Raw genomic sequence first — 56216 nt, forward strand, 5'->3', positions numbered from 1 at the left:
GCGCCGCGAAGCGCTGGCCTGACCGTTCCATCCCGGCAGGCTCCGCCCCGCGTCCCGTTTCCTGCGGCTTGGAGTGTTCCGACGATGGCTCTGCTCGATGATCTTGTGGTGCAGACCGCCCTGTTTCCCCTGGTGGTCGGCGTCGCCGCCGTCGGTGTGGTCCGTCTCGCCGGCGGGCGCACGCGGGGTCCCCGGTTGGCGGCGGCGGGTGTTGCCGCCGCCTTCCTGGCGGCCTACGCGCTGATCGTCGGCCTGCCCGCCCTGCCCCCGCCCTCCAGCATGGGCCGCCTGTTCTGGAGCGCGGTGGCCGGTCTGGTCATCGGCGTCGGCGCCGACCTCGCCGGGCTGGACCGCCGCCGCGGCACCTGGCTGCTCGGCGCCTGGGTGACGGCGTCCTTGCTGTGGATCGCCCTGCCGGTGCTGCCGGGAAGCCTGGACACCATCACCGCCGCCGTCCTGTTGCTGGCCGGCGGCTGGATCGCCCTGACGCGCACCGCCGGCGAGGGCGAGGGGGTGGCGACGCCCGGCGTCGCCCTGCTGGCCGCCGCGGTGGCGGTGGGCGGGGTGGCGCTGGTCGGCGCCTCAGCCTCCGTCGCCCAGCTCGCCTTCGCGCTGGCCGCGGCCACCGGCGGCCTGCTGCTGTGGAACTGGCCGGTGGAGCGCCACGCCTGGGGCAACGCCGGTCAGGCCGCGCTGGGCATCCTGGTGCTGCTGGCCGCCACCCTGACCTTCTTCTCCTCCGCCCACGCCGAAGCCCTGCTGCTCGTCCTGCCCGCATTCTTCGCCGACCGGCTGCGCGACCGGCTGCCCCTGCCGCGCACCCCCGCGGGCCGGGCCATGGGCACCGTGGCGCTGACCGCCATCGCCCTGGTGCCGGCCGCCGCCGCCGTGGGCGTCGCCTTCCTTCTCTCCGCCGGTTCCGACGTGTCCGGCTACTGACCCACCCCCACTCATCCCGTTCCATCCGACAAAGGACTCCGAATCATGCACCGTCTTCTCGCCGCCGCCGCCCTGTCCGCCCTCGTCGCCCTGCCGCTGACCGCCCAGGCCGCACCGGTCGCCTACAAGCTCGACCCGGCCCACACCGCCGTGGTCTTCATCGTCGACCATCTGGGCTTCGCCAAGGCCATGGGCCGCTTCAACACGTTCGCCGGCGAGCTGTCCTTCGACAAGGACGCCGCGGACAAGAGCAGCCTGTCGGTGACCATCGACACCACCAGCGTCGACACCAACCACGCCAAGCGCGACGAGCACCTGAAGTCGCCGGACTTCTTCAACGCGAAGGAGTTCCCGAAGATGACCTTCAAGAGCACCAAGATCGAGACGACCGGCGACAAGACCGGCAAGCTGCACGGCGACCTGACCCTGCTGGGCGTCACCAAGCCGGTGGTCCTCGACGTGACCTTCAACAAGGACGGCGTCAGCCCGGCCAGCAAGCAGGAGACGGTCGGCTTCTCCGCCCGCGGCACGATCAAGCGCTCCGACTTCGGCATGAAGTACGGCGTGCCGAACATCGGCGACGACATCCAGGTCATCATCGAGTCCGAGGCGGTGAAGGGCTAACCCCCCGTCAATCCTCCTCCGCCGCCTGCCGGACCCGGTCCCGCAGGCGGCGGGTGTCGAGAAGCAGCAGCGCCCCTCGCCGCTTCTCCAGCAGCCCGTCGCGCTCCAGCGCGCTCAGCTCCCGCGAAACCGCTTCGCGCCGGGTGCTGACACGGGCGGCGAGGTCGGCGTGGGGCGGCGGCGGGGAGATGGTCGCGCTGTGCTCCCCCCGCCCGTCCGGCCGGGCCAGCCGCAGCAGCTCGGAATAGATGCGGTGGCGCACGTCCAGCGTGTTGAACTCGTTCACCCGCGTGGCGAGCTTCCGGATCTCCCCGGCCAGCAGGACCATCACCTGATCGCAGACGTCGGGATGGCGGTGGATGCAGTCGCGGAACAGCGGGGCGGGCATGCAGGCGACCGTGGCGTTGGTCACGGCGACGATGCCGGCGGAGCGGGCCTTGCCGTCGATGGCCGCCAGCTCCCCGAAGAACTCCCCGGCGGGGATGTCGCGCAGGATCACCGTCCGCCCGGAGATCGCGCGGATCGTCACACGGACCAGACCGGCGGCGACGACGAAGACGTCGGTGCCCTCATCCTCGAAATCGATGATCCATTGCCCGGCCTCCACCCGGCGCCAGAGGCAACGGTCCTCCAGCGCCCGCAGCTCGTCGGGGGACAGGGAGCGGAACAGCGCCGCCCCGGCCAGCGTTTCGCTCCGGCGCCTCATGAACGGGTGTGGATGTCCGGCTGTGGCATGGCGCGGGATGATCTCATAGGATGCCCGGGGACGCCACGCCGAAGCCGACCTTCACAGCCCGAGCCCGCCGACCGACATGACGACCGTCCCATCCGCCGCCCGCCGCCGTTCATGACCGGGGCCCGTTCATGAAACGCCGGATCGAACGCCCGTTGCGCCTGTTCACCGGCCTGACGCTGTTCACCTTCGTCATCACCCATTTCCTGGCCCACGCCGCCGGGCTGCTGCTGCTGCCGGGGATGGAGGTGGCGCGGCGCACCCTGTTGTGGGTGTGGGACACGCCGCCGGGGCAGGCGCTGCTCGCCGGCTCCTTCGTCACCCACGCCGGGCTGGGGCTGTGGGCGCTGTACCGGCGCCGCCACCTGCGCATGCCCGCCGGGGAGGCGTGGCAGCTCGGGCTCGGCCTGTGCATCCCCCTCCTGCTGATTTCCCACGGCATGGCCGGGATGCTGTCGGACGACCTCTACAACGACCCGCTGACTTACCCGCGGGCGATCGTCCTCTACTGGATCACCGCGCCGGAAACCCTGCTGTGGCGCCAGCTCCTGCTGCTGGTCATTGTGTGGATCCACGGCTGCATCGGGGTGCGCGGCTGGCTGATGACGAAGCCCTGGTACCGGAGCCGCGCCGCGCTGCTCGGCGCCTTCGCCATGCTGCTGCCCCTGCTGGCGCTGGCCGGGATCGTCAACGCCGGCTGGGACGCCGAGCGCCGGGCCGCCGCCGACCCCGCCTATCTGGAGCAGTTCCGCGCGCCTGCCCCCGGCACGCCGGAGGCGGAGAACCGCGCCGCGCTGGCGGCGATCAGCGGCGGCGTGTTCAACACCTACGTCCTGCTGCTGGTCGGCACGCTGGGAATGCGGCAATACCGCAACTGGCGGGCGCGGGCGACCAGCCCGGTGCGCATCGCCTATCCCGGCGGGCGCACCGTCACCGTGCCGCGCGGCACCTCGGTGCTGGAGGCCAGCCGCGCCAACGGCGTCCCGCACACCGCGCTGTGCGGCGGGCGGGGCCGCTGCTCCACCTGCCGCATCCGCGTGACCGAGGGGGTGGACGCCCTGCCGCCGCCCAACGCCACGGAGCGGGCGGTGCTGGAGCGGATGAAAGCGCCGCGCGCCGTCCGCCTCGCCTGCCAGCTCCGCCCGGTGGCGCCGCTGTCGGTGACGCCGCTGATCTCGGCGCGGGACAATGGCCGCACCTTCGCCGTCACCGCGCCCATGGACAGCGGGCGGGAGCTGGCGATCACCGCGCTGTTCGTGGATTTGCGAGGGTCAACCTCGCTGGCGGCGGAGCGGCTGCCCTTCGACGCGCTGTTCATCGTCACCCGCTACGTCCAGGTGGTCACGGATGCGATCCGCAAGCACGGCGGCTACGTCATCGCCATCGCCGGGGACGGGGTGATGGGCATGTTCGCCAACGAGGAGGACCCCGCGACGGCGGCGGCCAACGCGCTGCGTGCCACCGCCGACCTGTGGCGCGACATCGAGCTGCTGAGCCGCGACCTCGCGGAGGAGCTGGACCAGCCGCTGGCCTTCGGGGCCGGGGTGCATTCCGGCCTCGCCGTGGTCGGGGCGGTGGCCTGTTCGGAGGACGGGTCGCTGCAGTTCATCGGCGACACCGGCAACGTCGCCGCGAGGCTGGAGGAGATGACCAAGACGCTGGGCGCCACCGTAGTCTTCTCCGACGCGGCCGCCGAGCTGGCGGGGCTCCAGGGGCTGGAGCGTCTGGAACGCCGGGATGTGGCGATCCGGGGCCGCGACGGCACGCTCGGGGTGCGGACCGTCCGCCGCCAGGAGGATTTGCGGGCGCTGCTGGAGGGTGGAACCACCGTCCCCTCTCCCCCCTGGGGCGACGCTTAGGACGAGGCCACCGCTGCGGGTGTCGGGGGAGCAGCGGGTTCTTCCCTTCTCTCCCGCCCTTCTCCCCCTCCCCTCTCATCCCTGGATCACGCCGCGGCGACGCGCTCCAGCCTGGCGGGAAGCCCCTGGCGCACCGCCGTTCCGGCGATGGGATCGACCCAGACCGAGGCGCCCGGACGGGTCGGGTCGTGCAGGCCGAGGTCGTTGATGTTCACCCCCGCCCCGATCTCCGGCACCACCGGCTGGCTGTGGCCGCCGATGACGTGCGGCCGCGCGCCGAACTCCTTGTGGCCGAAGCCGTGCTCGACAGCGAGCACGCCGGGCATCACGCCGTGCCGGACGATGGCGGTCGCCAGCTCCGACCCGCCCGGCGTGGCGATGCGGATGCGGTCGCCGGTTGCGATGCCCAGCCGCCGCGCATCCTCCGCGTTGATGCCCACCGGATTCTCAGGGTGCAGGTGGCGCAGGCGGCTGGCCGCGATGGTGTAGGCGCTGACCAGCACCGATTTCGAGCTGATGAGCTGGAAGGGCCAGTCCTCCGCCGTGTGGACCTGCCGCATCGGCGTGCCGTCGGCGAAGGCCGGGGGCGTCCAGGCAGCGGTGCCGGTCCAGCGCTTGCCGGTGACGCTGCTCTTCGCCGCGCCGACGGCCTCGTTGTAGACCAGCAGTCCGTCCTTGAAGCGGTGGGTGGCCTTGTCGTCCTCGAACCCCTCCGCCTGGTTCTGGTAGCGCCCGCCGCGCGCCAGGATGAAGGCGACCTTGCGCCACTCCTCCTCCTTCAGCACCGACTGGAGCGCCGGCAGGACGCGGGCGACGCCGGACAGGGCGATGTCCTCATCCGTGGCGTCGGGCACCGGCTGCTTGCCCAGCCACGCGATGTTGGCGCCCCCGCGCAGGTACCAGTCCTCGGGCCGTTCCAGCGGGTGGGTGTTGCCGTCCATGTCGGCGATGGCGTCCGGGCCGAAGCCGGGCAGCCCCAGCCGCTTCGCCAGCGCGATCAGGAAGGTCTCCATCTGGACGTGCCGGCCGTCGGGCAGCGGTTCGGTGCGCGGCGTCACCACCGGCCAGCGCGCCGTCGAGGTCTTGGTCGGCACGCCCGCCCAGGGCGCCGCCCAGCCCCAGGTCTCGTACAGCACGGTGTCGGGGATGATGTAGTCGGCGAAGGCCGTGGATTCGTTGATGAAGGGGTCGATGGCGACGATCAGCGGCAGCGCCTTCGGGTCGCGCAGCGTCGCCTCCACCTGGGCACGGACGCCGGGGATGCCGTAGAGCGGGTTGCTGTTCCACAGGAACAGGGCCTTCAGCGGGTACGGGTAACCGTCCACCACGCCGCTGGTCAGATACTCGGTGGTGAGCTGCGGGGCGTTGGGGTACCAGGGCGCCTTGGCCGGATAGGGCTTGCCGGCCTCCTTCTTCGCCTTGAACTCGCTGGATTTTTCATAGGGGACGGGGCGGCTGATGGCCGTGCCGGTGGGCTTCACCTGCCCGGGGAAGCTCGCCAGCTTGTAGCGCGGGCCGTCCTGCTCGTCCGGGAAGCGCCCGCCGCCGAAGATGGTGCCGCCCTTCCAGTTCAGGTTGCCGATCAGCGTGTTCAGCGTCACCACGCCGAAGGCGTTGTAGAAACCGTTGCCGGCCATCATGCCGCCGTGGGTGTTGGCGGCGGCCTTCTTGCCGTGGCTGGTGAACTCCCGTGCCAGACCGGCGATGACGTCGGCGGGGATGCCGCAGGCGTCGGCGTAGCCGGCGAGGTCGAGCCGCATCGCCTGCTCGCGCAGCAGGGTCAGGCTGGTCTTCACCGCCACCTCGCCCGCCGGGGTCGCCACCGTCCCGCCATGGAACAGCATGGCCGGTCCCGTCAGGGCGTCATGGGCCACCGGCGTGCCGGCGGGGTCGAGCACGACGAAGGCGTCCTTGGCGCCGTAGCGCTCCGTCTCGCCCAGCGTGACCCAGCCGAGGTCGGAGGCGCGCAGCATCCGCCCGTCGCGCGGGTGGCCCGCCTGCTGGATCACCAGATGGGTGGCGTTGCACCAGCCGGCCTCGCCCGCGGCCTCCGCCGCCTTGCCGTTGGGCTGGGCGAGATAGTTGCTGTCGATGCGCCCGTTCTCGAACATCCAGCGCATCATGCCCATGACCAGGGCGCCGTCGGTGCCGGGCCGGATGGGTATCCAGTTGGACCGCTCCGCCGCCGCGCGGTTGTCGGCGTTGGTCAGCACCGGATCGACGACGACGTAGTTCAGAACGCCGTCCGTCCGCCCCTTGGCGAGCAGCATGGCCTGCCGCTTGAACGGGTTGCCGGCGTTCGACGGGGCGGTGCCGATGAACAGCACGAACTCGGCGTTCTGCAGGTCCGGCTTGGCGTGCGGCATCTTCTTGGCGTCGCCGAACACCGCCCCGGAGCCGGAGCGGTAGGCGCCGCCGCAGTAGGAGCCGTGGCCGACGAAGTTGATCGTCCCCAGCGCCTGATTGAAGAAGCGCCGCACGAAGGGCTCCCGCCCGTCGTTGACCGACGACAGCAGGGCCACCTGATTGACCTTCGGCCCCAGTTCGGGGGCGGCCGGATCGATGGGCGTCTTCAGGTCGCGCAGCGTCCGCAGGCCGGGCACCGGGCCTTCGCCGAACAGGTCGCCGCCCTCCGCGATCTCCTCCACGAGTTTGTCGAAGGCGATGGGTTCCCATTGGCTGGAGCCGCGCGGGCCGACCCGCTTCATCGGCGTGGCGACGCGGAAGGGCGAGGTCAGCATCTCCAGCGCCGCGTTGCCCCGGCCGCAGGCGGTCGAGCGGCCTTTCAGCCCCTTCTCGTCCAGCCGCGACAGCGACTTGAAGCTCTCCTTGATCGGCGTGCCATAGGGCAGGAAGGGATCGGTGGACAGCGGGCTGTAGGGGTTGCCGGCGACGCGCAGCACCGTGTTCTTCTCGACATCCACCCGGACGCGGACGCCGCACAGCGTGGTGCAGCCGAGGCAGGCGACGTTGGCGACGATCTGGCCCGGCGTCGGGGTGAGGTCGCCGGTCGCCGGATCGACGCGGAATTCGGGGGCCAGGGCGTTGCCGGAGATGGCGTGGTCGGGCTTGTCCCCGGCCCAGGCGCCCTTGACGAGCTTGCGCCCGGTGTCAGAGAAGCCACCCGCGAAGGCGGCGAGCGCGCCGCCGGCGGCGCTGGTCTTCAGGAGAAGGCGACGGGAAATCGACATGATGGATGCTCCGTTCACTCGGCGGCGGCCACGGTTCCGGCGGGCGCCTGGGGCGCGCGGGCCGGAGCGGGCGCCGGGCGGCGCGGGGAAGGCAGGATGGCGATGAGGACGATCAGCAGGAACAGCCAGAGTCCGGCCGTGCCGACGATCCCCAGCAGCCCCTCCGGACCGGCGGGCAGCGCGTAGTCGTAGAAGCCGGCGCCGGTCTTCGGCACGGTCTGGCCGCCGATGAACACGGTCCAGCGGAACATCCAGGCGCCGTGCAGGGCGATCAGCCCGGTCAGCAGCCCCGTTCCGGCGGGCTTGGCGACGGCGATGGCGAAGGGCAGCGCGGTGGCGGCGACGGCCCAGACGGCGGTGACGCGCCACGCCTCCGACCCGGCGACGCTGCCCAGCGCCTCCGCGTGGGTGGCGTCCAGCCCGAACAGGCCCAGCGCCAGCCACAGCCCGCCGACCAGCATGACCCCGCCCAGGAAGCCGGCGAGCAGCCGGTTCGCCCGCAGCTCCACCGCGCGGTCGTTGCCGGCGGCGACGCGGTTCAGCACCAGCACCAGACCGGCGGCGCCGGCCAGCGCGGTCAGCAGGAACTGCACGGGCAGGAAGGGCGTGTGCCACAGCGGACGCGCCTTGACCACCGCGACCTCCGCCCCGGTGTAGAGAGCGACCAGCAGCGCGCCGGCCAGGGCGAACAGACCGGCGGCGCGGATCAGCGCGTCGTTGCGCCCGCCGCCCAGCGACGCCAGCCGATAGAGCGCGGCGAGGCGGCTGTCCACCCGGCCGTGCGCCTGCAACTCCTCGCGGAAGCACGCCCAGCCATAGACCAGCAGGCCGGTGACGTAGAGGGGGATGAAGATCGACCCCCACCACATCCACGACGTCGGGCGCAGCACGACGTAGAAGTGCCAGAAGCGGCCGGGCTGGTGGAGGTCCGACAGCAGCGCCACCGGGGCGGCCAGCCCGCAGGTCAGCGCCACCAGCAGGGCGACGCGCCCCAGCGCGCGCCAGTCCTCCTGGGCGAAGGCGTAGCCGGGCAGGCTGAGCAGAAGTCCGCCGACCGACAGGCCGATCAGGAAGAAATACTGCACGGCCCAGGGAAGCCACGCGACCTCGCGGGTCACGTTGATGACCTCGACGATGTGGTTGTCCATCACGCGTGCTCCTTTCGGGCGTGGGTCTCGCCGCTGGGCCGCCAGAGCGTCGGCGTGCCGTCGACCTTCCCTTGGAAGCGGGGATCGAGGCCAAGGTAGAAGACGCGCGGCTGGGTCCCCTGCTCCGGCTTCAGCACCTTGGGGTTCTCCTCGCGGACCAGGGTGGCGACGGCGCTGTCCGGGTCGTTCAGGTCACCGAAGATGCGGGCGCCGCCGACGCAGGTCTCCACGCAGGCGGGCAGCAGCCCGGCCTCCACGCGGTGGACGCAGAAGGTGCATTTGTCGGCGGTCTGGGTCTTGTGGTTGATGAAGCGCGCGTCGTAGGGGCAGGCCTGGACGCAATAGGCGCAGCCGACGCAGACGGTGTTGTCCACCACGACGATGCCGTCCCGGCGCTGGAAGGTCGCACCGGTCGGACAGACGGGGATGCAGGGCGGGTCCTCGCAATGGTTGCACAGGCGCGGCAGCATGTAGCTGCCGGCCTTGCCCTGCTCGGTCACCTCGTAGGTGGAGACGATGGTGCGGAAGCTGTTTTCCGGGACATCGTTCTCCATGATGCAGGCGACCGTGCAGGCTTGGCAGCCCACGCATTTGCCCACGTCCACCACCATCGCCCAGCGGTGCGCCGGATCGCCGTTCCGGCGGAGCGACGCAGCGCCGGGGACTACGGCGTTGGCGGGCATTGCCGCCACCGTTGCGGCGCCGATGGTCGCGGCGCCGGCGCCGAGGCAGAAGTTGCGCCTTGATCGGTCCATGGCTGGCCTCTTCGCACCTGATTCCTTCGGCCGCGACGAACCGCGGCCCTATGGTGCGAAGGGTACCGGCGCCCTGCCCCCACTCCTATTGGGGGCATCCCTACACCTCTTAGGGTAAACCCCAGTGACGACATGCCGCAGGAACCGGCCAGTCCTCAGCGATCAGCCCTTCAGGGCGTCGGCCACCGCCCGCGCTACGCCGGCATGGATGGCGTCCCGCTCCTTGAAGGCATCGGCCGTCTCGGTCAGGTAGCTGGCGATCAGCAGCGGCGCCCTCCCCTCCGGCCAGACGATGCCGATGTCGTTGGCCGTCCCACGCACCCCCGTGCCGGTCTTGTCGCCGACGCGCCAGCCCTTCGGCAGCCCGGCGCGCAGGCGCTTGTCGCCGGTCCGGTTGGCAACCATCCAGGCGATGAGCTGATCGCGCGACGCCGGGGTCAGCGCATCGTCCAGCATCAGCCGCTCCATGCTGTGGACCATCGCCGCGGGCGTGGTGGTGTCGCGCGGGTCGCCGGGGATGGCGCTGTTCAGGGACGGCTCGTTGCGGTCCAGCCGGGTCTTCCGGTCGCCCAGCGTGCGCAGGAAGGCGGTCAGCCCGGCGGGATCGCCCACCGCCGGCAGCAGCAGGTTCGCCGCCACGTTGTCGCTGAGCGTCATCGTCGCCTCGCACAGTTCGGCCACCGTGGGGGGTGGACCGTCGAGGCGGGTTTCGGCGAAGGGGGCGTAGGGGACCATGTCCGCCTTGGTCACCGGGATCGTCCGATCCAGCCGCTCGCGGCCCTCGTCCACCCGCTTCAGGACGGCGCCAGCCAAAAGAAATTTGAAGGTGCTGCACATCGGAAAGCGCTCGTCCGCGCGATGCCCGAAGCGTTGCCCGGTGCCGGTGTCGAGCACCGCCACGCCGAGCCGGCCGCCGCTGCGCCTTTCCAGCGCGGCGATGGCGTCCGCCAGCCGCTTGTCCCCGAATTTCCTAAGTTTCTCCGCCTTCACGCCGGTCGCCGCCAGCAGCGTCATGCCGCCCGCCGCGGCCAGGAAAGCCCGCCGTCCGATCATCGTAGCCTCGTGTCATAGCGTGTCGATGGACGGACGATAAAAAGCTGCCGGCCTTCGAACAAACGATGATAGTTTTCATAAGCCACAAGAAAAACTTATAGCTGTCCATGGCCCGCCCCCAGCTTCCGCTCAACGCGCTGCGCGCCTTCGAGGCGTCGGCCCGCCATCTCAGCTTCACCCGTGCCGGGCTGGAACTGTGCGTCAGCCAGGCGGCGGTCAGCCAGCAGATCCGCACGCTGGAGGCGCGGCTGGGCGTCACCCTGTTCCGCCGCCTGCCGCGCGGCCTCGCCCTGACCGACGAGGGGGCGGCGCTGGTGCCGGTGCTGATGGACGCCTTCGAGCGCATCGGCGCGACGCTCGACCGCTTCGCCGACGGGCGCTACCACGAGGTGCTGACGGTCGGGGTGGTGGGAACCTTCGCCACGGGCTGGCTGCTGCCGCGCCTGCCGGCCTTCACCGCGGCGAACCCGGCGGTCGACCTGCGCATCCTGACCAACAACAACCGGGTCGATCTGGCCGGCGAGGGGCTGGACTTCGCGATCCGCTTCGGCGACGGCTCCTGGCACGGGGTGGAGGCGGTGCCGCTGCTCGACGCCCCGCTGACCCCGCTCTGCGCCCCGGCGCTGGCGCAGCGGCTGTCCGCCCCGGCGGACCTCGCGCGGGAGGTGCTGCTGCGCTCCTACCGGATCGAGGAATGGCAGCGCTGGTTCGCGTTGGCCGGGGTGCTCTGCCCGGCCATCCGCGGTCCGGTCTTCGACTCCTCCCCCACCATCGCCGCCGCCGCCGCGATGGGCGCCGGGGTGGCGCTGCTGCCGGCGCGGCTGTTCGGCCACGATCTGGCCACCGACCGGCTGGTCCGTCCATTCACCATCGAGGTGCCGGCGGGCCGCTACTGGCTGACCCGCCTGCACTCCCGTCCCGAGACGGCGGCGATGCAGAGCTTCCGCCACTGGATCGCCGCCGCCGTCCGGGCGGACGATTAGGCCGGAGGTTCAGGCCGGTGTCGGCGCCTGCTCCGGCAGGACGCCGGACTGCTTCAGTTCCCGCCAGAAGTCCGCCGGGATCGGCTGCTTCATCAGGGCCATGTTCTCCTGCACGCGCGGCGGATTCTTGGTGCCCGGAATGACCGAGGCGACGACCGGGTGCGCCGCGCAGAACTGCAGCGCCGCCGCCCGCAGGTCCACGCCGTGCCGTTTGGCGATCTCGGCCAGCCGGTCGCGCGCCGCCACCTTGTCCGGCGGGGCCTCCTGGTACTCGAAGGTTTTGCCCCCCGCGATCAGGCCGGAGTTGTAGGGGCCGCCGACCACCACATGGACGCCCCGTTCCTGGCAGCGCGGGAACAGCGTGTCCAGCGCCGGCTGGTTCAGCAGGCTGTAGCGTCCGGCCAGCAGGAAGACGTCCGGGTCGGCGCGCTCCAGCGCCATCACGCAGGGCTCCACCCGGTTGACGCCCAGCCCCCAGGCTCGGATGACGCCCTCCTCGCGAAGCTGGGTCAGCGCCACGGCGGCGCCTTTCATGGCCGTGTCGAACACCTCCAGCCAGCGGTCGCCGTGGGCGTCTTCCGCGCAGTCGTGGATGTAGGCGATGTCGATGCGCGCCATGCCCAGCCGCTGCAGGCTGTCCTCGATGGAGCGGCGGACCCCGTCGGCGGTGTAGTCGTAGTCCACCCGGAAGGGCAAACCCTTCACGAAGGGGCCGTGCTGGCCGCCCTTGCTCGCGTCGGCGCGCAGCAGGCGTCCGACCTTGGTGGACAGGACGAAGTCGTCGCGCGGGCGGTTGCGCAGGACATGGCCGAACCGGTGCTCCGAGATGCCGGGGCCGTACTCCGGCGCCGTGTCGAAATAGCGGATGCCGGCGTCCCAGGCGGCGGCCAGCGTGGCCTCCGCGACGTCATCCGGCACCTCTTCGAACATGTTGCCGAGCGGGGCGCCACCAAACCCGATTGGCCCAGGCGGAGCGAAATGCTTGCGGTCCGGCATGATCGACCTCTCGTTGATGCGTGGGTGCAGAGAGGGGACAGTGTGCGCTCTGACGGCGCTTCCCTCAACACCGGCCCTCAACACGGGGAGGGTCACGGCGTTCCCATTCGCAACCTGCCGACGCGGGCGTGGCAATTTGCGACGCGGATGGGAGCGCGTTGGCAAATTGCAACGGTTGGGAAGGAACAACCGCGCAGCCCACTCGGGAATTTTGCTGGGTGGAACAGCAATTGCGCGGGGATTGGGAGTTGGTACGGAATTTGAGAATGATTTGATCCGGTGCGGGCGACCGACGCCGAACAAAAAATACCCCCAAGGAAGAACCCCCCAGGCAGGACATCCCATCATGACCACCTCCCTTCGTGCTTTCGCCAACTTGCGCACCGCCACCAAGGTCTACACCGGCTTCGGGGTCACGCTGGCCCTGCTGGTCACGTTGGGGGCGGTTTCCTGGAGCGGCCTCCGGTCCAACGATACGGCGCTGCGCAGCTACGCGGCGCAGTCCGACATCACGGTGACGTTGGGAGAGGCCGATACCGCGCTGTCCGACGCGCTGGGGGCGGCAGCGGAGTTTCTCGTTTCCGGCACGGACGGCGCTGCCAACCGCTTTCGCGCGACAGCCGGGGACTTCCGCCGGCATCTGGACAAGGCGGCCCCCGGGATCCGCGACGGCGCCGACCGTCAGGCCGTGGAGGAGATCCGCGGGCTGGAACGGGATTTCCTGACCGGTTTCGACCGTCTGGTCGCCCTGCGCACCGAACGGGACGGCATCGTCGCGGAGGTCGTGAACAGGCTGGGTGCCGACATCCGCCGGACGCTGAGCGAACTGGTGACCGCCGAACGGCAAACCGGCAATCTGGACCGCACCGTTCAGGCCGCGGGCGTCAGCGAGCAGTTTCTGCTGGTGCGCGTGCTCGTCGCCCGTTTCGTGACCGAGACGAAGCCCGAGGATCTGGTGCGTATCCGCCAGGATCTGGCGGCGGTGGTCGCCGACGTCGAGGGCGAGGCCAAGGGCTGGGCCGACTCCCCGGGCGCCGCCAAGCGCACCGAGTTGCTTGCCAAGCTGCCGCGCTACACCGCGGGCATCGAGCGCATCGCCGCCATCGCCGATGAGATGACCCGCGTCAACGCCGACACGCTGACCCGCGCCGGCGCCCAGATCAACGGGAGGATCGGGTCGATCCGCCAGCATTCCACCGAGGTCCTGAAGGGGCTGGAAATCAGCGCTGCCGCCGCGGTGACCGCGGCCGAGCGGCAGGGCGCCGCGGTGACCGCCGCCGCCGTGGCGCTGGGCCTGCTGCTGGCCTGGATGATCTCGCGGGCGATCACCCGTCCGCTCGGCGCCATCACCGGGGCGATGGGCCGGCTGGCCGAGGGCGACCGCACGGTGCAGGTGGACGAGGGGTGGCGCAAGGACGAGATCGGCGCCCTGGCCCGCGCCCTCCAGGTCTTCAAGTCGAACGCCGAGGAGATGGAGCGCATGCGTAAGGCGCAGGAGGAGGCCGAGCGCCAGGCCGCCGAGCAGCGCCGCGCCACGATGATCCGCATGGCCGACACCTTCGAGGCGACCGTCCAGGGCATCGTCGAGGCGGTGGCGAGCGCCGCCGGCGGCATGCACAACGCCGCCAGCACCCTGTCCGGCACCGCCGCGGACGCCAGCGAGCGCTCGCTGCTGGTCGCCTCCGCCTCCGAGGAGGCCTCGGCCAACGTGCAGACCGTCGCCAGCGCGACGGAGGAACTGTCGGCCTCCATCGCCGAGATCGGCCAGCAGGTGGAAATCTCGACCCGCATCGCCGGGCAGGCGGTGACCGACGCGGAAGGCGCCGATCGCACCATGAGGGCCCTGGTCACCGCCGCCGAGCAGATCGGGCAGGTGGTGGAAATCATCAGCGGCATCGCCGCTCAGACCAACCTGCTGGCGCTCAACGCGACCATCGAGGCGGCGCGTGCCGGCGAGGCCGGCAAGGGCTTCGCGGTGGTGGCGGGCGAGGTGAAGGCGCTGGCCAACCAGACCGCCAAGGCGACCGATGAGATTCAGTCGAAGGTGCAGGAAATCCAGCAGACCACCGGCGGCGCGCAAAAGGCCATCGGCAGCATCGGCCAGACCATCGGGCGGATGAGCGAGATCGCCACCACCATCGCCGCCGCCATCGAGGAGCAGGCCGCCGCCACTCGCGAGATCGCCAGCAGCGTCTCCCAGGCCGCACAGGGGACGGAGGAGGTGTCGCGCAACATCGCCGGCGTCAGCACGGCGGTGTCGGAAACCGGCAGTGCCGCCAGCCATGTCCACGGCACGTCGGAGGAACTGGCCGCCGAGGCGGAGCGTCTGCGCAGCGAGGTGCGCAGCTTCATCGCCACCGTCCGGGCCGCCTGATCCGGCAAGAGGAGGGATCGCCGCTTGTTCCGGCTTCCATTCGCCGGATGGGTGGTAGGCTGAATCGGGGCGCCTGAACGTCGGGCGTCTCGGTTGAGCGGCCGGGATGGGCGGCCATGGCGAAAAGGATTTCTCCAAAGACGGCCTCCGGTCCCGTCCGGCGCTTCGCCGGGTTGGCCGGGGGCTACTGGTCGGGACGGGACCGCTGGTCGGTGCGGCCGCTGGCGGCGGCCTTGCTGGTCCTGACGGTGGCGCAGGTGTCCGTCCCGGTGATGATGAACCTGTGGAGCCAGCGCCTGTTCGACGCGCTGGAGCAGCGGGCGATGGACCGCCTGCCGATGATGGCCGCGGCGGCCGGCGGCATCCTGCTGTACAACATCGCCGTCACCGTGGCGCATCTGTGGGTGAAGCGGCGCCTCCAGTTCGGCTGGCGGGCGTGGCTGACCCGGCGGCTGGTCGGCGACTGGGTGTCGGACGGCCGCGAGCATGCCCTCCCCTCCCGCCCCGGCAATCACGACAACCCGGATGGGCGCATCGCCGAGGACGTCCGCGTCGTCACCGAACTGGCCGTCGATTTGGGGCATTCGCTGACCTACTGCCTGCTGCTTCTGGTCAGCTTCGCCGGGATCCTGTGGCGGCTGTCCGGCGTCGTGCCCGTCGCCATCGGCGGCGTGAGCGTTCCGGTGCCCGGCCATCTGCTGCTCCTCGCCCTGGCCTTCGCCGCCGCCGGGACCACCGCCGCCCTCGCCGTCGCCCGGCCGCTGGTCCGCGCGGCGGAGCGGCGGCAGGGACTGGAGGCCGATTTCCGTTTCGGGCTGGCGCGGGTTCGCGAGAACGCTTCGGTCATCGCCCGGCAGCGCGGCGAGGCCGTGGAGCGCGGCCGCATATCCCTGTTGTTCGATGGGGTGCGCCGCGGCTGGGAGGGGCAGACCGGCGCGCTGGTCCGCGTGATGGCCTTCGGTGCGTCCTATTCGGTGTTGTCCGCGGTCTTCCCCATCCTGGTGGTGGCGCCACGCTACGCCGCGGGGGCGATCACGCTGGGGGTGATGATGCAGACCGCTCAGGCCTTCCAGCAGGCCGTCGCGGCGCTGTCCTGGCCCATCGACAATCTGGCGACCGTCGCCCAGTGGACGGCGTCGATCGAGCGCGTTCTGGGGCTGAAGGAGGCGCTGGACGGAATCACCCCCTTGCCCCCGATCAAGGCGCCCGCTCCCGGATTCCTGTCCGATGGCGGCAACACCGCGCGGAAGCGGTGAGGCGGTCCGGCACTTTCCGTTTGACCTCAACTTAGCTTGAGGTTCTATCCTGCCGCCGCACGCCGAAACCTTGGGAGGGACCGGGCCGAATGCATCGCGAGATACGGCATCTGCTGCGCCGCTGGAAAATCACTCTGCTGAAGAAACGCGAAAACCGCCGCCGCCTTGCCCTGTTCAGGCCCATCCTGCCCGGCGCGAACCTGAAGGACCGGTTGATCGCCTGCTGCGGAGCGATGCTCGGCCTCGCCGCGACGGGGCTGCTCTGCCACAACCTGCTGACCCACATCACCAGCGCGCCGGCCCTGGTGGCGCCGATGGGGGCGTCGGCGGTCCTGCTGTTCGCGGTGCCGGCCAGCCCGCTCGCCCAGCCCTGGTCGATCATCGGCGGCAACACCCTGTCGGCGCTGGTCGGGGTGATGGTGGCGGCGCTGATTCCCGACCCGATGCTGGCCGGTGGCGTGGCGGTGGCGCTGGCGATCGCGACCATGTCGATGACGCGCTGCCTGCACCCGCCGGGCGGCGCCGCCGCGCTGACCGCGGTGATCGGCGGCCCGGCGATCGCAGCCTCGGGGATGCAGTTCGTGTTCTACCCGGTGGCCGTCAACTCCATCCTGCTGGTGCTGGCCGGCTGGACGTTCCATCGCTTCTCCGGCCATTCCTATCCGCACCGGGCGCCGCCCAAGCCGGCCAACAGCCACGGCACCGCCGATCCGCCCGCCCGGTCACGCGCCGGCCTGACGGCCGACGACCTGGACGAGGCAATCCGCGAGCTGGGAGAGGCGCTGGACGTCAACCGCGACGACCTGAGCGCCCTTCTGGAGAAGGCGGAGCTTCACGCCATGGAGCGGATGCATGGCGGGATCACCTGCGGCGACATTATGTCCCGCGACGTGGTGACGGTGAGCGCGGAGGCCCATCCCGAGGTGGCCCGCGCCCTCCTGGTCGAGCACAGCTTCCGCACCCTGCCGGTGGTCGATCGGAGCAATGTGGTGGTCGGTCTGGTCGGGCATACGCATCTGGTCGGGAACGCCGCGACGGTGGCCGCCGTGATGGCCCCGCCGGTGACCGCCGGGCCGGAAACCCCGGCCTTCCGCCTGCTCGGCCCGTTGTCGGACGGCGGCACGCACGAGGTCGCCATCGTGGATGGGACCGGTGGGCTGCTGGGGGTGGTGACCCAGACGGACCTGCTGCTGGTGATGGCCCGCACGAACCTGCTGCAATCACTGGACAGCGCCCGGAAGCCCGCCGGAGCGGTGGCCTAACGGCGCCGCCGACGCGCTGGCGAGGTTGGCTCCGCGAGAAAATTTTCTCGCGGAGTTCGCCTTCCGCTACTCCCCTCCCCTGCCCTCTCCGGCGTTCAGGATCGCGTCGATGTCGTCGCGGATGGCGCGGAGCGTCTCGCGGTCGATGTCGGCCAGCGCCAAGCCCTTCTCGCGGACGCTGGCGACGCTCTGGCGGGCCCCGAACACCGCCTTGGCCAGCGGCTTCGGCAGGGCGCTGCCGGTGGGAAGGGTGCTGGCGCGGGGCTTCGCCGCCGTGGGCGCCGGAGTTTCCTCGTCGGCGTCTCGCCGGGTCATCTCCGTGACCAGCGCGTCCCAGCCGCGCAGCTGCTCGCCCTCCCCTTTCAGCCGGGCGATCTCCACCAGCCGGTAGCGCGCCGGGCGGTGCAGCGGGTACTCGTCGCGGATGCGTTGCGGCAGGCGGCTGATGAGCAGCGCGCGGGAAATGTCCACCCGGTCCTTGCCGACGATCCGCCCGACATCCTCCTGCCGGTAGCCGTGGCGCTCCATCAGCCGGGCGTAGGCGTCGCCCTCCTCGAAGGGAGACAGGTCGGCGCGGACGACGTTCTCGATCAGCGCCAGCTCGTCCGACGCGCCGGTCACGGTGACGGCGTAGATGGTCGGGTGGCCGAGCGAACGAACGGCGCGGAAGCGCCGCTCCCCGAAGACAAGCTGGAAGCGGCCGTCCCCCAACTGCTGCACGCCGACCGGCTGAGCCAGCCCATGCTGCGCGATGGAGGATTTCAGCGCCTCCATGTCCGCCTCGTCGAAATGGCGGCGCGGCTGGTCGGGGTTGGTGACGATGCGGCCGACGTCGATCTCCACGACGACCGGGCCGCGGCGGTTGAAGCCCTGCCCGTCCTCGCGGGCCTGCCGCTCGGCCGCGGCGGTGGCCAGAACCCCGGTGTTCGTCCGGGCCAGTTTACGCGACATGGGCCATCACCTCCGGCATACGGGCACGTTCCTGAATCAGCGCGTCGGCGACGGCCTGATAGACTTCATAGCCCGGCGCGTCCGGCACTGCCTCCAGCGCGGCGCGTCCGGCGGCCACCGACTGGGCGTAGACGGTCGCCCGCGGGATCGGGCCGAAGACGCGCAGCTTCGCGCCGAACAGGTTGCGGATGTCGTCGAGCGATGCCTGATCCTGGGTCAGCCGCGCGTTGAACATCGTCGGTAGGATGCCGAGGACGCTGACCCCGGGGTTGGCCCGGCGACGGATCATGTCCAGGTTCTCCAGCAGGAACTCCACGCCGGCGACGCTCAGCATCTCGGTCTGGCAGGGAATGGCGACGGTGTTGGCGGCAGTCAGCGCGTTGCGCGCCAGCATGCCGAAATGCGGTGGGGTGTCGACGAAGATGAAATCGTAGCTCTGCCGCGCTCCGCCATCCAGGCATTCGCGAAGCGCGCAATCCCCCGAGGACTGGCTTTGCAGTTCGGCCTCCGCGTCGCCCAGCCGCATGCCGCTGGGGATCACGTCCAGCCCGCTGTCGGTGGTGACGATGTAGTCGCCGAGGTCGAACCCCTTCCCCCGCGCCTTCAGCGCCTCCACCGACGCCTTCAGCGCGTAGTAGAGGGTTTTCTCCTCGCGCTCGCGCTTGATGGAGTTGATGCCGAGATGGATGGTGGCGTTGGCCTGCGGGTCGGCGTCGATCAGCAGCACCTTGAAGTGCCGGGCGAGCAGGGTGGCGGTGTTGACGGTGAAGGCCGTCTTGCCGACGCCGCCCTTGCGGTTGGCTGCGGCACAGATCAGCGCCGGGCCATGCCGCGTCACCGTGCCGATCTTCTCCTGCAGCAGCAGGGAAATGACCGGAGCCGGGATCTTCTCACTGCCGTTCTCCCAGCGCGAGATCTTCGCCTTGTCGTATTTCCGGCCGAGCTTTTCGTTCAGCCAAGCCGCGAAATCCGGCTGGTTCAGCGTCCGGCCTTCTCGGAACGCCTTGATGTCCTCGCCGCGCATGGTTCATTCCCCTGCCTTGCCCCGGGGCCACTTTTGCGCGACACCGGAGTGCGGTCAAGCCGGAATGTTGACTCCGGGGCAGGGGAGAGGAGTCAACATTCGGCGAGAAAATTTTCTCGCGGGACAAGGCCCGGCGGGTGGTGCGACCGCGGCACCACCCGCCGCTCCGGTCAGCTCGGCTTGTAGGCCGCCTTCGCTTCGGGCATCAGTTTCTGCAGCGCGGCGATGCGGTCCGCCGTGCCGGGGTGGGTGGACATGAAGGTCGGCTGCTCGGCCCCGGCCTGCTTCATGTTCTGCCACAGCTCGATGGCCGCCTGCGGGTCGTAGCCGGCGCGGGCCATCATCAGCAGACCGGCGCGGTCGGCCGCCAGCTCCTGGTTCCGGGAATAGGGCAGCAGCAGGCCGTACTGCGCGCCGGTGCCCAGCGCCGCGGCGATCATCTCGCTGCCGCCGACCCCGCTCGCCCCAGCCACGGCCCCCAGGATGCTGGTGCCGGCATCGGTGGCCATCTGGGTGCTCACCCGTTCGGCGGCGTGGCCCTCCAGATTGTGGGCGATCTCATGGCCGATGACCGCGGCGAGCTGCGCGTCGGTCTTGGCGTATTGGAACAGCCCCTCATAGACGCCGATCTTCTGGCCGGGCAGGGCGAAGGCGTTGGCTTCCTTGCCCTGGAACACCCGAACCTCCCAACCGGCGGGGTCGAGCGAGGCGGCGCGCAGCAGGCGGGCCGAAATCTGCTCGGCGCGGCGCTGGTAGCTGGCGTTGGCGGTTGCCGGCGTCGACTGGATCAGGCGCTGCCAGTCCTGCTGGCCGAGTTCGACGAGTTGTTCCTGCGAGACGAGGTTCAGGCCGAGCCCCGTCGAGTTTCCGGCGCATCCGGCCAGCGCCAGGGACCCGGCCAGCGCCGCGGCAAGGCACAGGGGTCGGACGGTCATGATCGGCATTGCTCTTCCTCCGTTGTGGTTCTGTCCAGCGCATCCTATCCGATGGCGGATGGGCTGTGCCGGGGCAATTCGGTGGTCATGGTTTCGGTGGCCGTGTTCCGGAAGCCGCAACGTTTGCCAGGGGCGGATGTTGCTTCACGTCACCGCCGGAACGCGGCGGATAAAGTCCGGAGAGCACCATGCCGATCAAAGCCTTCGCGCTGAACTGCACCCTGAAGCCATCGGGAAAGCCGTCCTCGACCGACGCGATGATCGGCCTGCTCCAGAAGGATCTGGCGGCCCAGGGGGTCGCGGTGGGCGCGCCGGTCCGTGTCGCCGACCACGACGTGAAGCCCGGCGTCACATCGGACGAGGGACCGGGCGATGCCTGGCCGGATCTGCGCCGCCAGATGCTGGAGGCGGACCTCCTCATCCTCGGCACGCCGATCTGGATGGGCCAGCCGTCCAGCGTGTGCAAACGGGTGCTGGAGCGCATGGACGCCTTTCTGGGCGAGACGGACGACCAGGGCCGCATGGTGTCCTACGGCAAGGTCGCGCTGGTGGCCGTGGTCGGCAACGAGGATGGTGCCCATCATGTCTCGGCGGAGCTGTTCCAGGCCCTGAACGACGTCGGCTTCACGCTCGCCGCCAACGCCGTCTGCTACTGGGTGGGGGAGGCGATGCAGAAGACCGACTTCCAGGATCTGGACCGGGTGCCCGACAAAGTGGTTTCCACCTCGGCGATGGCCGCGCGCAACGCCGCCCACCTCGCGCGCTTCTTGAAGGAGAAACAGTATCCGGGCAACTGACGGCCCCCGGCGATTAGACGTCTAATAGCGTCGCATCGCCGCCCTTTCCCGCCCGTGCCATTCTGTGGATATCCCGGAAAGAGGCTTCTCAACCGCCCGCGCGATTCCATGTATAGTCTGTCTTGTAGGCCGGCGATGCGATGGTGTCGCCGCGGGTGGATGGTGGCAGGAGGAACGGGTGGCGACGCTCAAGGAATTCGAAGAAGCCTTGAAGACGGCGGGCAACACGGAGGCCCTGGAGATCCTGGGCAAGCTGCGCGAACGCGACAAGGCCCAGCGGTCGATCCGTCCGGCGCGGCGCGTCGTCGGCAAGAAGATGACCCCGGAACTTGCCGCGCAGATTCTGGAGCTTCACCGCACCACCGACATGACGCAGCAGGAGATTGCGTTCCAGCTCAGCGTCAACCAGGGCCGCGTGAATGAGGTCATCAAGCGCGGCAAGTGGCTGAACGACGACCCGAACGCTCCGGAGGCCGTCGCCCGCGACAAAGCCAAGGCCCGCGTCAAGGACGGGGTGGGCATTGAGCCGCGCCCGGCCCGTCCGAAGAAGAAAAAGGCGGCCAAGCCGGCCGAGGACGCGGCCGTGGAGTCGGTCCAGGAGGCTGCGGCGGAGGACGTGCCGCCCGTCGCAACGCCGGTTGCGGAAGAACCAGCCCACGCGCCCGAGCCGGTGGAGGCCGCTCCGGATGCGCCCATACCCGAACCGGCTCCTCTGGAGCGGGTTGAGATGGCCCTGAACCCGGACGCCCAGGATGCGGTGGCCGAGGATAAGGCGGCGCAGGACAAACCGGCGGCGGAACAGGTGTCCAAGGACGCGGAGCAGGCTCCGAAGGAGAAGAAGAAAAAGCGCAAGGCCGAACCGCCGGCCCAGTTGCTTTTCGACGGGCTGTAAGGCGTCCGCTCAGCCGCGGCGGGGCTGCCACCAGCGGGCCAGGAAGCCCAGCCCGGCGAAGCGCACGACGTGATGCGTGCCGACGAAGGCGGTGTCGAGGCCGAGCACGAAGGCCACGATGGTCATCGCCTCCACCCCGCCCGGCGCGTAGGCGAGCCAGAGCTGGCCGAAGGGCAGCCCGAGCAGCCAGCCTCCCGCCCAGGCGAAGATTGAGGACAGGACGAGCGCCAGCGCCACGCTTTCCAGCGACGGGCGCAGCGCCGCCCGCAGGGAGGCCAGCGTGACCCCGGCGAAGCGCGACCCGATCAGCGCGCCCGTCACCACGAAGCCCGCGTTGAGCAACCAGTTCGGCAGGCGGTGGTCGACGAGGCCGCTGCCGTGCAACACCGCGCTTCCCAGCATGGCGCCGAGCAGCACGCCGCCGGGCACGCGCAGCCTCTGGAACAGCAGCCCGGCCAGGGCGCTGGCACCGACCAGAAGCGCCAGTTCGGGCAATGCGCCCGCCGGGTCGGATAGGGCCGGGCGGGGCGGCAGACCGGGGGTGGACGCCACCAAGTCCAACAGCCAGGGCATGGCGGCGACCAGGACGAACAGCCGCAGGCTCTGCGCCAGCGCCACCCGCGGCAGATCGGCCCGACTCTCCGCCGCCAGCACCAGCACCGCGCCAAGCGCGCCGGGAACGGCGGCGTAGCGCGCGGTCGCCAGGTCCCAGCGGTGCACCCGCTCCAGCCACGCCGAGCAGGCGTACAGGCAGGCCATCACCGATCCGGCGAGCAGCGCCATGCTGAGCGGCCAGGAGGCCATCTGATGCAGCGTGTCCGGCGTCACCCCGGCGCCCATGGAGATGCCCAGCAGCACGAAGGCGGCTGTGCCAAGCGGGGAGGGCAGGCGGAGCTTCATTCCGGCGAGGGCCCCGCCGGCCACCGCGGTCATCGCCCCCATCAGCCACGCCGCGGGGAGTCCCGCCAAGGCGAACAGCCCACCCCCCAAAGCGGCCAGAAGGAGAGTCAGGGCGGTGGCGGCGAGTCGCTTCATCATCCGTCGGGTCCGGCTGCGGCAAGGGTTGTGCACTGTGCGTGTCACCCGCAATCCCGCGCAACCGGTATGGGCGGTCACCTGACAAGCGTGTGCGGCATAGGCCGGCGATTGTCCGGACCGTCCGCCTGCTGCATTGTCGGAGCAACCGGCCGCCGCGGCGGCCCAGACGATGGGGGAGGGGATGATGCCGATAAGAACCAGGGGACGGACGCTATGAGGTTCGCCGCCAACCTGTCCATGATGTTCACCGAGCGACCCTTCCTGGAGCGGTTCGGCGCGGCGGCGGCGGCCGGCTTCGACGCGGTGGAGTTCCTGTTCCCCTACGATACCTCGGCGGAGCGGATCAAAGCGGCGCTGGACGCCCATGGGCTGACCCAGGCGCTGTTCAATCTGCCCCCCGGCGACTGGGCGGTGGGGGAGCGCGGCATCGCCAGCCTGCCCGGCCGCGAGGTGGAGTTCCGCGAGGGCGTGGTGACGGCCATCGCCTACGCCAAGGTTCTGGGCAACCGGCTTCTGCATTGCATGGCCGGCATCCCGCCGGAGGGGCTGGAGCGGGATGCGGCGCTGGTGACTTACACCGACAATCTGCGCCACGCCGCGGCGGCTTGTGCGGAGGCCGGGTTGACGCTGCTGGTGGAGCCGATCAACAACCGCGACATGCCGGGCTATCTGATGAACGGCACCGCGCTGGCCCGTCGGGTGATCGAAACGGTGGGGGCACCGAACCTGAAGCTCCAGCTCGATCTCTACCATTGCCAGATCAGCGAGGGTGATCTCGCCACCCGCATCCGGGCCAACGCCGACCTCACCGCCCATGTGCAGATCGCCGGGGTGCCCGACCGCCAGGAGCCCGACCGCGGCGAGGTCAACTATCCCTATCTGTTCGAGGTTTTGGCCGGCACCGGCTACCGCGGCTTCATCGGCTGCGAGTACCGGCCCCGCGGGCGGACGGAGGACGGGTTGGGCTGGTTCCACGCCACCGCCACGCGGGCCGCGCGCTGACCATGGACCTGCTTGCCCCCCTGTCCAGCATCGCCGCCGTCGTCGTGCCGGTGTTCCTGATCGCCGCCCTCGGCTTCGGCTGGAGCCGCGCCAAGCTGCCCTACGACAGCGCCTTCATCACCACCTTCGCGATCAACGTCTCCACCCCCTGTCTGGTCTTCTCCTCGCTGGCCCGGCTGACGCTGGGCGGGGACGATCTGCTGACCATGGCGGCGGCCTCGGTCGGCAGCATGGCGCTGGCCGGGCTGATGGCGACGCCGATCCTGCTCGCCAGCCGCCTGCCGCTGCGCGTCTATCTGCCGGCGCTCAGCTTCCCCAACGGCGGCAACATGGGCATTCCCGTCTGCCTGTTCGCCTTCGGGGAAACCGGGATGGGGCTGGCGGTGCTGTTCTTCGCGACGCTCGCCGTCCTCCAGTTCACCATCGGCCCGGCCCTGGCGGCGGGGCGCACGGACGCCAAGCAGGTGCTGCGCACCCCGGTGATCTACGCGGTCGCGCTGGCCGTTTTTGTCCTGCTGACCGGCGTCCAGCCGCCGCAATGGGTGACCAACACGACGACGCTGCTCGGCAACTGCGCGGTGCCGCTGATGCTGTTCTCGCTGGGGGTGGCCCTGGCGGGGCTGCGGATGCAGGGCATGCTGCGGTCGCTCGCCATGTCGGCGCTGCGCCTGCTGCTCGGCTTCGCCGCCGGGCTGGCGGTGGTGGAACTGCTGGACCTGGAGGGCACGATGCGCGGCGTCGTGCTGCTGGAAAGCACCATGCCGGTGGCGGTGTTCAACTACCTCTGGGCGCTGCGCTACAACAACGCGCCGCAGGAGGTCGCCGGGATGGTGCTGGGCTCCACGGCGCTGTCGTTCCTGACGCTGCCGCTGCTGCTGGCCGTGGTGATGTGAAGAGGGGAGGGGGGTGTTGTTGCCCCCTCCCTAACCCTCCCCCGCTGCGCGAGGGAGGGGATAATCTCCCTCCACCGCGCAGCGGGGGAGGGCCGGGGAGGGGGCAAACGCCCTCACCTCATGCCGTCGCGGCGTCCGAATGGGTCGCCGCGCGGACCCGGCGGTGGAAGGACGGCGGCACCACGCAGGTCCCGAAGAACATCAGGTAATGCCTCATCTTCGGGTCGCCCGCCCGCGTCGCCTCGGCCAGCAGGCGGCGGACGGCGTTCCAGTCGCCTTCGCGGCGGGCCATGCCGACGACCTTGGTCATCAGGAAGGCGGCATAGGCGTTGCCGGTCATCAGCGGGCGATGGGTGCGCGCCCATTCGAAGGCCTGCCGCCAATCGTCCACCGAATGCAGCGAGGCGCGGCCCTCGTCGATCTCCACGAAGCACAGGGGCTCGTCGACGAAGACCAGTTCCGCGCCCGGCTGGTCGAGCGCGCGGAACAACCAGCCCCAATCCTCGAAATGGCGGTAGTCCGGCATCGGCACAGCGAGCGCCAGAGAGCGCGGCACCATGATCGTCGGGGTGGCGAGATAACCGGGGCGGGACAGCGGGCTGCGGCGGTCGATCAGGTAATCGCTGATCGGCTCGCCCGGCTCCGGCCGGCGCTGCGGCCAGACGTAGCGGCGCTCGCCGATGCTGACGCTGGTGCTGCAGGAGACCACCGGCAACTTGGCGCCCGACGCCTTGGCGGCGGCGAGCTGCCGTTCCAGCTTCTCCGGCGCCCAGGAATCGTCGTCGTCCAGGAAGGCGATCCACTCGCCCAGCGCCGCCTGCACCCCGGCGTTCCGCGCCCCCGCGGGACCGAGCGACGCCGGGTTCTGCACGATGCGCAGGCGGCGGTCTTCCACCGCCTCCAGCGCCGCGACGGTGGCGGGGTCCGGACCGTCGACGACGACGATGATCTCGACGTCCTTGAGTGTCTGGGCGCGCACGCTCTCCACGGCGTTCAGCACGAGATGCGGGCGGTTGCGCGTCGGGATGACCGCGCTGACGGTGACGGGCGGGGCTTCCGCCGCGCCGCCCTTCATCGCCCCGCCGTTCATCGCAACGTCCTTCATCGCTTGTACTCCAGATATTGGAAGCCCATCAGGCCGTAGAGATAACCGCTGCCGACGCAGATCTTCTGGAGGCGGCGGATCGGCCAGCTCGTGTCGAAGGCCATCACCATCGGCACCAGCGGCAGGGCGGCGATGTTCAGCGCGATGTGCGCGAGGCCCAGCGTGGAGCGCTTGACCAGCGTGCGGCGCTGGCCGTTCAGCTTGGCCTCGGTCAGCGACACGCAGGTGCCGAGGCGGAAGGCGCGGCGCAGAATCCAGCGTGCGGTCATGCGGCTGGCCGGCACATGCTCCTCGATGGTCGCCTCGTCGCACCACACGATGCGGTGGCCCTGGCGGCGGATCTGCTCGAAGAACAGAACGTCGCTGCCGCCGGACAGGCTCAGCTCCGGGTCGAAGCGCACGCCGCCCTTCAGGATGGAACGGCGGAACAGCACGTTGCCGGTGGCACAATAGGCCGGCTCGCTGCCCGTGGGCATGCGCTGCAGGTCGTGGAAGCGGCCCTTGGTCAGCCAGTCGGGCGGGCGCTTCTCGTAAATCGGCAGGACCGGGCCGGCGACCACGGCGGCGCCGGTGCGCTCCATGGCGGTCACCAGCCAGTCCAGCCAGCCGGGGCTCGCCACCTCGTCGTCGTCGATGAAGGCGATCAGGTCGGCGTCCGTGGTCTCGTCCAGGCAGCGGTTGCGGGCGGCGGGAATGCCCGGCACCGGCTCCACCGCGTAGCGGATGGGAAAGCGCCAATCCTGCGCCATCTCGCGGCACAGCGGTTCGGCGGAGCGCGCCGGGTCGTTGTCCACCACCAGCACCTCGACGTCCAGCGGGGCGTCGGGGTTGAAGGTCAGCCCCTCCAGCGACAGCAGCGTGCGGTGAAGATCCTTCGGCCTGCGGTAGGTGCACACGCAAACCACCAGCTTTTTCGACATGATGCCTGTTCCTTCCTCACGCCTGTTCATGGGGTTCATGCCGGGGATCGGGTGCGTTTCAGCCGGGCCAGCGCGATCCGCACCTGACCCATCAGGTTGGCGGGGTTGAGCACGGCCAGGGCCAGCAGATAGAGGCTGCCCGCCGGGGCGAGCTGGACGAGCAGCAGGTCGCTTTCCATCGCCGCGATCTTCAGCCCGGCGGCGAAGAGCAGGGCGGCGGTGGTCACCTTGAGAAGATCCTTCACCGGCACCGCCAGCACGCCAGCGCGCGGCATCAGGATGGCCGCGGCCACCACCCAGCCGAGCTGGGCCGCCAGCGAGCCGTAGGCCGCCCCGATCACCCCGAAGCGCGGGATCAGGAACAGGTTGGCGCCGACGTTCAGCACCGCCGTCAGCATGGTCAGCTTCAGGATGTAGCCGGTCTTCTTGGTCAGGTGCAGCGACAGGTCGAAGTGATAGATGCGCAGGATGCTGATGAAGACCGACAGGGCGACGAGCGGCATGATCGCCGCGCCGGTCTCGCGGTACGCCTCGCCGAGCAGCAGCCCGACGATGCCCTGGGCGGAGATCACCTCCATGAGCACCAGCGGCAGGCAGACCAGCAGCAGGATCGTCAGGTTCTGCGCCATGATCGGGCGCGCGGCGCGCGGGCCGGCGCTGTCGAAGGCGCGCGACGCCATCGGCAGCGTGACCAGCGAGGCCGCCGAGGCCACCAGCATGATCGGCTGCTTGGCAAGGTCGAAGGCCATGGCATAGGCGCCGGCCGCCGCCTCGCCGATGAACCAGTAGATCAGGAAGCGGTCGGCGAAATCGAGCGCCCAGCCGACCATCAGGCTCAGCATCAGCGGACCGCCGAAGGTCAGCAGGAGGCCAACCCGCTCCCGCGCCGGCCAGCGCAGCGAGATGCCCTTGAGGTCGGAGCGCAGCCAGATCGCCGTGACCAGCAGGAAGCCGATGCTGGTGCCGAGCAGCAGCCCCTCCTCCTTCCAGCCGATCAGCACGAAGGCGGAGCCGAGCGCCAGCCCGAACAGCGCCTTGGCGAAGGACTTGGCCGCGAAGACCGAGCCTCTCAGCCGCGCTCGCGACATCTGGATCGACAGGTCGAACCAGGAGATCAGGATCGCGATCACCGGCAGATACAGCACATAGTCGATGCCGTTCATGCCCGGATAGAAGGCGACCACCGCGCCCAGGATGGCGAGCACCCCGCAGGCCACCACCAGGAAAGCGGTGACCACGGTGGAGAGCCAGGCGTCCCGCTCCGCCGCGTCGCCGCCGCATTTGCGCAGGACGAACAGGCCCATCCAGGAGAAGCCGCAGGCGTTGATCGCCGCCGCCGCCGCCATCACCAGCGCGTAATGGCCGTAGGCCTCCGGCGTGACGATGCGCGAGAAGACCGCGACCGCCGCGAAGCCCAGGATGCCGACGGCGATCCGGGTCGCGAAGAAGGCGAAGCCGCTCGACATCATGACCGCGACTCCGCAACCGGGATGCCGTTCTGCAGCTTGGGGCGCCGTCCCGCCGCCGGACGCGGCGTCAGGGCGTGGGCGTGGACCGTCTTGGCCAGCCGCGTCTGGAAGGCGGTGAAGAGGAACCACAGCAGGCCGTTCTGGATCAGCAGACTGCTCTCCGCGACGTTGCCCAGCAGGAGCATCATGGCGAAGACGATGTGCCAGCGCGCCGCCCCGCTGCGGTCGACCGGGACGATCCGGGCGATGCGCGACAGGTAGATCACATAGGCCACCAGGAAGAGGCCGAGGCCGAGCAGGCCGACGTCCAGCGTCGTCTGGATGAAGCCGTTGTGGGCGTGGATGTCGAAGCGGCCCGAGGTGCGCCAGAACAGCGCGCCCGGCGCGTCCAGTCCCGACCAGAAGGCGCTGAAGCCGTAGCCCAGCACCGGCTGCTGCCCGATCATCCGCAAGGCGAAGTCCCAGATCAGCGTGCGCCCGGTCAGCGTGATGTCGCGGCCGAGCAGCCCGGTGATGCTCTCCAGGTTCAGCAGCGCGAAGATGGCGGCCAGCATGATGACCATGGTGCCGCCGTACAGCTCCAGCGCCAGCGACCCGGCGTCCTGCCGGTGGGTGACCAGCATCACCAAGGTCATGCCCGCCGTGGCGACGATCAGCGCCGTGGCGGAGCCGGACATGGCGAGGCAGCCGGCCATGATGGCGAAGGTGCCCAGCCGCCAGACCAGCGCCATGGTGTCGGTCACCGGGCGGGAGCGCAGGACGAACAGCCCGGCGGTCAGGCCGAAGGCCATGGCGTCGCCCAGGCCGTTCTTGTGGGAGAAGACGCCGCGCCACTGCGATCCCTGCTCCGCCGGCATCAGGCCGTAGCTCGGCAGGCCGATCGCCAGAAGCGCGCTCAGCACCGCCAGCACGAAGACCGCGCGGTGGATCAGCCGGGCCAGCGCGACCTCGCCGTAGGACAGGCCGACATAGAGGCCGAAGATCGTCGTGCCGACCAGGGCCACGCTGCGGCGGATGGTCAGCGACGGGTCATGCGACCATTGGCTGGACGCGATGGCCAGCACCACCATGAGCGCCATGGGAATGCTGAGATAGCGGAAGGCCCGGACGCCGTGGAGCATGACGATCCGCAGCAGGGCCGTGGCGTAGAGCGCGGCGAAGATGAGCTGCTTGATGGTGTCGCCGGAGGATTCCGGCGCGCCGCCCGCGCGCAGGATGAAGCGCTGCGAGGGCGCGGACATCATCACCGACAGCAGCGCGTCCCACAGCAGGATCAGGCCGATGGCGCACACCACCTGATCGAACAGGCTGGGCGTGAGATCGGCCGCGCTGCGCAGGAGCGGCGTCCGCGGCCGGGCGGGCGGCGCGTCCGCAGCGGGCGCCGCCGCCAGTGCGGCTCGGTTTCGCGGAAATGGCGTTGCACTCATCCTGTTCCCCCGATGAACCCCCGGGACAACTCCTCCCTGGGGGTACGGAAACGCCCGGCCGCCGGGGCGCCGGGCGTTTCCGCCGTCACGTCATGGTCAGCGCGTGTAGTAGCGGCGCGCCTCGTTCATGCCGTAGGCCTCTTCCGACGCGTCGGTGCGGGCCAGCTTCTTCAGGTCGACCCGGCTCAGCACGACGCTGGTCACGTCGCGGCCCAGCTCGGTCAGCCGCTCGATGGCCCGCTGGACGACGGCGCGCGGCGTCTGTTCCCAGCGCACCACGAACAGGCATTCCGTCGCCGACCGGGTCAGCACGCCCGCGTCCGCCACGACCGCCATCGGCGGGGTGTCGAGGATGACGCAGTCGTATTCGAGCGAGGCGAACTTGATGATGCTCGCCAGCTTTTCCGACCCCAGAAGCTCCTGCGGATGGTCGCAATGCGGGCGGCCGACGACGTAGTGGAGGCCGGTGCGGCCGTCCACCTGGACCACGTCGTTCCACTCCGCCTTGCCGACGATCAGGTCGCTCAGGTCGCCCGGGGCGTTGTCGCCCAGCACGTTCCCGATGCGCGGGCAGCGCAGGTCGCATTCCAGAAGCAGGACCCGCCGGCCGGACGCCGCCAGCATGCGCGCCAGGGTCAGGCAGACGGTGGTCTTGCCCTCGCCGGGAACGGCGGAGGTGACCATCACCACCGAGCCGGTGTTCAGGGCGCCGCGGGCGTAGAGCGACACGCCGATGGCGCGCACCGCCTCGCTGTACTCCGACCGCGGACGGTCGAGGACATAGTCTTCCGGCTTGGCGTTCTTGTGATGCGGCAGGGACGGCACCAGCCCGATGGCCGGCACGCCGATCGTCTCCTCCACATGCTGGGTGTTGCGGAAGGTCTTGTTCAGATGGTCGCGCAGGAAGGCCAGGAACATGCCGATCAGCAGGCCCACGGCCAGACCGCCGCCGACGAACAGCTTCTTGCCCGGCGTCGACGGCTCCAGCGGCGGTTCCGCCAAGGACACGACGCGGGCGTCGCGCTGCTGAAGGTCGTCCTGCTCGCGCGTTTCGACGAGACGCTGGAGCAGCCCTTCATAGACCCGGCGGTTGGCGTCGGCCTCGCGCTGCAACTGGGCCAGGCGGACGTTGGCGCCCAGCTCGCCCGCGGTCTCGGCGGTCAGCTTCTTCAGCGCGGCCTCAAGCTCGCGCTCGCGGGCGCGGGCGATCTCGACCTCGTTGTTGATGACCGCCATGATCTTGGTGGCTTCCTCGCGCATCTTCTGGCGCAGGTTCGTCAACTGGTTGACGTAGGCCTGCACCGCCGGATGCTGGTCGCCGTAGCGGGTGCGGTATTCGGCCAGCCGCCGGGCGATGCCCGATTCCTCCTCGCCCAACCGCTGGATCAGCGGCGAGCCAAGCACCTCGGCCGCGTTGCCCTCGGTCGGGCTGCGCGCGACGATCCGGGCGTTCTGCGCCCGCGCCTCCGCCCGGCCGCGCTCCGTCTGGGCGACGACCAGGGCGCGGTTCAGCTCGGCGAGCTGCTGCGACAGGAAGGTCTCGCCGCCGGTGCCGCCGAGGACGAGGCCCTGCTGCGCGCGGTAGTCCTGCACCGCCTTGTCCGACACCTCGACCTGGGCCCGCAGCTCGTTGATGCGGTCCTCCAGCCACTTGTTGGCCTGCTGGGTGACCTCCTGCTTGGTCTGGAGCTGGTCGAGCAGATACTCGTCCACGAAGGCGTTGGCGATGCGCGCGGCCTTCTCTGCCTCCTTCGCCTTGAAGGAGACGACGATGGTGTAGGACTGCGCGTCGCTGGTCGCCGACAGGCCGCGGCGGACGTCGGCGATGACCGCCGCGCGTTCCTTCTCCGGCGACGTCGGCTCCTTGACGCCGATGCCGGCGGAATTCAGGTAGCCGGTGATCTGCTGGCGCAGCGGCGACAGGTCGTAGCCGACGGTGTCGTTGATCCCGGCGATGGCGCGGTCGATGGCCGAGGGCCGCTCGATGGCGCCGTTGAACTCCGGATCATGGACCAGCCCCAACCGGTCCACCACCTTGGCGGCGGTGGCGGTCGAGGTGATCATGTCGATTTCGGTCCGGATCGCCGCCGCCTCGCGCGGGAGGTTGGAGATCACGGCGTTGATGTCCGTGACCTCCGTCGTGCGCGGGTCGATGATGAGCACGGCCTGGCTGGTGAACCGCGGCTCATAGAGCAGGGCACCGGTGGTGGCCAGCGCGGTGCAGCACAGGACGCTGGCGATGATCGTGCTCCGGCGCCGGCGCAGCACCTGGAGGAGGTCGCGGAGCGCGACCTCCCGGGTGCTGGCTTCGGACCCCAGGGCTCCGTCTACATGAGTGTACGCGGCCATCCCATTCTCCTGAGGATCGGTCGGTGAGGGTCCAGGCCGGCGGTCAGCCCTTCACGATCTTCTCGTCGACGATGCCCGCCTTGCCGAAGGCGTTGCGGGTGTCGACGATCAGCGGCAGCCCGTCCAGGAAGGCCTTCAGATCGAAGGAGTCATGGTCGGTGCACAGGATCGCGGCGTCGAAGGCGCCTTCCTGGATTTCCTCCAGCGCGACCGACGGCGTGCCGGCCATGCGGGCCAGACGGCGCGTCTCCGGAAGCTCCGGCACGTGCGGGTCGTAGTAGAAGACCTCGCAGCCGCGGTCCTGCAGAAGATCGATGATCTTCAGCGCCGGGCTTTCGCGCATGTCCTCGATGTTCTTCTTGTAGGCAACGCCCAGGACGAGGATGCGCGACCCGCGCAGCGCGCGGCCGAGCTTGGAGTCCATGGCCTGCGACAGCCGCTCCACCACGTAATGCGGCATGCGGGTGTTGATCTCGCCGGCCAGCTCGATGAAGCGGGTGGCGACGTCGAACTCGCGGGCCTTCCAGGTCAGGTAGAAGGGGTCGATCGGGATGCAGTGACCGCCCAGGCCGGGGCCGGGGTAGAAGGGCATGTAGCCGAAGGGCTTCGTCTTGGCGCCCTCGATCACTTCCCACACGTCGATGCCCATCGCGTCGTAGACGACCTTCAGCTCGTTGACGAGCGCGATGTTGACGCAGCGGAAGATGTTCTCGGTCAGCTTCACCGCCTCGGCCGCTTCCAGCGACGAGACCGGGATCACACGCTCCAGCGCACGGCCGTACATCGAGCAGGCGATGCGCAGGGCGTTGGGGTCCTCGCCGCCGACGATCTTCGGGATGCGGGCGGTGGTGAAGGTCTCGTTGCCCGGGTCCTCGCGCTCCGGCGAGAAGGCCAGCAGGAAGTCCGTGCCGCTGACGAGGCCGGTCTTCTCCAGGATCGGGCGCACGACTTCGCGCGTCGTGCCGGGGTAGGTGGTCGATTCGAGGACGATCAGCTGGCCGGGGCGCATCACCTGGGCGATCTGCCGGGTGGTGACCTCGATGCAGCTCATGTCCGGCTCGCGGTTGCGAGTGAGCGGCGTCGGCACGCAGATGACGATGGCGTCCATGTCGGCCAGCGACTGGAAGTTCGCCGTGGCCGTGAAGCGGCCCTCCTCGATCATGCCGCGGACCTCGTCGGTCGACACGGTGCCGATGTAGGAGGTGCCGCCGTTCAGGCTGGCGACCTTTTCCGGATCGATGTCGAAGCCCGTCACCGAGAAGCCGGCCCGCGCGAACAGCCGCGCCAGAGGCAGGCCGACGTAACCCAGGCCGATGACGCCGACGCTGGCGGTGCCCGCCGCGATCTTCGACTCCAGCGTCGCCAGAGCTTCCGGAATGCCGGACGTGCCGACCGAACCCCCGCTCACCAACAGGTCGGCAAACTCATTGCTCGACATAAGACGTCTCCTTTTCCGACTCTCTTGTTCGTAGAGGTTTCACCGTTATTCGCGCTGTATCTCTCAGATCAATTCTACCGACACAAAACCGAAGCCAAGGTCCGGTTCTGACATCGGGCCTTGGCTTTTGCTGTTCATAAGACTGATCGATCGGCGTTTCCTCTCACCGAATACATTAGGCTGCTTTGTCTAAGCACCCAGCAATCGTGATAGAAAAAGGGGGAGCCGTAAACGTCGTAAAAGGCCGAACTACCGTCAGTTGACCGGGTGACCTTTCTCGTGAGACTTTCGGGATGACCATCCCGAAAGGTGCTTTATTAATCCCTTTTGAGTAACCACGGGCAGAATAGACGAAAGGAGCCAGACCGGCGCGACAGCGGCCGGACGGCTCCTTCGCACCGCGGTCATCCCTGGACGGCGACTCCCTCCGGTTGCAGCCCGGCGGTCTCGGGCAACGTGTTGTGCATCAGGAAGCTGGCGTCGCCGTCGCCCATGGTCAGCAGCCAGTTGCCGCGGTCGGCGAACGCCTCGCGGTCGATGCCGGCGTCCGGTCCGGCGTGCGCCATCACCCGCACCGGGAAGCCGACGCGGTCCGGCACCTTCATCATGCCCATGGCGAGGAAGGTCCGCTCCGCCCGCGTGTTCAGCGTCCGGCAGATCAGGGCGGTCGCCCGTTCCGTCGCGGCGATGCGCAGCGTGTGGCTCAGCAGGACCCACAGCCACTTCGGCTCGCACAGGTAATCGACGATGGCGAGGCAGGGCTCCTTGCGCCAGGTCTCGCGGCGCAGGACGACGTAGCCCAGCGGCTCTCCCCCGCGCGTCAGGATGAAGCGGCGGTAGTCCGAGGCGCAGGGGATCGCGTCGTAGCGCCAGCGCAGATGCGTCAGGTCGCGCAACGCGATCAGCGGGTAATGCGGGGAGGCGCGCCGCCAGATGGCGTCGGCCCGCCCGTCGAACCGCCCGATCTCCTCGAACCGCGCGCCGGTCGCCCGGCTCAGAAGGTGGCCGCCGATCCGCGCCCCGTGCAGGGCCGGCCCGGCGATCGTGCCGATGGTCCGCATGCGGCCCTGGAGCGACGACGCCTCCAGGCAGCGCCGCGTGTCCAGCGGGAAGACGTAGGCGGGCAGGGCGCCGATGTCGATCCAGCCGGCCTTGCTGTAGGCCTTGTACGCGGAGTCAGAGATGTGGATGGCCATGGCCAGCGGACGGCTGTCGAGCTGCGCTTCCGCCAGGGGCGTGAAGGCGCCGCGCATCCGCCATTCCGGCAGGACCATCAGGCTGTTGGCCCAGGAGGCCGGGATTTCCCGGTCCCGCGCCTTCAGGCGGAAGGGAATCCCGCATTGCTGGCCGACGATTTGCCCCTGCCGCTTGCACACCCAAACTTGCGGCCCGTCCGCGTCCCGGTCGGGCACCTCGTCGAAGAGCCAGCGGTTGTAGGCTTCGTCCACCTGCCAGACCCGTTCCCCGAACATCTTGCGCTGGAAGCCGCGCAGCTCCCCCTTGTCGGAAGCGTCGAAACGGAAAACGGTTTTCTTCAGCCGGTCGGTGATCGACTGACCGACGGTGCTGCTGCTGGTGCTCACATGCCCCCCCTTGTTCGAACGCGCCGTCCCTTGCCCGGCCCGCGGCTCGCCCGCGGACGTCGGGGCCAAGGTCAGCGCACGGATTCCGGCCGCATTCCGGACGCTTCCTGCACGGTTCCTCCTGGCTGTTGAATCGCGGTCGTCCCGCTCCGGGATTCGGCCTTGTTTTCGGCCTTGGCGTCGTTGCTGACCCGGTTGCCGGTGACGGCCTTATCGATGCTGTCGGCGATGATGATGGCGGCCCGCTTGCCGTTGCGGTGGAAGACGTTGTCGCGCAACTCCAGCGTGATCGAGCCGTTGCCCTTCTGGTGCTGCAGGACGCCGCCGTTGTTGTCGTAGAACTCGTTGTCGTAGACCCGGTACGTCACGTCGATCCCGCGGTTCTGGCCGAGCGAGATGCCGGCGTCGGCGTTGCGGAAGATGACGTTGCGGTAGATCTCGGTGCTGGACTTCGCCAGGATGCCGGCGCCGCGCGGGTTGTCGTGGATCAGGTTGTCGTGAATCTTCAGCGCGCTGCCGGCCTGCCCCTGGTCGTGGTAGAGGCCGTGGGAGCGGCCCTCGCCGCCGTTGATGCCGTTGTTGAAGACCCGGTTGTGGGCGATCTCGCCGGTCCGGATGCGCCCGTTCCAGCCCGAATAGACGCCGCCGTCCTTGCGCCAGCCGTTGTCGGCGATGGTGTTGCGCGTGATGATCTGGTCGGTGTTGTCCGCGGCGTAATGCACGATCCCGTAGGCGCCGTTGCCGGTGATGGCCGACCCGTCGACCCGCAGCCCATCCGACGTGCCTTGTACGACGATTCCGGAGCCGCCGTTGCCCGCGACGGTCACGTTCGTCACCGACACGTTGCGCGCCCGTGGTCCGAGCAGCAGGCCGGTGTCGGCCGCGCCGGTGATCGCCAGCCCGTCGAAGGCGACGTTGGTCCGCCCGTTCAGGCTGACCGCGACGGAGGCGCCCCGCGCGTCGATCACCGGAGCGTCGCCCTTGCCATAGGCGCCGTAGGTGATCGGCCGGTCGGTCGTGCCGGAGGAGGAAGCCATAAGGCTGCCACGCCAGCTCTCCCCACGCTCGAACAGCACACGGCTTCCCGGCGGAAAGGTCGTGGCGTTCACCTTGTCCAGCGACTTCCACGCCTCCTTCGGGCCGCGGCCCGACCGGCGGTCGTCGCCGTCCGTGGCGTCGACGTAAAAGACCGGCGCATCCTCAGCGTTCCGGCGCGCGCTGACGAGCAGCGACGGCTGGGCGGGACGCTCGATGGCGGGGGGAGGAGGGGGCAGATAATCCATGGTTCCGGCTCGCGCGGTCTTACACGGCGACGCGGAACAGCGCGTAGGCAAGGCCCCAGGCCGCCAGCGCGCAGCCGGTGCACAGCAGGGCCCAGCCGGCCCGAGAAAGATCGAGCATCGGGGGCGAGGCGCGCTCCGTCGTCGGCGTGGCGTCCGCTGGAAGGACGTCCGCAACCCCACTCAGCAGGTTCGGGCTGGCCGGCGTGGCTTGCTCGATCATGGCGATCTCCTCGCGGGGGGCCGTTTAAGCGGGGGAACCGGCGACTGAAACCGCAGCGTGTCCCTGTTACGGTATTTTGTGTTACGTCGCGGACAAATAAAGGGAAATGAAAAGGGATCACGCTTAAGCGATCAGGGTACGATAACGGGGCATTCCAAAGGGAGGAATAGAAATTCTCTTTGGAATCGCCGAGTGGTGATCGCCCGTAATGCATATGAAAACGGCAAGAACTCCCTCCCCTGCGGTGGGGGAGGGAGCCATTGATAGGCCTGACCGCCTAACCGGCCAAGGCGCGCTTGATGTTGCCGGCGCCGCCGCGCAGCAGGCGCTTGACCAGCTGCTGTTTCGCGGCGGCCGGGCCGTTCTCGAAGCAGATGCGCTGGATGCGCCGCTGCGGACCGCCGCGGCGCGGCCAGGAGGTGCCGAAGGTGAGGTCGACGCCCTCGCCGTACAGCTCCCCGAACAACGAGTCGTGCAGCCCTTCGTCCGAATAGGGGAAGGCGAAGGAGCCGCAGCCGGGGCCGAACAGCGCCCGGATGCCGGCCACGCTGCCCGTCACCTCCTCCTTGCGCTGCTCCGGCGTCAGCAGGCGGTGGTTGGGGTGGTCGAAACCGTGGGCGCCGATCGACACGCCCTCCGCCATCAGGTCCGTGATCTCGTCGCGGGTCAGGTAGGGCTTCTGCGTCGCCAGGAATCCGGCGGTGTCGAACTCCAGGACGGTGGCGATCTCGTCCAGCACGGCGCGCTTGTGCCAGCTCACCGTCATGACGCCTGCGGCCGGATCGGCGGCGACGGCGCCCGCCCGCGCCAGGATGGCGGCGCAGACCGCGCGGCGGGGATCGGCCTCGGCCAGCCGACTCAGCCGCTCCGCCAGAAGGCTGGCCTTGTGCCGGTAGAAGAGCGTCCCGTTGTCGAGGAAGTTGAGGTTGAGATACAGCGCCGGCCGGATGCCCTTGCGGCGCAGGATGGGCATCGCGACCTCCGCCACCTCGCGCATGCCGTCGTCGAAGGTGACCAGCAGCGACGGGCGGCGGATCTCCGGCCCACCCATGGCCGATCCGGTGACCGTGGGCAGGTCCGTCGGCTCGAAGTGCTTCAGGAGGAAATCAAGGTCCTCCGTGAACTCCTTGGGCGTGCGGGGGCGGTAGATGTGCTTCAGATGGTCCGGCACCGTGTCGCAGACGGCGTGGTAGACGACGGCCAGCACCGGGCTGCCGTAGGCGTGATGGCAGGCGGTCCCCAGCGGGTTGCGCAGCGCGTCCATCCACCGGAGCCGCCGGCCCAGCCCGCCACCGGAAATCACGTCGGCAACGCTCATTCATGTCCTCCCGCAGAGGGTCAGAGGGCGAGGGTCAGAGGGCGTCCGCCCCATCGGGGGCGAGGCGCTTGGGCTGCATCATGGCGGTGTGGATCTGGGCCATGGCCTGCGCCTCGGTCGGCGTGCGGACCAGGCGGTACAGCATCCTCTTCAGGCCCGGCGGTGTCAGCCGGAAGCCGATCTGAAGCGAGGCCGTCGCCAGGAATTCCGAGTTGGTCAGGAAACCCGACCGCCAGCACCAGACCCGGAAAGCCCATTCGTTGACGGCGTAGCGCAACCCGCCGCGGCGCACGCGCTGGGCCATGCTGGTGCGGAAAAGGAGAAGCGCCTCCTGCACCGTCTCCATCCGCGCCCCGGCCTGGAGCAGGCGGACATAGAGGTCGTAGTCCTCCAGATTGCCGAAGCAGGAGCGGTAGCCGCCGATGGCCGTCAGCGCCCGCCGCCGCACCATCATGGTGGGGTGCGACAGCACGCAGTGCCACTTCATGCCCTGGCTGATCTCCTCGTGCGTCTCCGGGCTGCGCTTCACGCAGGTGATGGCGCCGGGGTCCTGTTCGAACTCCGCGTGCCAGGAGAAGGACGCGTCCAGCGACCCCTGCTCGGCGAAGGCGCGCGCCTGCGTCTCGAAGCGGTGGGGCAGGCAGATGTCGTCGCTGTCCATGCGGGCCACCAGATAGCCCGTGCAATATTGCAGGCCGTCGTTCAGCGCACGGGCCAAGCCCCCCTGGTTGCGCCGCCGCACCACCACAAGCCGGCAGGCGTTGGACGCCTGATAGCGGGCGATGACCTTTTCCTGCTCCTCTCCGATCCGTCCGTCGACCACCAGCACGCATTCGCGCGGGAGGAGCGTCTGGGTATAGACGCTCTCCAGCGCGGCCTGAAGGTTGTCCGCCTTCTCGCCGGCGTAGGTGGCCATAAGCACGCTGATCGATTGAGTGTCCCGACCGTCCCTCGGTCCGCTCACGTGATTCATACCTGGTCTCCACCCCTCTTGTCGTGGCGACGCGGACGGCATGCGGCGGTCCGGCCACCGGGCGCCGCCCCGCGAAGGGCAACACCCGGTGGCCATGACCACGGACACCGCGGCCTGGGAATGGAGGCGTGTGCGTGCCGCCCTGTGCCCCGCTTTCGCGGCACGCGCGCGCTAGCGGTTTCGGCGTTCCTTCCCGGTGACCGTCGGTCCGGCGCCTTTGCGGCGCCCGCCGTCCTGTCCTTGTCGTCGTTTCCAGTGCCGTTGTTGCCCTGTCTCGTCCCTTTCCTCGTCGGTTCTGTGGGGGTCTCCCTCCGGTCCGCATCCCGGATTAGGACACCCCTGGCCGTCGTATCAGCCGGTGCCGATGCACGCATAGGCACGGAATAGGTCTGTGGACGCTATCAAAGGGCGGATGGCGGGTAAACCTACATAAAGTGCAAGCTAAATATCCCCTTCGCAGCGTCCCAAAGGGAAAGCCGTCTGCCACTTTGGTGGACTTGGGAGAAAGTGGGGGATGCCGCGCGTCTATTGAAGAAATAACGGCTGAGCGCCATGAACCGTCAGGAAGCGCGGATGAATTCCTGCGTCCATCATTCTGCAGTCCGGCGGCTTATTGTGCAATGCACAAGAAGATCGGGGCTGTGGAAGGCATGCGGAGGGTCTTCCCAGCCGGTCTTTTCGGTTTTGTGACGAGCCCGATGGGCAATGAGCAACCGGCGGAAACGCCAACGCCCGGCCACAAGGGGCCGGGCGCGGACGTTGCCGAAGGGGCTAAACCCCCGATCGTCAGATGATCGGGTTGGCCTTGGAGACCGAGGAGATGGTGTTGTTGGTCACCGTCTGCTTGATGCTGTCGGCGATGTTGATCGCCGCGCGGCCGTTGTTGTTGTAGAAGGTGTTGTCGTACAGGCTCAGCGTGATCGACCCGCTGCCCTTCAGGTGCTCCAGGATGCCACCGTTGTTGTTGTAGATCTCGTTGCCGTAGATCTTGTAGGTGACGTTGGTGGTCTGGTTCTGGCCGAGGGAGATGCCGACGTTCGAGTTGCCGTAGATCGTGTTGTTGTAGATCTCGGTGCTCGACTTGGCGAGGATGCCGGCGCCGCGCGGGTTCGAGTAGATCACGTTGTCGTGGATCTTCAGCGTGCTGTTGGCCTGGCTGTGGTCGTGGTACAGGCCGTGCGACCGGCCGTCGCCGCCGCCGCTGCCGTTGTTGAAGATCGTGTTGCCTGCGATCTCGCCGCTCAGGATGCGGCCGTTCCAGCCCGAATACACCGCGTCGGTGCGCCAGCCGTTGTCGCTGATGATGTTGTTGGTGAAGTACTGGTTGGCGTTGTCGGCGGAGTAGTGGACGAGACCATAGCCGCCGTTGCCGTCGATCGTGGAGTGATCGATGCGCAGGTTGTTGGAGGTCCCGCTGATCACCACGCCCGAACCGCGGTTGTCGATGATCTGGGAGTTGGTGACCTTCACGTTGTTGGCGCCGCCGTTGAGCAGCAGGCCGGTGTCGTTCGAACCCGTCATCGTCAGGTTGTCGAACGTGACGTTGTCCTTGTTGTTCAGGCTGACCGCGAAGCTGGCCCCGCTCTTGGCCTTGATGATCGGATCGGCGCCGGTGCCGTAGGCGCCGTAGATGATCGGCTTGTCGGCGGTGCCGGAGGTCGAGACCAGCAGGCTGTCCGTCCAGGTCTCGCCACGCTCGAACAGGACCAGCGAGCCGGCGGCGAAGGTGGTCGCGTTCACCTTGGCCAGCGACTTCCAGGCCTGGTTCGGGTTGTTGCCCGAGTTGCTGTCGTTGCCGTGCGTGGCGTCGATGTAGAAGACCTGCGAGGCCGGGGTCGCCGGGTAATCCGACGTGCCGCCGCTCGGGTTCGACGGGGCGGGCGGGGCCGTCGGCGTGGTCGGAGTCGTGGGGGTGGTCGGCGTGGTCGGCGTCGTGGAGGAGGGGAAGTACTCCTTGGGGGCGGCGACGACCAGCGTGCCGTTCCACCACATGCCGGACTGGCCCTTGACCACGTCCTTGCCGTCCAGCGCGCCCTTGTCGTAGGTCACCGAGGCGTCGGTCGGGTTGACCGCGTTGCCGTTGATGGTGATCTTGTTGACGATCAGGTTGCGGTCCTGGCCGTTCACGAAGCCGTCGTTGTCGTACTGGATCTGGACCTTGTGGGCCTGACCGGGCGCGATGTCGGCGGTGAAGCTGTAGTCCTTGGCGGTGGTGCCGGCGGAACCCTCGCCGATGACCTTGCCGTCCACCATCACCTTGAAGTGCGGGGAGACGCCGCCCGCCACGTTGCCGGCGGCGTTGACGACGATCTTCGTGCCGCCCGTCACCGCCTCGGCGGTGGCGGCGGGGAAGTATTCCTTGGGGGCGGCGACGACCAGCGTGCCGTTCCACCACATGCCGGACTGGCCCTTGACCACGTCCTTGCCGTCCAGCGCGCCCTTGTCGTAGGTGACCGACGGGTCGGTCGCGTCGAGCGCGTGGCCGTTGATGGTGATCTTGTTGACGATCAGGTTGCGGTCCTGACCGTTCGCCACGCCGTCGTTGTCGTACTGGATCTGGATCTTGTGAGCCTGATCCGCCGGGACGTTGGCGTTGAAGGTGAAGTCCTTGGCGTCGGTGCCGGCGGAGCCTTCGCCGATGACCTTGCCGTCCACCATCACCTTGAAGTGCGGGGCGATGCCGCCCGCGACATGGCCGGCCGCGTTGATGACGATCTTCGTGGCGTGGTCGGCGGTCGCGACGGCGTCGGCCAGGGCCAGCGGCTGCGCGGTCTGCAGGGCCTGCGCCTGGAGGAGGGAGGCCGGCGTCGCGAAGGTATCGGCGGTGGACACGGCGGTCTCGCTGATGGTCAGATGCGCCGTGTCGGCGCCGAGATCACCGGCGTAGTTGGTGTGGTCGGTCAGATCCTGGTGGTGAAGGTCGATGCCCAGATCGTCCATGGTCTGCACTCTCTTGCTTGCTTGTGGGACGCCACCGCGTTGGGTGGCCAGCGGGGCCGGCACGCGGTCGGTGCGTCCCCTTCCTTTCGGTTAGCGCTCTAGCCTTTTGGCTTACCCCTTAAGACTAGCGGCTTCGCTGTGGCCTTAAATGGGACGATTTTAGGATAATAAATCTCAAATACGTTGTATTTGGGCCACAGTGAGACCTATCCGCACTGGTGGCGCGCCGGTTCGGCGCTGCAACCGGCGGGAAAAGCGCTCTCGCCACCCGTCGCGGCGGCGGGACTGAACGGAGCGGTGCGCAGCCAGGGATGGCGCGGCGTTGGACAAAAAGGAGGGCGCTTCCGGAATCAGGCCATCCATTGACCCGGGTCAATCCGCCGGAGCCGGTCCGGGCTTAGCCTCCCTGCATGCATTGCAAGGAGAGGTGACATGGAGACGATGGTCTTTCTGGTGCTGGCGCTTCTGCTGACCGGCTTCCTGACCGCGCTGTCGGTGCTGGGCATGGCCACGCTGCACGCCACGGTGCGGGTCATTCTTCCGGCGCGCCGTCCGGTGGCTCCCGTGCGGGTGTCGTGACCGGGCGCTCTATATAAATAGGAGTCAGAGGGGGAGGGGGCCGTCGTTCTTGACCTCCTCCATCACCGCGTAGGTGCGCGTCTCCCGGACGCCGGGCAGCGACAGCAGCACATCCCCGAGGAACCGCCGGTAGGCCGTCATGTCGGCCACCCGCGTCTTCACCAGATAGTCGAACCCGCCGGCCACCATGTGGCATTCCAGAACCTCCGGCGCGTGGCGGATGGCCTGGGCGAAGCGGTCGAACACGTCGGGCGTCGTCTTGTCGAGCAGCACCTCGACGAACACCATCAGCCCGAAGCCCAGCCGGTGCGGATCGAGCCGCGCCGCGAACCCCGTGACATAGCCATCCTTCAGCAAGCGCCGCATCCGCTCGCCGGCGGTCGTGGCCGACAGGCCGACCCGCTCCGCCAACTCCACGGCGGAAATCCGCCCGTCGGTCTGCAGGATCGCCAGGATGCGCCGGTCGGTCCGGTCGAGATCCGTCATTTTCACGCCTCATGCCGCCTTTGGCCGTTGATATCGCGCTTCTGAGGCAAAAACAACCGTGGAGGCACGGCGATCTCCGCGATAGTCTGCGGATGCCGCAGTAGAACAAGCAAAACATAGCGGACGCTGCGGTTTGCAAAGACGAATTGGATCGGGTGAGAGACACCGTGACCATCGACATTGGCCCCAACGCTGTGGATGGCGCCGGATCGGCGCCGGGCGGCGGGACGATCCTTCTGCTGGGTGCCGGACGCATGGGCGGCGCCATGCTGCGCGGCTGGCTGGCGCAGGGCGTGCCAGCTTCCGCCATTGCGGTCGCCGACCCCAGCCCCGCGCCGGATCTGGTCGAACTGGCCGCACGGACCGGGGTCCGTTTGAATCCGGTGGATGGCGCCCCCGTCGATACCCTGGTGGTCGCGGTCAAGCCGCAGATGGTCGAGAGCGCCGCGGCGGGCGTTCAGGCGGCGCTGGCGCCGCGCACGCTGGTGCTGTCGATCATGGCGGGCAAGACGCTGGCCGATCTGCGCCGCCTGTTCCCGGCGGCGGGCAGCGTGGTGCGGGCGATGCCGAACCTGCCGGCGGCGGTCGGGCGCGGCGCCACCGTCGCGGTCGCCGAGGCGGGCTGTCCGGCCGATCGAAAGGCGCGCGCCGAGTCCCTGCTGACCGCGGTCGGGAGCCTGGAATGGCTGGCCGACGAGGCGCTGGTCGACGCCGCCACGGCGCTGTCCGGCTCCGGCCCCGCCTATGTCTTCTATCTCGTGGAATGCCTGACCCGCGCCGGGGTGGAGGTGGGGCTGCCCGCCGACGTGTCGGAACGGCTGGCCCGCGCCACGGTCGAGGGGGCGGGGGCGCTGATGGGCGCCACCGGCCAGCCGGCGGCCGAGCTGCGGGCCGGCGTGACCTCCCCCGGCGGGACCACGGCGGCCGGCCTTTCCAAGCTGATGGCCGATGACCACCTCCAGAGTCTGTTGAACGCGACCCTGCGCGCGGCGGCCCAGCGCGCCGCCGAACTGGGCGGAACCGGCCCGAAAGCCTGACCCAGAAGCCTGAGAAGCACACCCCTTTTCACCATCAGGGACCGGCTCGCCCCCGGCCTGCGGATTCGAGCGGACGACACCGATGAACAGCATGACCAACCCGATTGACATCCGGACCGCCGCCCCCGGCGGCGCGGCGCCCTTCGCGGACTTCGCCCCGCCGATCCGTCCGGCGACCGAGCTGCGCGCCGCGATCACCGCCGCCTACCGCCGGCCCGAGCCGGACTGCCTGCCCTTCCTGTTCGAGCAGGCGTCGCTGCCGCCCGGCGTCGTCACCGCGGCCGCGGCCACCGCCCGCAAGCTGATCACCGCCCTGCGCGCCAAGCCGCGGGGCCGCGGCGTCGAGGGGCTGATCCACGAATACAGCCTGTCCAGCCAGGAAGGCATGGCGCTGATGTGTCTGGCGGAGGCGCTGCTGCGCATCCCCGACCACGCCACGCGCGACGCGCTGATCCGCGACAAGATCGCCGGGGGCGACTGGCAGGCCCATCTCGGCAAGGGCGGCTCGATGTTCGTCAACGCCGCCACCTGGGGCCTGCTGATCACCGGCAAGCTGACCTCGGCGGGCGGCGAGCCGGCGCTGTCCTCCGCCCTGACGCGGCTGATCGCGCGCGGCGGCGAGCCGCTGATCCGCCGCGGCGTCGATTTCGCCATGCGCATGATGGGCGAGCAGTTCGTCACCGGCCAGACCATCCAGGAGGCGCTGACCAACGCCCGGCCGATGGAGGCCGAGGGCTTCCGCTATTCCTACGACATGCTGGGCGAGGCGGCGCTGACGGCGGAGGACGCCGCGCGCTACTACGCCGACTACGTGAACGCCATCCACGCCATCGGCACGGCGTCGGCGGGGCGCGGCGTCTATGAGGGGCCGGGCATCTCCATCAAGCTGTCGGCGATCCACCCGCGCTATTCCCGCGCCCAGGCCGACCGGGTGATGGACGAGCTGCTGCCGCGCGTGAAGGCGCTGGCGCTGCTCGCCAAGGGCTACGACATCGGCCTGAACATCGACGCCGAGGAGGCCGACCGGCTGGAGCTGTCGCTCGATCTCATGGAATCGCTGTGCTTCGACCCGGATCTGGCGGGCTGGAACGGCATCGGCTTCGTCGTCCAGGCCTACGGCAAGCGCTGCCCCTACGTCATCGACTTCCTGATCGATCTGGCGCGGCGCAGCGGCCACCGGCTGATGATCCGTCTGGTCAAGGGCGCCTATTGGGACAGCGAGATCAAGCGCGCCCAGCTCGACGGGCTGCCCGACTTCCCGGTCTACACGCGCAAGGTCTACACCGACGTCTCCTACGTCGCCTGCGCGCGCAAGCTGCTGGCCGCCCCGGAGGCAGTGTTCCCGCAGTTCGCCACCCACAACGCCCAGACACTCGCCACCATCTACGAGATGGCCGGCAGCGACTTCCAGGTCGGCAAATACGAGTTCCAGTGCCTGCACGGCATGGGCGAGCCGCTCTACAAGGAGGTCGTCGGTCCGCTGAAGCGGCCCTGCCGCATCTACGCGCCGGTCGGCACGCACGAGACGCTGCTGGCCTATCTGGTCCGCCGCCTGCTGGAGAACGGGGCCAACAGCTCCTTCGTCAACCGCATCGCCGACCCGGCGGTCCCGGTGGACGAGCTGGTCGCCGACCCGGTGGCGGTCGCCAAGTCCATCGCCCCGGTGGGCGCGCCGCACGCGCTGATCGCCCTGCCGCGCAACCTCTACGCGCCGGAGCGGGCGAATTCCGCCGGCATCGACCTGTCCGACGAGACGGAGCTGGCCCGCCTGTCCGCCGCCCTGTCGGCCAGCGCCGCGATGACCTGGACCGCGGCACCGCTGCTGGCGGACGGCGAGCGGGCGGGGACGGCGCAGCCGGTGCGCAACCCGGCCGACCGCCGCGATGTGGTCGGCTCGGTGACCGAGGCGAGCGAGGCCCTGGTGGCGGAGGCCTTCGGCCACGCCGTCGCGGCGGCGTCCGCCTGGGCCGCCACCCCGCCGGAGGAGCGCGCCGCCAGCCTGTTCCGCGCCGCCGACGCCATGCAGGAGCGGATGCCGACCCTGCTCGGCCTGATCGTCCGCGAGGCCGGCAAGTCGCTGCCCAACGCCATCGCCGAGGTGCGGGAGGCCATCGACTTCCTGCGCTATTACGGGGCGCAGGCGCGCGACCGTTTCGACAACGCCACCCACCGCCCGCTGGGGCCGGTGGTCTGCATCAGCCCGTGGAACTTCCCGCTGGCCATCTTCTCCGGCCAGATCGCCGCGGCGCTGGCCGCCGGCAACCCGGTGCTGGCGAAGCCGGCCGAGGAAACCCCGCTGATCGCCGCCGAGGCCGTGCGCATCCTGCACGCGGCGGGCATCCCCGCCGGGGCGCTCCAGCTTCTGCCCGGTGCTGGGGAGGTCGGTGCGGCCCTGGTCGGGCATGAGGCGGTGCGCGGCGTGATGTTCACCGGCTCCACCGAGGTGGCGCGGCTGATCCAGCGCCAGCTCGCCGGGCGCCTGCTGCCGGACGGCGCGCCGATCCCGCTGATCGCCGAGACCGGCGGCCAGAACGCCATGATCGTGGACAGCTCCGCCCTGGCCGAGCAGGTGGTCGGCGACGTGATCGCGTCCGCCTTCGACAGCGCCGGTCAGCGCTGCTCCGCCCTGCGCATCCTCTGCCTGCAGGAGGACGTGGCCGACCGCACGCTCGCCATGCTGAAGGGCGCCATGCGGGAGCTGCGCATCGGCAACCCGGACCGGCTGGCGGTCGATGTCGGCCCGGTCATCAGCGAGGAGGCTCGCGCCACCATCGCCGCCCACATCGAGGCGATGCGCGCCAAGGGCCGCAATGTGGAGTTCCTGCCGCTGCCCGCGGACACGGCGGATGGCACCTTCGTCGCCCCGACGGTGATCGAGATCGCCGGCATCCATGAGCTTGAGCGGGAGGTCTTCGGCCCCGTCCTGCACGTCGTCCGCTTCCACCGCGACGATCTGGACGCGCTGGTCGACTCCATCAACGCCACCGGCTACGGCCTGACCTTCGGCCTGCACACCCGCATCGACGCGACCATCGAGCGGGTGACCGGGCGGATCGGCGCGGGCAACGTCTACGTCAACCGCAACACCATCGGCGCGGTGGTCGGGGTGCAGCCCTTCGGCGGCCACGGCCTGTCGGGCACCGGCCCCAAGGCGGGCGGTCCGCTCTACCTCTCCCGCCTGCTCAGCCGTCGTCCCAAGGGCTGGCTGGAGTTCCGCGGGCCGGACGCCGCGCGCGCGGCCGGGCTGGCCTACGGCGAGTGGCTGCGCGCCAAGGGCTTCACGGCGGAGGCGTCGCGCTGCGCCGGCTATGTGGCGCGCAGCGCCATCGGCGGCGCCGCGGAGCTGAACGGTCCGGTGGGCGAGCGCAACCTCTATGAGTTGCACGGGCGGGGCCGCGTCCTGCTGCTGCCGCAGACGCGGACGGGTCTGCTGCTCCAGCTCGGCGCGGTCCTGGCGACGGGCAACAGCGCCGCGGTGGACGCTCCGCCGGACTTGGCCGAGCTGCTGCGCGGTCTGCCCCCGGCGCTGGCCGCCAAGGTGCGGACCACGGCCGATTGGCGCGACGTGGGGCCGCTCGCCGCGGTTCTGGTGGAGGGCGACCGCGAGCGTGTGACCGCCGTCAACCGGCGCGTCGCGGAGCTGCCCGGCCCGATCCTCCTGGTGCAGGCGGCGACGGCCGAGGCGCTGGCGGCGGGGCGGGGCGAGGGCTACGACCTTGACCTGCTGCTCAACGAGCGGTCGGTCAGCGTCAACACCGCGGCGGCCGGCGGCAACGCCAGCCTCGTCGCGATGAGCTGACCCGGGAGCTGACGGCTTCGGACGTGAGGTTGCGGTTCGGGCGGTGCGCCGCCTATCCCGCAATCTCCCGTTCGACCACCAGCTCATCGCCGTCGATCCGCAGGAAGGACCCGACCTCCAGATCGCCACGTGCGATGGCGTCGTTGATGAGGATCTGCGCCTCCGCGAGTGTGATCGTCCGGTCTTCGAAGAAAACCGACCCGTCGGCGTGGCGGATGATCCGGAACGTTGCGGTGGTCATCCGGGTATTCTCCTTTGGCAATGCCCTTTCGATAACCGGCGCGCGGCTCATTCGTCGCGCCGGCATCGATTCTCGCGCGGGTCCGCAGCCATCGGACGGGACAGCGGGTGTGTCAATGACCGGAATGTTCTATCTGCGGATAGTTGACCGGGCGCGAACCAAAGGGTAGCCAAGAGGAGCGGAGGCTCCGCAGCGCGAGGAGGATCATCAGGGTGAAAGACGACGCCGAACTCATCCGCCATCCGTTTTCCGAAGCTCCGGACAATGGGACGGTCCGGGAGGTGGCGCCGGGTGTGCTGTGGCTGCGCCTGCCGCTGCCCTACGCGCTGGACCACGTCAACCTCTACCTGTTCGAGGAGGGGGACGGCTGGGCGCTGTTCGACACCGGGCTGGGCGACGACGTCAGCCGCGACTGCTGGGACCGCCTGCTGCGCGGTCCGCTGGGCGGCAAGCCGATCGTCCGGCTGGTGGTCAGCCACTTCCACCCCGACCATGTCGGTCTGGCCGGCTGGCTGCACGAGCGTTTCGCCCCGCCCCTGCACATGACGCAGAGCGAGTATTTCTACGCCAAGCTTCTGCAGCAAGGCCGCGATCCCCAGACGCTGGAGGCGCAGGAGACGTTCTACCAGACCGGCGGCCTGTCGCCCGACGAGATCCAGCAGATGCTCGGCCGCGGCCTCAGCTACCTGAACCGCACGACCGGGCTGGCCCCCAGCTTCGAGCGGATGATCCCCGGCCAGACCCTGCGGCTGGGCGGGCGCGACTGGCGCATCCTGACCGGCGGCGGCCACTCGCCGGAGCAGGCAATGCTCTATTGCGCCGCCGACCGGCTGTTCCTGGCCGCCGATCAGGTGATCGCACGCATCTCCCCCAACGTCAGCGTCTCGGCGATGCAGCCCAAGGCCGATCCGCTGGGGCTTTACCTGTCGTCGCTGGCCGCGATCCGCGAGGAGGTGGCGGCGGACTCGCTCGTCCTGTCCGGTCACCGGCTGCCCTTCTACGGGCTGGACCACCGCACCCGCGCGCTGGAGGCCCACCACGCCGACCGCTGCGCACAGATCGCCGAGGCCTGCCGCGCCAAGCCGCTGAGCTGCAAGGAGCTGGTGCCGGTGCTGTTCCGCCGGGCGCTGGATTCCCACCAGCTCAGCTTCGCCTTCGGCGAGGCGCTGGCCCACATCAACCATATGGTCGGGCGCGGCGAGCTGCGCACAGAGACGCGCGCCGACGGGGTGCTGGCCTACCACAGCGCCTGATCCCGGCGGCGCAGGCTCAGCGGCAGACGCGGTAGGCCCCCATGTCGAGGTGGAAGTGGTCGCGGTGGGCCTCGTTGTAGTCGGGGCCCAGCACCGCGCGGAAAACCTCGCAGGCGCCGTCGCGCACCTCGCGCAGGAAGGCACCCTTAGGGCCGTCGGCCGGACTCCAGTCGCCGGGCAGGGCGATGGTGGTGCCGTCGGCCAGCGTGAAACCGGCGATGTCGAGGGCGTTGGCGGTTGCGTGCTCGCTGCGGCGCCCCTCCGCCCGGCCGTAGACGTTGCGGCAGGCGTAGCTTCCCAGATGGCGCACGCGAGTCACGCGCTGGCCGAAATGGCGCTGCGCCGCGGGCTGGAGCGTGTGCGTCTCGAACAGCATCCAGGCGGCGGCGAGCGGGCAGGTGACCGTGAAGCCGCTGTTGAAGGCCACCGCCGAGCGGCTGACCTGCACCGCGTCGGCCAGGCCGCAGCCCGGTCCGCTCTGCCGGTCGGTCACCGGACGGAAGCGCAGGCCCGCGGCGCCCAGGACGGCGTGGCACTGCCGGGGCGCGCCGTCCAGCCGGGACAGCTTGAGGCGGGTCAGCAGGTTCGGCACGTCCCCGATGTCCAGCGGCGCCCAGGGGTCGTAGCGGGGCGGAACCGTCACCGCGCCCGTTCCCACCAGCCCCGCCCCGCCCATGGCGGCCAGAAGCAGCACAGCCGACGTCCAGCGCAAGAACCGTCCCATGCGTTTGCCCAATCTCCCCGTTGCGGCACCGTCGGCGGAACAGCGGGAACGCCCGCGCGGCTTCCCCGGATCGTATTCCCCCTAATTGCTTATGAACCGGTGGTGGGGGCGGACTGTTGTCCAAGCGGCGGTTCATCCGTTCGTGCAATTGGACGGAGCGTGACTTCCATGCCACAGTTCCAGCGTTGCCCTTCGTCACGCGGTGAGGGAGAGTCCGATGTCCGATGCACATGATGAAGTCCTGGCCATGCAGGGCCGGACCGAACGCGCGAATTCCACGATCCCGCTCACCGCTTCCTCCGCGCTGGCCTCCGCCGCCGCGCTGTTCCGGAAGATCGAAACGCCCCCGCCTCCGTCCCCACCCGCCGAGGAATGGATCGTCGGTGACGCCGGGGCCTTCGGCATCGGCGCCTACGGTCGCCTGCCCGCCGCAGCCCCTGCGGCGTCGGTGGCGCCGGACCTGCTGGCGCGGCGGGAACTGGCGGCACGGCTCGATGGCGGGATGGCCGAAGACACCGCCGGCTGAGGCGCGATCGTCGCTCAGCCGTCCTTGCGGTACAGGTCGACCAGCGCCGTGAGGACGGCGGGGTCGTCGTAACGGCCGAGGAACAGGTCGCCGATGGCCCGGCGCAGCAGGATGCTGATGCGGGCGCGGGCGCGGCCATGGACGGCGCCCTCCAGCCGGCGGCAGCGGTTGCACAGCAGGCGAACCCGCTCGACCGCCGAGCGGGTGATGCGCAGCGCTTCGACGCTGACCAGGATGTCGGTGGTGGCGGCGTACTCGGTGGCTTCCGGCCAGGGCACGCGGCGCCCGCGACCGTCGCGCCACGTCTCATCCGCCCCGTCGTACCAACGACCGTCGGGCAGGCAGCGCACGACGACTCCATCGGGCCGCCCGCAGCAACGGCAGCGCAGGTTTCCCGAGGTCTCCCCCACACGCACCGGATCGAGATAGGGCGCACGGATCTGCATCCGGCCCCCCGAGCGTGTCGGCCTGCCCCGCATCGGCTGTCCCATTCCCTGGCTTTGAACGCCCCACCCCGGGGGCGGTCCCCGGCGGGACGGGGACCATGACACGGAACGGCCGGTTCCGCGCGTGACTTCTGCGCGGGTCAGGCCGCGAAGGGCATCAGCAGCAGCGTGATGGAGGCCAGCGTGAAGGCGGCCATGGAGCGGCGCCCCACGGCGACGGCGGCCTCGTCCTGCCCGCTCTCCTCCAGGCGCAGCGCCAGGAAGCCCTGGGCCATGCCCGACGCGAAGGTGATGATGTGGATGATCGCGAGGCCGGGCAGCGCGTCCAGCCCCAGCAGCAGGGTGACCGCGCCCAGCACCATGCCGTTGAAGGCGGCCTGCCGCAGGATCGGTTCCCAATGCTCGCGGGCGACGAAGGTTTCGACCATGTCCAGCGGATGGCCGTTCCGCTCGTCCGGATCGGTGTACAGGCTCATGGCTGGGCTCCACAGGTTCGGTGGGGCTCCGCCCGACAGGGTCTCAGGGCGGTGCGGTGTCAGGATCGGCGGATGCTGTCCGCCATCTTTTTGGCGACGGTCAGCAGATCGCCGTCGGCCTTGTTGCCGGTGACGGTGTAGGCGACCAGCCCGGCCCGCCAATAGACGAGCCGCAGGCTGTCATGCACCACGGTGTGCAGGGTGCCGTCCTGCGCCGGCTCGCCTGACGCGACGAACAGGGTCAGCAACTCGCCGTCCGGTTCCCTGTAGAGAAACTGGAGAGCGGTGCCATGGTTCCATGGCACGATGCTGGCCCGGATCAGGGTCAGTTCCGGACCGATGGCGGGAAGCGCCACCGTCATGCCGCGGCCCTCCGGCAGCGGCACCTGGGCGGTCTGCGTCGGGACCGGCGTGGCGTCCATCTGTGGCGGGGTCGGCTGCAGCGTGTTGAGCGCGACCGCCTTGGAATGCGCCTCCGCCGCCTCGTCGGCGAAGGCGGGGACGTCATCGACCTCGCCGGCCAGCTGGGGTCCGGCGGCCCCACCCGACTGCACCCACACGGTCAGGCTCCACCCCCCCATGACCAGCAGCATTGCGGCGGCCAGCGGGGCGACCCGCCGGGAGAAGCGGTCCATGTCCAGGCGCCAGCGCAGGCGCCCGGCCAAGGTTTCGGTCTCCTGCACCGAAACGGCGGCCATCATGTCCAGGCCCAGCTTCAGCATCTCCTGCTGGTGCCGGTATTCATGCAGCTTGGCGGCCAGGGCCGGGTTGGCGGCCAATTGCGCCTCGAAGGCGGCGCGGCGGGCCGGCTCCATCTCGCCGTCCATGTAAAGATGCAGGTCGGCGTCCTGGTTGAGGCTGATGGGATCACCGCCCATGGCTCACCTCACCGCCCGCAGGGCGGGCTGGGCACGATCCCGGTGCCCCATCTCGACGCGCAGCGCTTCCCGCCCGCGGGCCAGGCGCGACATCAGCGTGCCCAGCGGGATGTCCAGTTGGCGGGCGGCCTCCTGGTAGCTCATCCCCTCAACGGCGACGAGGGTCAGGACGCGGCGCTGCTCGTCGGGAAGGGTGGAGAAGGCCTCGATGGTCCGCATCAGCTCGACATGGTCGGGCTGGTTGGGCGGCATCTGCCCGTAGGTCATCGCCTCGATGGCCGAGGCCCCGCGCGCCCGCACCTGCTCCCGCCGCACCCCGTTGACGTGGACGTTGTGCAGGATGCCGAACAGCCAGGACCGCAGGTCGCCGTTCGGTCGGAAGGTCCGGGATCCGGAGATGGCGCGCACCAGCGTCTCCTGCACGAGATCCTCCGCGTCGTCGCGGTTGCGCGCCAGCGCGAGGGCGTAGCGGCGCAGGGAGCGCAGTTGATTCGACAGTTGATCGCGCAGGCTGAACGTCACGTCTCCACCCCGTGGACTGGATTTTCCCGAATTCCTGCTCCGTTTTCGTTTCGGGAGGGCCTTTTAATCCCGGGGAGGGACGCTTTCCGTGGTCAATCGTCGTCGTGGTCGCGGGACGGCCGGTGCAGGGAGCCATCGGCGAGGATGATCTCGCTGGCCAGCAGCCCGCCCTTGTGGGCACGTCCGGTGACGGTGATGGGCGCGCCTTGGGCAATGCCTTGCGGCAGGGCGCCGCGCATCCTGACATCCATCCGGGCGCTGTCGTCCTGAACGGTCATCCAGTTGACGCCCACCGCGGCGACCGACCCGGAGACGGTGCCGCTCCCGGCCCGAAGCACCTCGGCGACCGGCTGCGGCGAGGCGGCCTGGATCGTGCGGTGCCGCTCGCCGGCGTCGGCGGGGCCGGACAGCAGAAGGGCGGCGAAGACCGCAGGCAGGAGCGGGAGGGTGGTCGAACGATTCATGATCCTGTCTCCATCGCAAAGGGCGGGGGCGCCCGGTCAGGAGGGATCATGGCAAGGCGCGGCTGAGCCTTGCCTGAACGGAGCGTTCAAGCACGGTTCAGGAAGGCCGGCCACAATCCGCTTGATCGCCGGGTAGTGCCCTATAAATTAGAGAAATTTCATTTAAAGGGTGGGCGTGGCCCATGCTAACCACCGAACCGCCGCTCGACCCTGCCGAACTGGAAGCGCGGGCCGCCGAGGCGGAAGCCTTCCTGCGCTCCATCGCCAGCCGCCACCGGCTGATGATCCTGTGCAGCCTGCTCGACGGGGAGATGCCGGTGGGCGACCTCGCGCGGCGGCTCGGCCTGTCGCAGTCGAACCTGTCCCAGCATCTCGCCAAGCTGCGGGACGAGGGGCTCGTCGCCACCCGGCGGGACGGCACCTCGATCCACTACCGCATCGGATCGGACCGGGTGCGCCCGATCCTGCTGGAGCTGTACCGCCAGTTCTGCGTCGGCGCGCGCTGCGTGGCCGACGCGGACCCGACGCCCTGACGCCGTCTCTCAGCGCTCGACCGGGCCGGACGCCGCCATCCAGGCGACCATGCCGCCGCTCAGCCGGTGGATGTTCCCGGTGTAGCCGCCGGCCGCCATCTTGGCCGAGGCCGGGCCGCAGCGCCGCCCGCTCTGGCAATGGAAGACGAGATGCTTGCCCGTCGCGTCCGGCACGCGGGCCGGATCGAACTGCGACAGCGGCACCAGCGTGGCGCCGGGGATGTGGCCGGCGCGGTGCTCGTGGGGCTCGCGGACATCGACGATCACCGCCGATCCGTCCTTCAGCCAGCCCATGACGGTGCCGGCGTCGACGGTCTTGATCTGGTCGCTCATGGCGTTTTCGCTCCGGTTGAGGCCGAGACGGGACAGAAGGGTCTTGAGCATGGTCATCCCTGAAGGTTGGAACGGTCGGCGGCGTCCCCGCGCAGGACGATGTAAATTGCCGGGATCACCAGCACCGTCAGAAGGGTGGAGCTGAACAGCCCGAACAGCAGCGAGATCGCCAGACCCTGGAAGATCGGGTCGGTCAGGATGAAGGCGGCGCCGATCATCGCGGCGACGGCGGTCAGCAGGATCGGCTTGAAGCGGATGGCTCCGGCCTCCAGCACCGCCTCGCGCAGCGGCATCCCGCGCTTCCGCAGGTGGCGGATGAAGTCCACCAGCAGGATGGAGTTGCGCACGATGATCCCGGCCAGCGCGATGAAGCCGATCATCGAGGTGGCCGTGAAGGGCGCCCCGAACAGCCAGTGGCCCAGCACAATGCCGATCAGCGTCAGCGGCACCGGCACCAGGATGACCAGCGGCAGCTTGAAGCTGCCGAACTGCGCGACGACCAGCAGGTAGATGCCAAGGATCGCCACCCCGAAGGCCGTGCCCATATCGCGGAAGGTGACGTAAGTGATCTCCCACTCGCCGTCCCACAGCAGTACGGGCCGGCTCTGGTCGTCCGGCTGGCCGTGCAGGCGGATCTCCGGCGCGGCGGCGAGCCCGGCGGCCGGCCAGTCCACGGCCTTCAGCCGCTCCTGCACCGCCAGCATGCCGTAGACCGGCGCCTCGAACCGACCGGCCAGATCGGCCATGACCATCTCCGCGAAGCGCCCGTTGTGGCGGAACAGCGTGTGGGAGGCCGGCTCGCGGGCCATCGTCACCAGATCGCCCAGTTCCACCGTGCCGCGCGCGCCCGGAACCGGGGTGGCGAGGAGGCGCTCGGACAGGAACAGGCCGGAGCGCGGCATTTGCACGGCGATCTCGATGGGCGTGCGCCCCGCGCCGCGGTGCGAGTAGCCGACGGGAACGCCGCCGGTCAGCGCGCGCAGCGTGTCGTAGACGGCCTGCTCCTCCACGCCGTGGAACTCCAGGCTCTCGCGGTCGAGGGCAAAGCGCAGCCGGTCGCCGGTCGGGCGGATGCTGTTTTCCACATCGACGATGAAGTCCACGCCGCGAAAGGCGTCCTCGACCGCCAGCGCCGCCCTGCGCCGGGTCTCCGCGTCGGGGCCGTAGACCTCCATCAGCAGGGTGGACAGCACCGGCGGGCCGGGCGGCACCTCGACCACCTTCAGCACGGTCCCGGCGGGCAGGGGGAGGGCGGAGAGCCGCGCCCGGATGTCGAGCGCGATCGCATGGCTGCTGCGGCTCCGCTCGTTCTTGGGGGCGAGGTTGATTTGAAGGTCGCCCTGCTCGGGCTGGTCGCGCAGATAGTAGTGCCGGACCAGACCGTTGAAATTGAAGGGGGAGGCGGTCCCGGCATAGGCCTGGACGCTGGCCAGCTCCGGCAGGTCGGCAATGGCCCGGGCGGCGGCGAGCAGGGCGCGCTCGGTGTCCTCCGGTGCCGCGCCGCGCGGCAGGTCGAGCACCACCTGGAGCTCCGACTTGTTGTCGAAGGGCAGCAGCTTCACCGCCACGTCCTTGCTGTAGAACAGCCCCGTCGAGGCGAGCGTCGCCACCCCGACCGCCAGCAGGAAGAACCAAGCGCGGCGCTTGCTGCGCACGATCGGGCGCGCGGCGGCGCGGTAGAGGCGCCCCAGCCGCCCGCCGCCGTCCTCGCCGTGCCCACCCGCCGGAGACTCCCCCGGACGCAGCGTCACCATCAGCCAGGGCGTCAGCACCATGGCGACGAAGAAGCTGAAGACCATGGCGGCGGAGGCGTTGGCCGGGATCGGGCTCATGTAGGGGCCCATCAGGCCGGACACGAACATCATCGGCAGCAGCGCGGCGATGACCGTCAGGGTGGCGACGATGGTCGGGTTGCCGACCTCCGCCACCGCCTCTATGGCGGCCTGGACCTTGCTCCGCCCGTCGCGCATCGACCAGTGGCGGTCGATGTTCTCCACCACCACGATGGCGTCGTCGACCAGGATGCCGATGGAGAAGATCAGGGCGAACAGGCTGACCCGGTTGATGGTGTAGCCCATCAGCCAGGACGCGAACAGGGTCAGCAGGATCGTCGTCGGGATGACCACCAGCGTCACCAGCCCCTCGCGCCAGCCGATGGCCAGGACGATCAGCCCGACGATGGTGACGGT

Annotated in this window: 49 protein-coding genes (1 of these 49 running past the window's edge); 17 read left to right on the forward strand and 32 right to left on the reverse strand. The window is 69.8% G+C overall.

The window, feature by feature from the left end:
* The first annotated feature begins 84 nt into the window (after positions 1 to 84).
* Both FBZ83_RS08500 and FBZ83_RS08505 read left to right on the forward strand, forming a co-directional pair.
* Positions 85 to 939 carry a hypothetical protein gene (locus FBZ83_RS08500; RefSeq protein WP_145682026.1) on the forward strand — a complete coding sequence of 285 codons (855 nt, stop codon included), beginning with the start codon at positions 85 to 87 and terminating at the stop codon, positions 937 to 939.
* Positions 940 to 984: 45 nt separating this feature from the next.
* Entirely contained in the window at positions 985 to 1563 is a 579-nt protein-coding gene (locus tag FBZ83_RS08505) for a YceI family protein (RefSeq protein WP_145682027.1), read from the forward strand.
* Positions 1564 to 1570: 7 nt separating this feature from the next.
* On the opposite strand, the gene FBZ83_RS08510 is transcribed toward FBZ83_RS08505, so the two are convergent.
* Positions 1571 to 2269, reverse strand: coding sequence for a Crp/Fnr family transcriptional regulator (locus FBZ83_RS08510; RefSeq protein ID WP_145682028.1), 699 nt, complete (start codon positions 2267 to 2269; stop codon positions 1571 to 1573).
* Positions 2270 to 2427: 158 nt separating this feature from the next.
* Here FBZ83_RS08510 and FBZ83_RS08515 point away from each other — a divergent pair, with 158 nt between their 5' ends.
* A complete protein-coding gene (locus FBZ83_RS08515) occupies positions 2428 to 4155 on the forward strand; it encodes an adenylate/guanylate cyclase domain-containing protein (RefSeq protein ID WP_145682029.1) in 1728 nt (575 codons plus the stop codon).
* An 86-nt stretch (positions 4156 to 4241) separates the two neighbouring features.
* Here FBZ83_RS08515 and FBZ83_RS08520 read toward each other — a convergent pair whose 3' ends face one another.
* The 4 genes from FBZ83_RS08520 to bla all read right to left on the reverse strand — a co-directional run bounded on the left by FBZ83_RS08520 (position 4242) and on the right by bla (position 10302).
* Positions 4242 to 7346 carry a molybdopterin dinucleotide binding domain-containing protein gene (locus tag FBZ83_RS08520; protein ID WP_145682030.1) on the reverse strand — a complete coding sequence of 1035 codons (3105 nt, stop codon included), beginning with the start codon at positions 7344 to 7346 and terminating at the stop codon, positions 4242 to 4244.
* Between the two features lie 14 nt (positions 7347 to 7360).
* Positions 7361 to 8494: an NrfD/PsrC family molybdoenzyme membrane anchor subunit gene (nrfD, locus tag FBZ83_RS08525; protein ID WP_145682031.1), complete on the reverse strand. Its 1134-nt coding sequence runs from the start codon at positions 8492 to 8494 to the stop codon at positions 7361 to 7363.
* Positions 8494 to 9249 (reverse strand): sulfate reduction electron transfer complex DsrMKJOP subunit DsrO, encoded by a 756-nt coding sequence (dsrO, locus tag FBZ83_RS08530; RefSeq protein WP_145682032.1) that lies wholly within the window; start codon positions 9247 to 9249, stop codon positions 8494 to 8496. Before dsrO ends, nrfD begins: the two co-directional genes overlap by 1 nt.
* 162 nt (positions 9250 to 9411) lie before the next feature.
* The gene (gene bla / locus FBZ83_RS08535) at positions 9412 to 10302 is read right to left on the reverse strand and encodes a class A beta-lactamase (protein ID WP_145682033.1); all 891 of its coding nucleotides are present in this window, start codon (positions 10300 to 10302) and stop codon (positions 9412 to 9414) included.
* A gap of 107 nt (positions 10303 to 10409) precedes the next feature.
* Between bla and FBZ83_RS08540 the strand changes: the two genes are divergently transcribed.
* Entirely contained in the window at positions 10410 to 11285 is an 876-nt protein-coding gene (locus FBZ83_RS08540) for a LysR family transcriptional regulator (RefSeq protein WP_145682034.1), read from the forward strand.
* A gap of 9 nt (positions 11286 to 11294) precedes the next feature.
* Here the strand turns inward: FBZ83_RS08540 and FBZ83_RS08545 are convergent, their stop codons facing one another.
* Positions 11295 to 12281 (reverse strand): aldo/keto reductase, encoded by a 987-nt coding sequence (locus tag FBZ83_RS08545; protein ID WP_145682035.1) that lies wholly within the window; start codon positions 12279 to 12281, stop codon positions 11295 to 11297.
* Positions 12282 to 12627: 346 nt separating this feature from the next.
* On the opposite strand from FBZ83_RS08545, the gene FBZ83_RS08550 reads away from it, so the two are divergent.
* From FBZ83_RS08550 to FBZ83_RS08560, 3 genes are all read left to right on the forward strand, one after another.
* Complete coding sequence (locus tag FBZ83_RS08550; RefSeq protein ID WP_145682036.1) at positions 12628 to 14655, forward strand: methyl-accepting chemotaxis protein; 2028 nt, start codon at positions 12628 to 12630, stop codon at positions 14653 to 14655.
* A gap of 116 nt (positions 14656 to 14771) precedes the next feature.
* Positions 14772 to 15911, forward strand: coding sequence for an SbmA/BacA-like family transporter (locus tag FBZ83_RS08555; protein ID WP_145682037.1), 1140 nt, complete (start codon positions 14772 to 14774; stop codon positions 15909 to 15911).
* An 89-nt stretch (positions 15912 to 16000) separates the two neighbouring features.
* The gene (locus tag FBZ83_RS08560) at positions 16001 to 17173 is read left to right on the forward strand and encodes an HPP family protein (RefSeq protein WP_145682038.1); all 1173 of its coding nucleotides are present in this window, start codon (positions 16001 to 16003) and stop codon (positions 17171 to 17173) included.
* Positions 17174 to 17239: 66 nt separating this feature from the next.
* Here FBZ83_RS08560 and FBZ83_RS08565 read toward each other — a convergent pair whose 3' ends face one another.
* The 3 genes from FBZ83_RS08565 to FBZ83_RS08575 form a co-directional block, all read right to left on the reverse strand.
* On the reverse strand, positions 17240 to 18124 hold the full coding sequence (locus tag FBZ83_RS08565) for a ParB/RepB/Spo0J family partition protein (RefSeq protein ID WP_145682039.1): 885 nt from the start codon (positions 18122 to 18124) through the stop codon (positions 17240 to 17242).
* Entirely contained in the window at positions 18114 to 19148 is a 1035-nt protein-coding gene (locus tag FBZ83_RS08570) for an AAA family ATPase (RefSeq protein WP_145682040.1), read from the reverse strand. Before FBZ83_RS08570 ends, FBZ83_RS08565 begins: the two co-directional genes overlap by 11 nt.
* A gap of 170 nt (positions 19149 to 19318) precedes the next feature.
* A complete protein-coding gene (locus FBZ83_RS08575; RefSeq protein WP_041813439.1) occupies positions 19319 to 20083 on the reverse strand; it encodes a M48 family metallopeptidase in 765 nt (254 codons plus the stop codon).
* A gap of 188 nt (positions 20084 to 20271) precedes the next feature.
* On the opposite strand from FBZ83_RS08575, the gene FBZ83_RS08580 reads away from it, so the two are divergent.
* Positions 20272 to 20880, forward strand: coding sequence for a flavodoxin family protein (locus FBZ83_RS08580; protein ID WP_145682042.1), 609 nt, complete (start codon positions 20272 to 20274; stop codon positions 20878 to 20880).
* A 64-nt stretch (positions 20881 to 20944) separates the two neighbouring features.
* On the forward strand, positions 20945 to 21772 hold the full coding sequence (locus tag FBZ83_RS08585) for a hypothetical protein (protein WP_247888219.1): 828 nt from the start codon (positions 20945 to 20947) through the stop codon (positions 21770 to 21772).
* A 9-nt stretch (positions 21773 to 21781) separates the two neighbouring features.
* Here the strand turns inward: FBZ83_RS08585 and FBZ83_RS08590 are convergent, their stop codons facing one another.
* Positions 21782 to 22810, reverse strand: coding sequence for an AbrB family transcriptional regulator (locus tag FBZ83_RS08590; protein ID WP_145682043.1), 1029 nt, complete (start codon positions 22808 to 22810; stop codon positions 21782 to 21784).
* Between the two features lie 213 nt (positions 22811 to 23023).
* Between FBZ83_RS08590 and otnI the strand changes: the two genes are divergently transcribed.
* Positions 23024 to 23812 (forward strand): 2-oxo-tetronate isomerase, encoded by a 789-nt coding sequence (gene otnI, locus FBZ83_RS08595; protein ID WP_145682044.1) that lies wholly within the window; start codon positions 23024 to 23026, stop codon positions 23810 to 23812.
* Between the two features lie 2 nt (positions 23813 to 23814).
* Positions 23815 to 24705 carry an AEC family transporter gene (locus FBZ83_RS08600; protein WP_145682045.1) on the forward strand — a complete coding sequence of 297 codons (891 nt, stop codon included), beginning with the start codon at positions 23815 to 23817 and terminating at the stop codon, positions 24703 to 24705.
* 118 nt (positions 24706 to 24823) lie between these two features.
* Here the strand turns inward: FBZ83_RS08600 and FBZ83_RS08605 are convergent, their stop codons facing one another.
* The 12 genes from FBZ83_RS08605 to FBZ83_RS08660 form a co-directional block, all read right to left on the reverse strand.
* Positions 24824 to 25810, reverse strand: a complete 987-nt coding sequence (locus tag FBZ83_RS08605) for a glycosyltransferase family 2 protein (RefSeq protein WP_145682046.1) — start codon at positions 25808 to 25810, stop codon at positions 24824 to 24826.
* Positions 25807 to 26730 carry a glycosyltransferase family 2 protein gene (locus FBZ83_RS08610; protein WP_145682047.1) on the reverse strand — a complete coding sequence of 308 codons (924 nt, stop codon included), beginning with the start codon at positions 26728 to 26730 and terminating at the stop codon, positions 25807 to 25809. Before FBZ83_RS08610 ends, FBZ83_RS08605 begins: the two co-directional genes overlap by 4 nt.
* A 35-nt stretch (positions 26731 to 26765) precedes the next feature.
* Positions 26766 to 28199: a lipopolysaccharide biosynthesis protein gene (locus FBZ83_RS08615; RefSeq protein ID WP_145682048.1), complete on the reverse strand. Its 1434-nt coding sequence runs from the start codon at positions 28197 to 28199 to the stop codon at positions 26766 to 26768.
* Entirely contained in the window at positions 28196 to 29626 is a 1431-nt protein-coding gene (locus FBZ83_RS08620) for an O-antigen ligase family protein (RefSeq protein WP_145682049.1), read from the reverse strand. Before FBZ83_RS08620 ends, FBZ83_RS08615 begins: the two co-directional genes overlap by 4 nt.
* A gap of 96 nt (positions 29627 to 29722) precedes the next feature.
* The gene (locus FBZ83_RS08625) at positions 29723 to 31975 is read right to left on the reverse strand and encodes a GumC family protein (RefSeq protein WP_145682050.1); all 2253 of its coding nucleotides are present in this window, start codon (positions 31973 to 31975) and stop codon (positions 29723 to 29725) included.
* A 43-nt stretch (positions 31976 to 32018) separates the two neighbouring features.
* Positions 32019 to 33413, reverse strand: a complete 1395-nt coding sequence (locus FBZ83_RS08630; protein WP_145682051.1) for a nucleotide sugar dehydrogenase — start codon at positions 33411 to 33413, stop codon at positions 32019 to 32021.
* Positions 33414 to 33817: 404 nt separating this feature from the next.
* The gene (locus FBZ83_RS08635; protein ID WP_145682052.1) at positions 33818 to 34996 is read right to left on the reverse strand and encodes a GNAT family N-acetyltransferase; all 1179 of its coding nucleotides are present in this window, start codon (positions 34994 to 34996) and stop codon (positions 33818 to 33820) included.
* Positions 34997 to 35067: 71 nt separating this feature from the next.
* Positions 35068 to 36279, reverse strand: a complete 1212-nt coding sequence (locus tag FBZ83_RS08640) for a right-handed parallel beta-helix repeat-containing protein (RefSeq protein ID WP_145682053.1) — start codon at positions 36277 to 36279, stop codon at positions 35068 to 35070.
* Positions 36280 to 36298: 19 nt separating this feature from the next.
* Positions 36299 to 36499 (reverse strand): hypothetical protein, encoded by a 201-nt coding sequence (locus FBZ83_RS08645; RefSeq protein ID WP_145682054.1) that lies wholly within the window; start codon positions 36497 to 36499, stop codon positions 36299 to 36301.
* Between the two features lie 277 nt (positions 36500 to 36776).
* Complete coding sequence (locus tag FBZ83_RS08650) at positions 36777 to 37817, reverse strand: polysaccharide deacetylase family protein (RefSeq protein ID WP_145682055.1); 1041 nt, start codon at positions 37815 to 37817, stop codon at positions 36777 to 36779.
* 34 nt (positions 37818 to 37851) lie between these two features.
* Positions 37852 to 38733, reverse strand: a complete 882-nt coding sequence (locus FBZ83_RS08655) for a glycosyltransferase (RefSeq protein WP_145674114.1) — start codon at positions 38731 to 38733, stop codon at positions 37852 to 37854.
* Between the two features lie 843 nt (positions 38734 to 39576).
* Entirely contained in the window at positions 39577 to 41730 is a 2154-nt protein-coding gene (locus tag FBZ83_RS08660; RefSeq protein ID WP_145682056.1) for a carbohydrate-binding domain-containing protein, read from the reverse strand.
* Positions 41731 to 42162: 432 nt separating this feature from the next.
* On the opposite strand from FBZ83_RS08660, the gene FBZ83_RS31385 reads away from it, so the two are divergent.
* Positions 42163 to 42309, forward strand: a complete 147-nt coding sequence (locus FBZ83_RS31385; RefSeq protein WP_014242013.1) for a hypothetical protein — start codon at positions 42163 to 42165, stop codon at positions 42307 to 42309.
* A gap of 24 nt (positions 42310 to 42333) precedes the next feature.
* Here FBZ83_RS31385 and FBZ83_RS08665 read toward each other — a convergent pair whose 3' ends face one another.
* Positions 42334 to 42795, reverse strand: coding sequence for an Lrp/AsnC ligand binding domain-containing protein (locus FBZ83_RS08665; protein ID WP_145682057.1), 462 nt, complete (start codon positions 42793 to 42795; stop codon positions 42334 to 42336).
* A gap of 167 nt (positions 42796 to 42962) precedes the next feature.
* Between FBZ83_RS08665 and proC the strand changes: the two genes are divergently transcribed.
* Positions 42963 to 43832 (forward strand): pyrroline-5-carboxylate reductase, encoded by an 870-nt coding sequence (proC, locus tag FBZ83_RS08670; protein WP_348982502.1) that lies wholly within the window; start codon positions 42963 to 42965, stop codon positions 43830 to 43832.
* Positions 43833 to 43914: 82 nt separating this feature from the next.
* Entirely contained in the window at positions 43915 to 47631 is a 3717-nt protein-coding gene (putA, locus tag FBZ83_RS08675) for a trifunctional transcriptional regulator/proline dehydrogenase/L-glutamate gamma-semialdehyde dehydrogenase (protein WP_145682058.1), read from the forward strand.
* A 52-nt stretch (positions 47632 to 47683) separates the two neighbouring features.
* Here the strand turns inward: putA and FBZ83_RS08680 are convergent, their stop codons facing one another.
* Positions 47684 to 47872, reverse strand: a complete 189-nt coding sequence (locus FBZ83_RS08680; RefSeq protein WP_145682059.1) for a hypothetical protein — start codon at positions 47870 to 47872, stop codon at positions 47684 to 47686.
* Between the two features lie 212 nt (positions 47873 to 48084).
* On the opposite strand from FBZ83_RS08680, the gene FBZ83_RS08685 reads away from it, so the two are divergent.
* Positions 48085 to 49125, forward strand: coding sequence for an MBL fold metallo-hydrolase (locus FBZ83_RS08685; protein ID WP_145682060.1), 1041 nt, complete (start codon positions 48085 to 48087; stop codon positions 49123 to 49125).
* Positions 49126 to 49141: 16 nt separating this feature from the next.
* On the opposite strand, the gene FBZ83_RS08690 is transcribed toward FBZ83_RS08685, so the two are convergent.
* Complete coding sequence (locus tag FBZ83_RS08690; RefSeq protein WP_145682061.1) at positions 49142 to 49849, reverse strand: extensin-like domain-containing protein; 708 nt, start codon at positions 49847 to 49849, stop codon at positions 49142 to 49144.
* A 217-nt stretch (positions 49850 to 50066) separates the two neighbouring features.
* Here FBZ83_RS08690 and FBZ83_RS08695 point away from each other — a divergent pair, with 217 nt between their 5' ends.
* Positions 50067 to 50375, forward strand: a complete 309-nt coding sequence (locus FBZ83_RS08695) for a hypothetical protein (protein WP_145682062.1) — start codon at positions 50067 to 50069, stop codon at positions 50373 to 50375.
* A gap of 14 nt (positions 50376 to 50389) precedes the next feature.
* On the opposite strand, the gene FBZ83_RS08700 is transcribed toward FBZ83_RS08695, so the two are convergent.
* The 5 genes from FBZ83_RS08700 to FBZ83_RS08720 form a co-directional block, all read right to left on the reverse strand.
* Positions 50390 to 50821, reverse strand: coding sequence for a hypothetical protein (locus FBZ83_RS08700; protein WP_145682063.1), 432 nt, complete (start codon positions 50819 to 50821; stop codon positions 50390 to 50392).
* A 140-nt stretch (positions 50822 to 50961) separates the two neighbouring features.
* Complete coding sequence (locus FBZ83_RS08705) at positions 50962 to 51297, reverse strand: hypothetical protein (protein ID WP_114859641.1); 336 nt, start codon at positions 51295 to 51297, stop codon at positions 50962 to 50964.
* A gap of 59 nt (positions 51298 to 51356) precedes the next feature.
* Positions 51357 to 52175 carry an anti-sigma factor family protein gene (locus tag FBZ83_RS08710; protein WP_145682064.1) on the reverse strand — a complete coding sequence of 273 codons (819 nt, stop codon included), beginning with the start codon at positions 52173 to 52175 and terminating at the stop codon, positions 51357 to 51359.
* 3 nt (positions 52176 to 52178) lie between these two features.
* Positions 52179 to 52697, reverse strand: a complete 519-nt coding sequence (locus FBZ83_RS08715; RefSeq protein ID WP_051658564.1) for a sigma-70 family RNA polymerase sigma factor — start codon at positions 52695 to 52697, stop codon at positions 52179 to 52181.
* A 92-nt stretch (positions 52698 to 52789) separates the two neighbouring features.
* Positions 52790 to 53161, reverse strand: a complete 372-nt coding sequence (locus FBZ83_RS08720) for a cytochrome c maturation protein CcmE (RefSeq protein WP_145682065.1) — start codon at positions 53159 to 53161, stop codon at positions 52790 to 52792.
* Positions 53162 to 53343: 182 nt separating this feature from the next.
* Here FBZ83_RS08720 and FBZ83_RS08725 point away from each other — a divergent pair, with 182 nt between their 5' ends.
* On the forward strand, positions 53344 to 53694 hold the full coding sequence (locus tag FBZ83_RS08725; protein WP_145682066.1) for an ArsR/SmtB family transcription factor: 351 nt from the start codon (positions 53344 to 53346) through the stop codon (positions 53692 to 53694).
* Between the two features lie 9 nt (positions 53695 to 53703).
* Here FBZ83_RS08725 and FBZ83_RS08730 read toward each other — a convergent pair whose 3' ends face one another.
* Both FBZ83_RS08730 and FBZ83_RS08735 read right to left on the reverse strand, forming a co-directional pair.
* Positions 53704 to 54078, reverse strand: coding sequence for a rhodanese-like domain-containing protein (locus tag FBZ83_RS08730; RefSeq protein ID WP_247888220.1), 375 nt, complete (start codon positions 54076 to 54078; stop codon positions 53704 to 53706).
* 2 nt (positions 54079 to 54080) lie between these two features.
* Positions 54081 to 56216: the 3' portion of an efflux RND transporter permease subunit gene (locus FBZ83_RS08735; RefSeq protein WP_145682068.1), read on the reverse strand. 1077 nt of this gene lie beyond the right edge of the window; the window shows 2136 of its 3213 coding nt (coding positions 1078–3213); its start codon lies off the right edge, out of view — the gene reads right to left on this strand; it ends in the stop codon at positions 54081 to 54083.

The sequence above is a fragment of the Azospirillum brasilense genome, from assembly GCF_007827815.1.
Lineage (GTDB): Bacteria > Pseudomonadota > Alphaproteobacteria > Azospirillales > Azospirillaceae > Azospirillum > Azospirillum brasilense_C.

Excerpts from the sequence above, each read along its gene's own strand:
- FBZ83_RS08690 (WP_145682061.1), bottom strand. The coding sequence starts at position 49,849 with ATGGGACGGTTCTTGCGCTGGACGTCGGCTGTGCTGCTTCTGGCCGCC.
- FBZ83_RS08570 (WP_145682040.1), bottom strand. The coding sequence starts at position 19,148 with ATGCGCGGCGAGGACATCAAGGCGTTCCGAGAAGGCCGGACGCTGAAC.
- bla (WP_145682033.1), bottom strand. The coding sequence starts at position 10,302 with ATGATCGGACGGCGGGCTTTCCTGGCCGCGGCGGGCGGCATGACGCTG.
- FBZ83_RS08610 (WP_145682047.1), bottom strand. The coding sequence starts at position 26,730 with ATGTCGAAAAAGCTGGTGGTTTGCGTGTGCACCTACCGCAGGCCGAAG.
- FBZ83_RS08640 (WP_145682053.1), bottom strand. The coding sequence starts at position 36,279 with ATGGATTATCTGCCCCCTCCTCCCCCCGCCATCGAGCGTCCCGCCCAG.
- FBZ83_RS08680 (WP_145682059.1), bottom strand. The coding sequence starts at position 47,872 with ATGACCACCGCAACGTTCCGGATCATCCGCCACGCCGACGGGTCGGTT.
- FBZ83_RS08730 (WP_247888220.1), bottom strand. The coding sequence starts at position 54,078 with ATGCTCAAGACCCTTCTGTCCCGTCTCGGCCTCAACCGGAGCGAAAAC.
- FBZ83_RS08695 (WP_145682062.1), top strand. The coding sequence starts at position 50,067 with ATGTCCGATGCACATGATGAAGTCCTGGCCATGCAGGGCCGGACCGAA.
- FBZ83_RS08555 (WP_145682037.1), top strand. The coding sequence starts at position 14,772 with ATGGCGAAAAGGATTTCTCCAAAGACGGCCTCCGGTCCCGTCCGGCGC.
- FBZ83_RS08725 (WP_145682066.1), top strand. The coding sequence starts at position 53,344 with ATGCTAACCACCGAACCGCCGCTCGACCCTGCCGAACTGGAAGCGCGG.
- FBZ83_RS08705 (WP_114859641.1), bottom strand. The coding sequence starts at position 51,297 with ATGAGCCTGTACACCGATCCGGACGAGCGGAACGGCCATCCGCTGGAC.
- FBZ83_RS08615 (WP_145682048.1), bottom strand. The coding sequence starts at position 28,199 with ATGATGTCGAGCGGCTTCGCCTTCTTCGCGACCCGGATCGCCGTCGGC.
- FBZ83_RS08575 (WP_041813439.1), bottom strand. The coding sequence starts at position 20,083 with ATGACCGTCCGACCCCTGTGCCTTGCCGCGGCGCTGGCCGGGTCCCTG.
- FBZ83_RS08540 (WP_145682034.1), top strand. The coding sequence starts at position 10,410 with ATGGCCCGCCCCCAGCTTCCGCTCAACGCGCTGCGCGCCTTCGAGGCG.
- FBZ83_RS08580 (WP_145682042.1), top strand. The coding sequence starts at position 20,272 with ATGCCGATCAAAGCCTTCGCGCTGAACTGCACCCTGAAGCCATCGGGA.
- FBZ83_RS08645 (WP_145682054.1), bottom strand. The coding sequence starts at position 36,499 with ATGATCGAGCAAGCCACGCCGGCCAGCCCGAACCTGCTGAGTGGGGTT.
- FBZ83_RS08520 (WP_145682030.1), bottom strand. The coding sequence starts at position 7,346 with ATGTCGATTTCCCGTCGCCTTCTCCTGAAGACCAGCGCCGCCGGCGGC.
- FBZ83_RS08560 (WP_145682038.1), top strand. The coding sequence starts at position 16,001 with ATGCATCGCGAGATACGGCATCTGCTGCGCCGCTGGAAAATCACTCTG.
- FBZ83_RS08500 (WP_145682026.1), top strand. The coding sequence starts at position 85 with ATGGCTCTGCTCGATGATCTTGTGGTGCAGACCGCCCTGTTTCCCCTG.
- dsrO (WP_145682032.1), bottom strand. The coding sequence starts at position 9,249 with ATGGACCGATCAAGGCGCAACTTCTGCCTCGGCGCCGGCGCCGCGACC.
- FBZ83_RS31385 (WP_014242013.1), top strand. The coding sequence starts at position 42,163 with ATGGAGACGATGGTCTTTCTGGTGCTGGCGCTTCTGCTGACCGGCTTC.
- putA (WP_145682058.1), top strand. The coding sequence starts at position 43,915 with ATGAACAGCATGACCAACCCGATTGACATCCGGACCGCCGCCCCCGGC.
- FBZ83_RS08605 (WP_145682046.1), bottom strand. The coding sequence starts at position 25,810 with ATGAAGGACGTTGCGATGAACGGCGGGGCGATGAAGGGCGGCGCGGCG.
- FBZ83_RS08700 (WP_145682063.1), bottom strand. The coding sequence starts at position 50,821 with ATGCAGATCCGTGCGCCCTATCTCGATCCGGTGCGTGTGGGGGAGACC.
- FBZ83_RS08510 (WP_145682028.1), bottom strand. The coding sequence starts at position 2,269 with ATGAGGCGCCGGAGCGAAACGCTGGCCGGGGCGGCGCTGTTCCGCTCC.
- FBZ83_RS08590 (WP_145682043.1), bottom strand. The coding sequence starts at position 22,810 with ATGATGAAGCGACTCGCCGCCACCGCCCTGACTCTCCTTCTGGCCGCT.
- FBZ83_RS08600 (WP_145682045.1), top strand. The coding sequence starts at position 23,815 with ATGGACCTGCTTGCCCCCCTGTCCAGCATCGCCGCCGTCGTCGTGCCG.
- FBZ83_RS08655 (WP_145674114.1), bottom strand. The coding sequence starts at position 38,733 with ATGGCCACCTACGCCGGCGAGAAGGCGGACAACCTTCAGGCCGCGCTG.
- otnI (WP_145682044.1), top strand. The coding sequence starts at position 23,024 with ATGAGGTTCGCCGCCAACCTGTCCATGATGTTCACCGAGCGACCCTTC.
- FBZ83_RS08650 (WP_145682055.1), bottom strand. The coding sequence starts at position 37,817 with ATGAGCGTTGCCGACGTGATTTCCGGTGGCGGGCTGGGCCGGCGGCTC.
- FBZ83_RS08720 (WP_145682065.1), bottom strand. The coding sequence starts at position 53,161 with ATGAATCGTTCGACCACCCTCCCGCTCCTGCCTGCGGTCTTCGCCGCC.
- FBZ83_RS08665 (WP_145682057.1), bottom strand. The coding sequence starts at position 42,795 with ATGACGGATCTCGACCGGACCGACCGGCGCATCCTGGCGATCCTGCAG.
- FBZ83_RS08565 (WP_145682039.1), bottom strand. The coding sequence starts at position 18,124 with ATGTCGCGTAAACTGGCCCGGACGAACACCGGGGTTCTGGCCACCGCC.
- nrfD (WP_145682031.1), bottom strand. The coding sequence starts at position 8,494 with ATGGACAACCACATCGTCGAGGTCATCAACGTGACCCGCGAGGTCGCG.
- FBZ83_RS08710 (WP_145682064.1), bottom strand. The coding sequence starts at position 52,175 with ATGGGCGGTGATCCCATCAGCCTCAACCAGGACGCCGACCTGCATCTT.
- FBZ83_RS08660 (WP_145682056.1), bottom strand. The coding sequence starts at position 41,730 with ATGGACGATCTGGGCATCGACCTTCACCACCAGGATCTGACCGACCAC.
- FBZ83_RS08505 (WP_145682027.1), top strand. The coding sequence starts at position 985 with ATGCACCGTCTTCTCGCCGCCGCCGCCCTGTCCGCCCTCGTCGCCCTG.
- FBZ83_RS08620 (WP_145682049.1), bottom strand. The coding sequence starts at position 29,626 with ATGAGTGCAACGCCATTTCCGCGAAACCGAGCCGCACTGGCGGCGGCG.
- FBZ83_RS08630 (WP_145682051.1), bottom strand. The coding sequence starts at position 33,413 with ATGTCGAGCAATGAGTTTGCCGACCTGTTGGTGAGCGGGGGTTCGGTC.
- FBZ83_RS08515 (WP_145682029.1), top strand. The coding sequence starts at position 2,428 with ATGAAACGCCGGATCGAACGCCCGTTGCGCCTGTTCACCGGCCTGACG.
- FBZ83_RS08545 (WP_145682035.1), bottom strand. The coding sequence starts at position 12,281 with ATGCCGGACCGCAAGCATTTCGCTCCGCCTGGGCCAATCGGGTTTGGT.
- FBZ83_RS08550 (WP_145682036.1), top strand. The coding sequence starts at position 12,628 with ATGACCACCTCCCTTCGTGCTTTCGCCAACTTGCGCACCGCCACCAAG.
- FBZ83_RS08625 (WP_145682050.1), bottom strand. The coding sequence starts at position 31,975 with ATGGCCGCGTACACTCATGTAGACGGAGCCCTGGGGTCCGAAGCCAGC.